We start from the raw sequence: 57,485 nt of genomic DNA, 5'->3' as shown, positions 1-57,485 counted from the left end.
TCGCGCTTGATCCAATTTTCGGTGGCCGCCGTCGCCGAACCTCGATCGCCGCGAGTGGGAGACCGGCAACACACCCAGAAGTTGAACCAGATCCCGGTCTCGTGAGCACCGCCAGCGGGGGAGACTGTCGGTGCCGCCCAGCACTATCGCGGTATGCATACCGAGATGGCAGACGCCAGCGCCCACCCAGGCCGGAACTTCCATGCTCTGGTCGAGGCCGGCGCTGTGCTGTACATCGCAGAGTACGACGAGCTGAATGCCCTGAAGGTAGGTGTCACAAGCCGGGCCAGTCGCACCAGCCGGGTTCGACGGCATGCCCGACACGGGTGGCGCACGACGGCTGAGATCGTCTTCGACGACGGACGGCAGGCCTTCGTCGCGGAGCAGGCCATCCTGGCGTTCCTGCGAGCGTGCGGTGCGCGGGAAACCCTCAGGCAAGACCAGCTGCCACAAGGCGGCTACACGGAGACCATCGCCTTCTCCCGACAGGCGGGCCTAAGTGCCGATCAACTGCTCGCGATCGCTCGAGTCGCCACCGGGATTGTGAAAGCCACCCGGGGCGCGCCCTACACACTCCGGGCGACGGTCAATCAGCTGGAGTCAGCCGTTGCTGAAGCAACCGAGGAAGTCCGGTCTCTGCGCCGCGCCGGCCGTCGGCGGGAGGCAGACAAGTTGGCCGCCGAGGTGAGGACTCAACTCGAACAGATCGCCAAGTGGTGCGACACCATGATCGACGCCGTACAGGGCCGACTGGCCGTCTCGACCACACCGGAGTAGGCAGGGCCTGCGGCTGCGGGTCGACCACCCTCCACCGGCGGCGAGCCGGAAACCTCCACAGACCCACGGAGATCGTTCACGGAACGGAACTTGAGTCAGAACCTGTTCTCGCGGACAGAGCCACACTGACAGTCGTGACGGACAAGGTCCGTCCGACAGCCCCTCCCCCGCTCCCGAAGGGCTCCGAGGCGCCGCACCACCCACCGTGCCCGGTGGACACAGCGGAGGTGGCGCTGCTCCTGAGATCGAGCAGCGTCCGACCGAACCAATCACGAGAACCGGCAGCGTCTCGTGATCGCGAAGCCCATCGCTCGGAGGTGGCCCGGGCTCGCGCACGTTCGTGTCTGTTTCCCGCCGGACAACGGCCTCACCTGCTGGTTTTCTGAGGGGCATGTCCAACGCAAGCAAGTCCTCGCTCTTCCGATCCCTCCACACGCCCGCTCGCCCACTCGCACTCGCGAACGCCTGGGACGTCGCCAGCGCCCGCGTCATCGAAGCCGCAGGGGCGACCGCGATCGCCACCACCAGCGCCGGAGTGGCCTGGTCGCTCGGCGCCCCGGACGGGGACCGCGTCCCCCGGGGCCCCGTGCTGGACGCCATCGCCCGTATCGCGTCGGCGGTCACCGTCCCGGTGACCGCCGACATCGAAGCCGGCTACGGACAGAACCCCGCCGAGGTCGCGGAGACCGTCACGCGGGTACTGGAAGCCGGCGTGGTGGGCATCAACATCGAGGACGGCACCCGCCCCCCGGGCACGCTCGTCGACCGGCTCGCGGCCACCCGCGGTGCAGCGCAGAGGGCGGGCGTCGACCTGTTCGTCAACGCCCGCATCGACACCTACCTGCTCGGACTGGGCGACCCCGCCACCCGGCTGCAGGACACACTGGGACGGGCACGCTCCTACATCGACGCCGGGGCAGACGGGATCTTCGTCCCCGGCGTCACGGACCCCGGCGTCATCAAGGACCTGGCCGCAGGGCTGACGGTCCCCCTCAACATCATGGCGGGGCCGGGCACCGTGCCGGTGGACGAGCTGGGTGCCCTCGGCGTGGCCCGTGTCAGCCTCGGTTCGAGCGTGGCGCAGGCCGCCTACGCCGTGGCACGGCATGCGGCACTCGAACTGCACCGCGTCGGCGGCTACGACCACCTCCGGCAGACCATCGACTACCCGGAGCTCAACAGCCTGTTCACCGCGACCGGCTGACCACACCCGGCTGCACGCCCGGGGCAGTCCGGACGCGGTGTGCCCTGCTCCCTCGGCCCTCCCCGCGAGCGCGTGCCGTCAGCCGCCGGTGGGGGGTTTGGGGAGTGCGCGGTGGGCGTACCAGGCCTCGCGGGCCTGGGCGCGAGTGCCGGTCGGGTTCGTACGGTGCCAGGCGCTGGTGAAGCGGTTGAACTCGAACTGCTCCCCGATCTCGCGGGTCCGGAGTATCTCCGGGCGCGTGGCATGCCAGTGGGCCACCGCATCGGCCAGGGTCAGGCCGGCTCCCCGGGCGATGAACTCGCGCATGAAGGCGTCGAAGCGGAAGCCGGGTCCGATCGCTCCGACGAAGTACTCCCGTAGGACCTGGCTGCACCGCTGGCCCGGCGGGATCACCGTGTCGCCGTCAACGGGCGCGGCCAGCTGCGCGGTCTCCCGGGAACGGCCCGCCGGGGTGGCCGGTAGCGGCAGGCCGTCCAGTGCCGCGGCGAGCCGGGCGGTGAGCGCCGCCTTTCCGCCGTGCCGCGCGACGTCCATCGAGCGGGCGAGAACCGTCAGCTCGTCCAGCGTCCAGTACCAGCGCAGCAGTTCGTCGCCGGTGAGGCCGGCCGTCAGCGGGGGCCTGGACTCGATGATTGTCGTACTGGTGTTCCGGCTCTCGATCACGGTCGTGATTCTGCCGGATCCTGTTCCGGGGGTCCGTCCCCGCACTCTCCCTCCCCCGTCACCTCTCCCCCATTGGGTGCAGGCGTTGCTTCGAGGCTGAGGGCGGACGATTTTCCGCGGAAAATTCCACGGCCCCGGGAGAGACGGCGTCGTCGGTGCACGCAAGGACGCCCGCGCCTGGCCCGCCGTCCGCCCTGCGGGCCGAACCCGGCTCCGTCACCTTCACTCCGGAAGGGGAGCGAAGGAGGGCGACAGCCCGCTGAGTGGTTCGCGGGATGGTCTGCTCGTCAGGCCCCGGCGCGACTTCCCCTGACAACAGCAGGGCCTTCCCCGGCTGCCACCCGCGGCGCCGAGGAAGGTGTTCCGTCACACGTCCCGCTCACCGAACACGCGGACCACCCATTCGTCGAGCCGGATGCCGAACGCCACCGCCGAATCGATCCCCGAAGCCGGAAACGTCCCGGCATCGTCCACGCCGGCGAGATGGTCGATGTCGGCCCAGCCGCCTCGGAACAGCACCACCGACAGCTGGGTCTCCTCGGGACCGGAGACAAGAACCCCCACCGAGTCGGGATCGGCCACCCGCGTCCTGTCCGTCTCAAGGCGCTGCGGCCACGGCGCCGTCTCGTCGCGCCACGTCATCTCGCCCACCACGAGACCAGCGGCCCGCCAACCGGACGTCCGCGCCGCCACCTCCGCAGCCGCCTCGTCGAGATCCACGATCGTCTCCACGGGATGGAGCATGGCCGACCCAGCCGCGGTCCTCCACCGAATTCCGCCCGTACGACAGGCGGGTGCTGCCATGCGTGACTGGTTGACGGTCAGATCCGACTTCCCGGGTGCCGTGCATTCCAGGCTCGGATGACGGCGGCTCGCTGGTCCTCAAGACCGACGACGTCTCCGGGCTCGGCCGGGGCGAAGATGTCGACGATCTCAGGGGGCTCGCCCTGAAGGTCCGGAAAGCGGACGTACGCCTGCCGTCCGTTACTGAACTGGCGCAACTGTCCCGACGGATGAACGTCAGGACGGGCTCCCTGGCAGCAGAGCAGACGGCCGTCGCGCTCCAGCTGCCGCCGGGCCTGGGCGAGGCAGTCGAGGTAGTCGGTTCCGCTGATCTCGGTGAGAACACCGTCGTCGAGGAGCGCGATGAGTGCGCCGGAAGGCGGACCGATGCGAAGGACGACAGGTCGGAGGAAGCCGTCCGGGTCCACGGTCCGAAGGCTCACTTCGTCGATCCAGCTCGCCGGGGAGATGCTGCTGTTCGAGGTGCTGTCCTCGCCGAGACCACTGTTCATGCCGACGATGATCGCCGCGGGAAGCCGACTCGGGAAGGGTTGGGCAGTCGGGAGGAGGACCCCGGATCCTCTCCTCGGCCGTCGGCGCCGCTCCGCGGATGCAGCCGGACGATTTTCCGCGGAAAATTCCCAGCCGCAGAATGCGCACCGTCAGCGCCGGACCGTCGAACCGACCGACCGGGCCGGCTCCCTGTTCACCAGCATCCGACGTGGGAGTCAGTGGTGCTTCGGTGAGTCGTGCGCTTCCCGGCTCTACCGTCCGGCGGCGACCGGTCATGCCTCCCCGGTACACCTCGTCGGCCTCAACCCCCGGTACCACGCGACTGCTCGCTGCCCCCGGACCGGCGGATCGATCCGGGACCGGCGGAACGGCCGGGAGGCAGGGGACCCACTGCACCGCTGCCCCGGTCGGCCCGGTCGGCCCGGTCGGCCTGGTCATCGGGGCCCGGTGGAGGATTCCGATTTTCCGCGGAAAATCCTGCATCACCCTCGAACCCTCCCCGGGACGAGGGCTTCCGGGGCGCCGAATTTTCCGCGGAAAATTCTGCACGCGGATCGCGGGTCACCCTCGGCGGACCCGAGCCGGTACGGAGAGGTGGGCCAGGCGCGCCGACTTCCCCTCGGATGTCACGGGTGTGTCGTCGCGGGAGCGAGTACCCGTGCTCAACTCCGGGACCTGGCCCCACTCCCCCGGTGGTGTCAGCCGAGCATCCGGCGCGCCGTCTCGCGCAGCTGGTCGTCACGGTGCCGCTGGGCCGGGAAGCAGGTGCCGTACTCGCGCAGCAGTCGGCGTTCACTGGTCGCCCAGTGCAGCAGCTGCGGCCGGAGGTCGGACGGATAGGGAGGTCCGATCCGGTGGACTGCCTGAAGGGCCCGCACACCCACGGGGCGGGACGGATCCAGCAGCGCGGTCAGACCAGGGAGCGCGACGGACGGATCGCCGGTGATCCGCCAGTGGGCCTCGGCGGCGTGCAGCCGGGTCCAGTCGTAGCCGTCGTCCAGGTAGCACTCGATCAGCGGCAGCAGGGAGCGGCCGCATCGCCCAGGCGTCCTGCCTCCTCCAGCCGCCGACTGTCCTCGGCGAGCTGGTGTGCCAGCAGGCGCAGGACAGTGCCCGGATCGTCGGTGAGGAGGGCGGTGGTGACGGCTGCCGCGGCCGCGAGCTCGTCATCGGTGGCGCGGGTGAGGGCTTCCAAACGGTCGAGGAGTCCGGCGTCCCGGATCGCCCAGTCCCCGAAGCGGCGGACGAGGGTCGGGGTGGGGCGGTCGCGCAGCAGGCGCGTGAGGTCGGGCAGATGGGTGCGGGCCTCCTCGGCGGAGAGAGCGTCGTAGAGGCTGTCCAGGTGGGTGGCGTCCCGGTGCCGCAGGGCGAGGCGCTGGTGCTCGGGGTCGCGGGTACGGAGAGCGAGCGCGGCCAGTGCCTCCGGCGCCGGGTCGGGAACGTGGGTGAGGAGCCGCGGATCGCCGAGCTGACCGAGGATCATCTGGGCGCGGCGGCCGGCGAGGGTGTCGGTGTGGACGTGGGGGAGGAGGTTGTCGGCGAGCGCCGGGTCGGGGCGGGAAGCCCCGAACAGGTACTGGGAGATCACGTCGAGCAGGCCGCCGAGGTCCCAGCGGTCGGGCTCGTGGCGGAGGGCTTCGGTGAGCAGACTGACGGTCTCGTCCTCGCGGTCGCGCCACATCGCCGACAGGTGTCGGGCTCGGCGCGTGCCGCGGCCCTGGTGGTCCCCGTGGGTGATCCATCCGCGGGCCACCGCCGCCAGGGCGTCCGCGTCCTCGGTCAGGATCCAGATGCGTTCGTCGGTGTTGCCGATCCCCGGGACGAACTCACCGGCACTGACGTCGAAGCCGGGGTCGCCCCCGGCCTCGGCCAGGACAGCGACCACGTCGGCCGGGTAGGGCGCCTCTGAACGTTCCAGCAGGGCCAGAGCGCCGGCGGCGCGGACGGCCGGCACCGGGTCCGTCAGGGCCGACCGGAGGCGGCGGCGGGCGGCATCGCCGCCCGGGTCGAGCAGCGTCAGGACGGTGAGCGCCTCGGCGCGGACAGCGGCGGCAGGGTCGGAGGTGCAGCGAGCGGTCAGCTCGCGCAGGACAGCGGGGACGGTCTCGCCGGTGGCACGGCGGGCGACGCGCACCATGTTGCGGCGCACCATCGGGTCGTCGTCGCGCAGCAGGTGCAGCAGCCCGGCCACCTCGGCCGCGATCCGGGCACACCCCTGCACCTCGTCGTCGTACTCCGGCTCGGCTTCGGTGCCGCCGCATCCGGCCAGGGCGGCGAGCAGGTCCGCCCGTTCGTGGCGGGTGTGCGTCGCTGCGTGGGCGAGGAAGGGAACGGCCGCCACCGCGGCCGATGACACCGACCCCTGGTGCAGTGCCCGGCCGAAGAACGCGGACAGCGCCTTGTCCGCCAGGTGCCGGTCGTCGGAGTACAGGGCGCGTATCCAGCAGGGGACGTCGCTGCCGTCGCCGAAGGCGTGTCCCAGAGACGGCCAGTCGATCATGTGCAGCTCTTCAGGTGATCTCACACCGGCACACTCCAAGTACGGGCACGGACAGTGCCCGCGGCCGCGACTCCGGCCGCGACTCCGGCCGCGACGAGGGGCTGGCGAGTGCGACCCGGATCGGCTCGACGCGGTTCCAGTCCCTGCGCCGAGGGGCCGCCCGTTTCGCCGCCTCACCGATTTTCCGCGGAAAATTCTGCGGCTCTCGTCTGGCCGAAGTCGTCCGTCTCTGTCATCGGTCGGCCCGCCGACCGGCCATCAGGAGAGTCGGCCGGTACCCGGGGGATTCATCTCGGGAGCCTTCAGACGGTTGAATGCCCGGGTGGTGAACTGGACACGGATGTACGACTGCCACGGGGACGTCGATCGCGTTCCCGAGCTTCTGGACCGCGTGGAGCGCGAAGGCGATGCCGAGGCGTGGACGGAGCTCGGGTACCGGCTGTGCCTGGAAGGCGACCTCGTCTTCCCCGCGAGCTTCGCAGCCCTTCCCCGCCTCGTGCGGCTCGCATCGAGCGATCAGCGGGCGCGCGCACTGGCCGGCACGATCGTACGGCGCGCGGCAGGGCACCACGGCTGCGACGATCTGTTCGCCGACTGCGCCGGGACGATCGCCGAGTTCCATGTGCTGCTGGACCGGTACCTGACGTCGCGGCCGAACGACTACCTCGCGGCGTTCCTCGACCTGCTGGCGGTCAACACGCAGTACCACTGGAGCGCCGCCCTGGGGGACTTCACGGACGACTTCTACCACCTGGACTGCCCCCACTGCGGTGCGGAGGTGACGATCGCCATCGGCGACCACGGGCGCTACTCGGCAATCCGGGACTGGAACCTGGGCGACGTGGAGCGACACGACCTGCGGCCGGCGGCCGGTGAGGAACTCTCGGGAACCGGCCGCTGGATGCACGACACTGCCGTCCGGGACGGGCAGGAGGCACTCGCCGCCGGGATCCGGTATCTGTTCGGCCGTGCAGAATGCCCACGCTGTGCCAGCGTGTTCAACATCGCGGACGAGTACACGTCCGCCGAATGCCCCGGCCCGTAGCGATCGGCCGTCCAAGCGCTGGGTTCTCGCAGGAGCCGGCGGAACGACAGGGGCAGGCGCCAACAGCAGCCCGAGCCGTACCGAACGGTCACCCTGCCGGGCAGCTCTCGACAGGCGGGCACGATTTTCCGCGGAAAATTCCTCGTGCCCAGTGCGGCCACGACGGTGACGTGTCCGGCCTCCATCCGCACGGGCGCCTCAACCGGGACCCGGACACCCCGGCTCTGCCCGAGGCCCTCCGGATGCCTTGGAATTTTCCGCGGAAAATCCTGAGGCATCCGAAGGACGGCGGGGCAAGGCGGTCCGAGCAACCGCGGAGCACTGTGCGGATGGCCAGGGCTGAGACGCCGGCGTTCCCGCCGCAGCCGGTTCCATGGGGCATCCGCCAGGGCGGGCCGATGCACTCCTGGCCCGGGCTACAGGCTCCGGGCCTCAGACGTCACGGCGCCAGCGGTCGCCGGCGAACCGGTTCAGCGCGACCTCCAGGTCGAGCGGCACCATCTCGGTGGGGCCCAGCTCCCACACCCGGACCCAGCCGTCCGAGGTGGTACGGAACCGCGGCGACTCCCGTCCGGGCATCGGCTTCATCACGAGGTAGTACGAGCTGATCAGACCGAAGGAGCCGGACTCCCTGTTCCTGTGGGACCGGATCCTGAGTACCCGTACCTCCGCCACGTCCTCCCACCGCAGCCGCAGCTTGCGGCCACCATCGAGCTCCACGCCCTTGCCGTCGATGCGCAGTCGCGTCGCGACAGCCCGCAGGGCCAGTGCCCCCAGGACCAGGACGCAGAGCGCGCCGAGCAGTACGGGCCCTTGGCGCACCAGCAGCAGCCAGGTCCGGTACCAGTCGTCCCGGAAGCCCGAGCCCGAGGACATCGGGGAGACCACCAGGAGGAACACGACGACCGGCGTCAACAGATCGAATGCCAACGCCCGCAGGGCCCCGAGGCTCCGCACGCTGCTCCTGAGCACCACCTCGCGCGGTCCTGCGGAACCGGCGGGCATATCGCCCGGCGCCCCGTCGGTGAGCCGCGATCGCAACTCGGCGTGCCGGAACTGGTAGACCCCGCCGACTCGCCGCAGCACGCCCAACCGACGGCCGTCCTCAAGGAAACCCAGCAGGTCCCGTGGCAGACGTCGCCTACCCGCCAGGATGAGGCACGTGGCGGTCCAGCGGCCCCATCGGCTGAGGCCCATCAGCACCGCGGCCGAGCACGACCAGCTGATGACGAGGCCGCCACCGATGAGCAGCGGATCGCCGTCGAACCAGTGGAAGAACGCCACTGAGGTGCCCGCGACGGCCGGCGCGACCAGTGCGGATTCGACCAGGGCGATCCTGCGCTCGTCGCGCAGCAACTGCCTCGGCCTGGCCGCCATGTCGAACTCGGTCGACCGCGTCAGGAGCACACCGGAGAGGAGGGGAAGCAGGAAGACGCACAGGCTTGCCGATGTGGTGCCGGGCAGGGCCACACCGACGGCTGTCGAGGCAGCGGCCGACGCGGCCAGGAGCACCCGGCCGCCGATTCCCGCCGCCGGCCTTCGTGGGCGGTTGTCGAAGCCGCTGAACAAGTGCCTGGTGATGACCCGTCCGAACGCCGTGGCGATGATGGCGACCGCGGCGACGGCCCCGAGCGCCTGGCCCACCCCCGGGATCCCGAGCCCGGGTCGCGGGGGAGCGGCCCCCAGGAGGGTGGCCAGTCCTGCGATCGCGTAGCCGGCCGCAGTGCCGCAGACGCCCACGACGACGAGGACGACGGCGCCCCAGGCGCCCGGCTCGGTCAGCAGGCTCCGCAGCTGCCACCATGCGATGTCATGGGTGCGCCGGCGGTGGAGGTCATCGGCCAGGAAGCGGAAGTACGCGGGCGCGCAGTCGGGCCTCCAACGGGGCACCGGCCCGGGGAGGTAGGAGGGCCGCGGCCCTTGCGCGCAGACGGCCGGGATCAGCCCGTCCAGGAGATGGCCCTCGATGTCCGCCTGCGTGGGCAGCAGCGTCGCATCGAGCAGTTCCCGAGGATCGGACTCCTTCGGCGCGTACACCGTCGCCGCGAGCCAGAGCATCAGCGGAGAGGACAGGGCGGTGGCGACCGGGCCCTCGGGGTCGCCCTCCATGGCGTCGAAGAGAGCCTGCCAGGGGCCGAGCCGGTCCCGATGGCACATCTGGGCGAGGTAGGCCCTGCCGGCCTGCGGCGGGACGGGGCGGGCACGCAGAACGGGCACACCGCGCAGCACCGGCGAGGAGTCCACGGCATGCCGGTACGCCTCCGGCCGGGACGTCAGGACCAGGGGGTCCTTGGTGCCGAGCGCGCGCTTCAGTGCTTCCACCGCGTTCGTGCGAGCCAGCGGCAGCAGTTCGTCGAAGCCGTCGAGCACGGGAACGATCCGCCGACTCCGCACCAGGGACTCGGCGGTGGGCCGATCCAGACCTGCCACGAGATCCCCGTAGTCCTCGCCGATACGTCTGACGACCCAGTCCTGGATGCTGATCCCCGGCTCCCACTCGGACATCGACAGGATGACCGGGACGCTCTCCCGCGAGCCGGGGACCCTGGCTCTGGCTTCCAGCAGTTCGACCACGATCAGGACGACCAGGGAAGACTTTCCCGCCCCGCCAGGACCGGTGACCACCAACTGGTGCGGTGCGAGCGCCCGGAGTCGAGCGACCACGTCCTCGAACCCGAGCTGCTCAGGCACCCCCCTGTGCGAGTCGCTCCCGTGAGGTTGCTCCAGCTCCCACGGAACCAGCATCGGAACCCGCTCCCGCAGACCGCGGACGTTGGCCTCGTCACGCCACTGCTCCAGGACCTCGCGGGCCAGCCCGTCCAAGGCGCTTTCCTCGGCGTCGGCGGGGGCCGGCTCTCCGTGGCGGGGCGCGAGGACGGAGCCGATGTGGACGGCGCCGATGTTCCTCGCCTGGATCAAGTTCCGAGGCGATCCCTCGTTGTGGTTGTGCACCTCTCCAGTCACGGCGACATGCTGTCAGGCCGGCGCCTGTGCGCGAGGGGCTTCCGGTGGACCGGCTGAGGCTCCTCGATGCTGTGCGGGCACCGGTTGGAGACCGATGACCTCGGCTGATCATGGAATTCCACGCCGGGCGACTTTTGCAGCGAACGCGGAGAACACAAAAGACTCATGTAAACAATTAATAGACATTGCATGGCCGGGCGTGCCCTGCTCGAGCCACGGACCCCACGAAGCCGACGGCGAGTCCAGGCTCGGGCCCGGGGCCGAGCCCGGCTGTCACGTCGACGGCCGGACTCCGCATCCACGAGGATGCGGAGCACTCGTGCCGGCCCGCCGGGACCGATGCGCCGGTGACGACGAGTGGCCTCCGACCGCGATGTACGCGTGGCTCGTCCGCCGCGAGCGCGCCCTCCACCCCCACCGGGCGGCGGGGCGCTGCGCTTCGAGCCCACCGCCCGGCCCTGGCCGACCACTCGGCGTGCATCCAGCGGCTGCTCCGATCGGCGCAACGGGCTGACGCGCGAGCAGTTCGCGCCCTGCACGGCGCCGTCACGGCCGGCGTCCCCGACATCGCCCCCGGCGACCGGGTCCTGTGGCGCCTGGACGCCGACCACCCGCGCCGCCCCGCGCTGCTGGTCCTCACCCCGTCCAAGCCGGACTGGACCCACATCGTCGAACAGGCCGGGTGGCCCGACGCCGACGGCGAGCACTACGCGATCCGCGACTACAGCCCCCTGCTCGGCCAGCTCGCCGTGGGCCGCGAGTTCGCCTTCCGGGTCAAGGCCAGCCCCGTCCAGAACACCGCCAAGCCCGACAAGGCGAGCGTGCACCGCACCAAGACCGCCGCCGAACTCCACCACCGCTCCTACCGCATGGCCCATCGCACCGCCGCCCAGCAGCTCACCTGGTTCCTGGACCGCACCGAGCGCTGGGGCTTCACCATCCCCGAGGCACGCACGGACGGTCCGGCGCCGGGCCTCGAACCCGACGCCTCGGACACCCCGGCCGACGCGCGGCCCGCCCGGGAGGTGCGGATCACCGACCGCAGCCGCAACACCTTCACCAAGCCCGGCACCCGCACCTCGGTCACCCTCACCACCGCCACCTTCGAAGGCCACCTGCGCATCAGCGACCCAGGCCTCCTGCAGGCCGCCCTCCTCGGCGGCATCGGCCCCTCCAAGGCCTACGGCTGCGGCCTGCTCACCCTCGCTCCGCTGCCCGCCGGAGCCCGCTGACCGATGGCCGACATCTGGTGGAAAGCCCACCCCCACGACCTGCACCGCCTCGCCGACCGCGTCTCCAGCGTCTACGTCGAACGCAGCCACATCGACCGTGATGAGAACGCCGTCGTCGTCATCAACAAGCGCGAGACCGTCCGCGTCCCCGCTGCCATGGTCGCCGTCATGCTGCTCGGTCCGGGCACCCGCATCACCCACGGCGCCGTCAACCTCCTCGCCGACTCCGGCACCACCGTGTGCTGGGTCGGCGAGCAGGGCGTGCGCATGTACGCGGCCGGCCTCGGCCCCAGCCGAGGAGCGGCCCTCCTCAACCGGCAGGCCTGGCTGGTCAGCCGCACCAAGGAGCGCCTGGCCGTCGCGCGGACCATGTACCGGATGCGGTTCCCCGGCGAGGACGTCAGCACCGCCACCATGCAGCAACTGCGCGGCCGTGAGGGCGCCCGCATCCGGAAGCTCTACCAGGCCGAGTCCCGCCGCACCGGCGTCCCCTGGAACGGCCGCGTGTACAAGGCCGGTGACGCGTACGCCGCTGGCGACGACCTGAACCGGCTCCTGTCGGCGGCCAACGCCGCGCTTTACGGGATCTGCCACGCGGTCGTCACCGGTCTGGGCGCCAGCCCGGGGCTCGGCTTCGTCCACACCGGACTGGCGACCTCGTTCGTCCTGGACATCGCGGACCTCTACAAGGCCGAGTACACCATCCCCCTCGCCTTCGACCTCGCCCAGCAGGGGCACACCGAGGAGCGCGACGCCCGCCTCGGCCTGCGCGACCGCATTGCCCGGGACAAGCTGCTGGGCCGCATCGTGAACGACGTCAAGGCGCTCCTCAGCCCGGACGACACCGAGATGCCCGACGTCGAGGTCAACGAACTCTGGGACGAACGCGTCGGCGCCGTCCAGGGTGGCGTCAACTGGTCCGGCACGGAAGGCCCGTCGGTGCCCGCCGCCTCCGAACCAGGGATGGGTGACGAACACCTGGCCATCATCGGCCCGGAGTTCACCCAGGACACGAGCAGCCCGTGACCGTCATCATCCTCATCGCAGCCCCCGAAGGCCTCCGCGGCCACCTCACCCGCTGGATGGTCGAAGTCAACGCCGGCGTCTTCGTCGGCAACCCCAGCCGCCGCATCCGCGACCGGCTCTGGGAACTCCTCGCCACCCGCATCGGCGACGGCCAAGCCGTCCTCGTCGAACCCGCCACCAACGAACAAGGCTGGACCGTCCGCACCGCTGGCAAGGACCGCTGGAAGCCCGTCGACTTCGACGGACTGATTCTCTCGACCCGCTCCCGCCGATAAACTCGCAGGTCACGAAGTGTCGGCCCCGCACGCGCGGGGATGGTTCGAACACGTGGCTGGTCGTCACGCGTGACGGCGAGTCGGCCCCGCACGCGCGGGGATGGTTCGGGAGTCACCTTTCAGGAGAGCGCCGTTGCTGGGTCGGCCCCGTACGCGCGGGGATGGTTCCTCGTCTAGAACGAAGACGATGATCGCCGGGTGCTTGTCGGCCCCCCGCACGTGCGGAACTCCAGCCGCCGGAGGCCCATGTCCACGGGGCATGGCGATGCGGCACGTTGCGTCCCGTCAGCGGTCGGCGGCGAACCGGACATGTGCCGTCCTTCGGCCATACCCGTCCGATCCTGGCGGCGCCACGGGTGTCACGGGCGGCCCGGTGCGAGCGCGGGATAGCGCAGCTCCAGGCCGAGGACGGCGGCGGGCGGGCGCTCGTGGTAGCGGACCCAGAACGGGGCTGCGCCCTGCTCCGCCTGCGGGTGGCAGCGGTGGCAGAGGAGGCCGCGGGTGAGGCCGGTGTGGAGGTCATGGTCCTCGGTGTGTGCGGGGGCCGGCTTCCGGGGCGGAGCCGCAGACGGCGCAGCGGCCCTCGTGGTAAGCGAGGAGGCGTTCGGCGGGGCGTTGGCGGTGGTCGTAGGGCGGAATCGGCCAGGACAGGTACGCGGGGGCGGCGGTACTCCAGCGCTCCTCCCACCGGGCCCACAGCCGTTTGCGGACGGCGCAGCGTTCGCAGTCGGCGGGGGCAGCCGCCTTCGACGGGCGGGCAGAGCGGGGCGGCGTCGAGGGCGTGGCGCAGGTCGAGGCGCAGGAGTTCGAGGGGCGGGGTGCCGGGTGGGGCCCAGCCGTCGGGGGCGGGTGGGGGCAGGGGGTGGTCGAGGAGGACGGCGGGGGGCCATGGCGAGGCGGTCGGGGGTGACGGTGTTGGGTTCGAAGACGAGCTCCGGCACCCGCGCGGCGATCGCTTTGACGATGCGTTCGGGCATGGTGCTGGAGTCCAGTCGCGCCTGCCGTTGCGGCTGGTCAGCAGGGGGGCGGCGGCCGGTGTCCGGGTCGCGGCCGTCGACGCGGTGGGGCAGGTGGTCGGCGATGGCTTGCCAGACCTCGCGGGAGGGTTGGTGGGTGATGCTGCCGTCGCCCTTGGGGGCGGGGCAGGTGAGGGTGCGGATCCGGCGGTGCGGGTCCTCCTCGTGCAGGTCCTCCCGGTCGATGCCGACGGCCTGGCGGGGGCGCAGGCCGTCGAGGAGGAGTGGACGAGGAGGCGGTCGCGGTGCGGGGCGGTGTCGTACGGGCCGCGGCGGTGGCGACCGGGCAGGGCGTCGTCGGCGGCGTACTGGAGAGCCGCGGCCTGCTCCAGGGTGAGCGGTGTGGTGCGGGGCGCAGTGCGGCGGCGTTGAAGGGGGGGCTCGGGGATGTGGCCGGCGTCGGCGGCGTAGGCGTAGAACGCGGCGAGGGCGGCCAGGCGGCGGGCGGGGTTGTGCAGGGAGGGGGACGCGTGGTGCGAGCGGGCGGCGTGAGGGCCGGTAGAGGTTGGGGCGGCGCAGGGCGGGGGGCGTAGGCCCAGGTGGTGGCCGTCGACTCGTCAGCGTTCCAGGCCCCGATGCCGGTGGTCTCCTGGGTGAAGTACAGCCAGTCCCGCAGGTCGGCCTCGTAGCGGGTGGGGGTGGTGCCCTGCAGGGCGCGGCCGTGCTTGCCGAGGCCGGCGGCGAGCCACCGGGTGAGGACGTCGTACGGGTCGGGGCGGGTCACCAGGAAACTGAATGCGGGGTGTCGGTGGTTGCTCCGTCCCGGCGGTGCCGGGGTGACCACGGTCCCGCCGCGGTGGTGCCCGCTCGTCCGGCCGCGTGGACGTCGGCCGACACGGGTGGATCGGGTCGGTGTCCGTGCGGCTGCGGCACGTCGGTAAGCAGCCAGCCATCGGACTCGGCCGGAGTCGTCTCGCCAAGGAGCTGGACTTCCTGCGATCCCCGGTCAGGTCTCTGCCGTACGCCCAACGAAGCCGGACCTGTCTTCGCCCGGGTGCGCCCCGCCGGCGGCGACCGGTGACCGACCAGCCCGAACGGCCGGCGCCGCTGCACGTCTTCCTCTCCGACGCCGCCGAACACGTCCTCGCCGCGCTGCGCTCCGGAGGGTCGGGCGCTCGGCCGCGAGGCCCAGCGCCGCTCCGTGGTCCACCTGGCCGGCGAGCCGCGCACCGCCACCCGGCTCTACGTCGAGGGCATCGACCCGGAGGCCGCCGCCGGTTACGGCACCGTCGTCGAGGACCCGGAGCAGGCCGACCTGGCGGTGGTCCGCCTCGCCACCCCGTGCGAGCGGTGCGAGGGCATGCTGGAACAGCACTTCCACAGCGGTTCGCTGGAGTTCGAGCCGGCCGAGGTCGAGCGGCTCACCGCACTGGCCGCTACCGTGCCCACGGTCTTCGCCGCCCAGCTGGAACGGCCCGCCGTGTTCACCCCGCCGTCCTCACCCCGCTCGCCCCGCACGCGGCCCTGCTGATCGGGGAGTTCGGCGCCGCGGACGAGGTCGTCCTGGACGCCGCCCTCGGCCGCGCCCCGATGACCGCGACCCTCCCGTTCGACCTGCCCGCCTCGGACGCCGTCGTCGCCGCCTCCGGCGAGGACGTGCCCTTCGCCCCCGCGCCCCCTCTTCCGCCACGGCCACCGGGTGGTGGATGCGGGCCGAGCACAGAACGACCGGGGCGCGGCACCTCCGAGGGTGCCGCGCCCCGGTCATTCGGCAGCCCCACCGCCCTACAGGGCGGCGGCGAGGGCGTCGGCGGTGCGCAGGGTGACGGCGGCCAGCTGGAGGGTGGGGTTGGAGGTGCCACCGGTGGGGAACACGGCGGAGCCGACGACCCAGACGCCCGGGTGGTCGTGGGACTGACCGGACGGGTCGACCACGGAGTCCGCCGCGGCGGTCCCCATCCGCATGGTGCCCATCAGGTGGCCGGAGCCTTTGTACGTCCCGGCCGGGGCGGCGGGGGCGATCTCCGTGGCGCCGACGGTGCCTTCGAGGTACTGCCAGATCCGGTGGGCGACGCTGTGGCCGTAGGTGAGCGCGGCCTTGGAGTAGGCGTCGACCCGGTAGGCGATCTTCGGGCGGGGCAGGCCGAGGACGTCGAGCTTGTCGGAGAGCGTGACCTGGTTGTCCGGGTTGGGCAGCTGCTCTGTGGAGTAGCTGAACCGCAGCATCCGGGTGACCCGGTGGTTGACGGCCTCCTGGAGCTTCGCGCCGGTCAGCAGGATCTTCCGGGCGGCCTTGTCCCACATGAGGGCGTCGAGCGCGGCCTCCGGTGACTGGGTACGGCCCCAGCCGTCGTTGCCGATCGTCATCCGGAAGCCACCGGTGTCCTTGCGGAACAGGCCGTCCCGGAAGTTCTCGATGCCGAGCGTGCTCTGCGGACCGCGGAACGGGAAGACCGGCTCGGCGAGCAGGCCCACCACCTCGTCGGTGGGGTGGTCCATCAGGTTGCGGCCGACCTGGTCGCTGGTGTTCCGCAGGCCCGAGATCAGCCAGAGCCTGGGGATCTCGACGCGGCCCGCTGCGTCGCGTCGAGGCCGTTGTTCCCCGCGTCCAGGATCAGGACGCGGGCGCCGGGTTTCGCGGCCTTCACGGTGCAGGCGGTGAGCGCCCCGGCGACGCCGGCGCCCACCACGACCAGGTCGAAATCGAAGTCCATGGGGTCGGTTCCTCGCTCGCTCAGGGGTGCTGGGTCCAGTGGCCGTACCCGCTGGGCTGGGGCGGCTGCGGTGCGGCGGAGCCCGGGTGGGCCTCGATCACGCTCCAGATCAGGCCGGAGCGCCACTGCGCGGAGGTGCCGGGGGGATCCGGCGTCTCGTCCGGGTGGGGGAACAGCCCGGTGTACCAGACCGTGATCACGGCGCGCGCGGTGAGCGCGAGCGCGGCGTCGGCGTCCAGGGTGTCCTGGAGGGCCTTGCCCGGGTCCGGCGCGCCCGTCGCGGTGGTCCAGGCGGCGAGCAGGCGGGGGAGATCGGCGGGGTAGGCGGTGAGGACGCGTTGCTGGAAGGCGTCGGAGAGCCGGGCGTCGAGCGGGGCCGTACCGGTGAGGTGCTCGGAGAGGCCGCGGAAGTCGGCAGTGGGTGGCATGGTGGGCGTCCTCCCGTTCACTTCTCGAGGAAGACGATGTCCTCGATGGCGGGGCGCAGCTTGACGGTGTTGCCGATGACGTCGACGACGTGCTGCAGGCCCTTGGTCGTGAACCTCGGGTCGGAGAAGAAGTACTCGTCGTCCTTGCCGGCCAGGAAGGCGGGGAAGGCGTCGAGGGAGGGGCCGAAGAGCCGCAGGTAGTCGGCCAGGCTGCGGAACAGCTTCGGCAGGATGACCAACTGGTCGGTGAGGCTGCCCAGGTCCTCGATCACGGCGCCGGTGTGGGTGACGTCGTTGGCCCAGACGCTGTCGGGCGCCTTCATGGCCCGTGCCTGTCGGGCGGTGGCGGCCATGTCGAGGCGCAGTTCCTCCGGCAGGTTCGAGAAGAACGTCGGGTAGACCAGGCCACGGGACAGCAGTTCGTGGTTGGCGGTCTGGTGCAGCATCGGGACGGTGACCATGACCGACGTTCCGCTCGCGGCGTCCGGGTCCGGCGTGCCCCTGCCGACCAACGCGACGCAGCGGCCGAATTTGTCGGCGCCGCTGGCGAGGATGTACCCGGAGACGGTCTCCGGGGTGGCGGAGGTGACCTTCTCGTCCCCTCCCCGCTGGACGTCGGTGAAGCCCAGCCAGGCCAGCAGGACATCCCGGGCGGCGTGGGCGCCCAGGTCGAGCGGCTGGTGGGCGAACTCGGGACCGACGCCCTGGTAGTGCGTCTCCAGGGCGTCGATCCCGTCCAGCCGCAAGCTGGCGCCACCGTCCTTCACCTTGACCCCGCCGGGGACCTTGGACCAGAGGGTGAGGTCGTCGGGGAGGAAGCGGATGGTGTCGCCGTCCGGTTCGAAGCCCTTGATCAGGTAGCTGCCCTTGATGAGGATCATCGGCATGATGTCGCCTCTCGTAGTCGAGTCGCGACCCATTGTGAGGTGATTCGTCGGCAAACCACGGAAGTGTCCCGTCGGCGAGTTGGCAGGCGGCCCGCGCGCCCGAACCGGACCCGCTGCCGGTAGCCCCACCCGTGCCGTCCACCGACCGGTGGACGGCAGGTTCGACCGGCCGGGCGTGACGGTCGCCGCCCCCGGCCGACCCGCTCCCGCCGTAGGCGGTCGTTCCGGAGAGCCGGCCGAAGTCGGCGGCTGAGGAAGTGGTGCGGCCCGGCGGGCGAGGGGCTTTCGGGCAGAGTTCGGTGCCCTTTGGGGTACGGCCGTCCTTGCGGGGCGAGCCGGGTGGGATCCTGGGCCGTGAGTGTGCGGTGGCCACCGTGGCGACCCGGCCACGTCGTCGCCACCCGGGGTCAGGAGCGGCAGTGCGAGCACAGGAACGCGACGACCAGCGGGCCGGACTGCAGGCGGCGCAGCGTACGGCTGCGTCCAAGCGGCCGGCGGGAGAGATTCCGGCAACCGGGCGGAGCCTGCTCGCGCTCCAGGCCTCGGTCGGGAACGCCGCCGTCGTGCAGATGATGCGCCGGGGCGGGGTGCTGCACGCCGGGCACCTCGCACAGGGGGAGTCGGCACGGTTCGCGGTGCAGCGCTCCACCGTGTTCGAGGTCCTGCGGACCGGCGGTCGGCCGCTCGACGGTGCGACCCGCACCGAGATGGAGAACCGCTTCGGCGCCGACTTCTCCGACGTCCGGATCCATGACGACAGCGCCGCCAAGGCCTCCGCCGCCGAGGTCGGCGCCAGTGCGTACACCAGCGGCCACCATGTGGTGCTCGGTGACGGTGGCGGCGACAAGCACACCCTGGCCCACGAGTTGACGCACGTCATCCAGCAGCGCCGGGGTCCGGTCGCGGGCACGGACAACGGCGCGGGCCTGCGGGTGTCCGACCCCTCCGACCGCTTCGAACGCGAAGCCGAGGCCAACGCCCGGCGGGTGATGGCGGGGGGCGGGATGGCCACGGTGGCGCCGGCCTCGGCGGTGCCGGCCCCCGAACGGGGGAGCCGGCCCTCGGAGGCCCTGCCGATCGCCCGTCTGATGAGCGTGGAGGCCTTCAAGCAGCGGAGCTCTGTGAAGAAGAGCATCCGTCCCGGTGCGCTGAAGAAGCTGGACGCGGCGCTGGAGCGGTTCCACGCGATTCCGGAACAGCAGTTCTCCGTCCGCTCGCAGCAACTGGAGGCGATCGTCCAACTGTGCCTCAAGGCCCAGGAGGAACTGAAGGACGGCCCGCGCAAGAACGCGACCTTCGATCTCATGAACGAGGCGGCCACCGAGAAGAACGGGATGGCCCTGGACGTCGCCGTCGAGACCGCCATGCGCCAGGCCCGGCAGGAGCAGCCCATCTACGACTGCCTGGAGCGCTACCAGCGGCGCGACGGCGAGTCCGGCGGGTTCGTCCACCTCATGGAGGCGAACGACCTGCTCGCGAGGCACGCGGCGACGCCGGACGGCAAGGACCTCGGAGTTCTCAGCGCCCTGGTCCAGGACCTCATGAGCCGGGCGGTCCACGCGCTGGCCCCGGAGCAGAAGGCCTACCTCGTCCGCCGGGACCTGGCGCGGATCGAGGCGCTGCGCGACACGCTGACGGACGGCACCCTGAAGCGGATCCTGACCGAGGTGCTGACCGGCACGGACCAGGTCAACTTCGAGGCCGGTGGCGCGGGTGCCAAGCTCGGCGGGCCGGCGGGGCAGGCCTACACGGTCAAGCACGGGCTCACCCAGCCGGACGGGACCGTCGAGCGCACGGGGTCGCTGGTCCACGAGCTCACGCACGTCGCCACGCACCGGACGTACGGGAACTCGGCGGTCATGCTGATGCTCCCGCTGAGCATGAGCGAGGCGGAGGCCATCGCCCTGGCCAAGCACCGGACGGCCCGGATCGGCGAACTCGAAGCACTGCTCGCCCGGGAGAGCGCCACCATCCCGGAATCGCACACCGCGCTGATCAGGAACAAGCTGAACTACGCCAAGGGCGACAAGCTCTCGACGTACGTCGCCAACTTCAGGGCCAAACTGACGGCCGACGGCGACTACGAGCGGCTCTCGCAGCTGGCGAGCCGGATCCCGGAGGGCAGCAGCACGCTCGTCGAGTACGACACGGTACTCAACCAGCTGCTGGTGATGATGCACGAGTGGGGCACGGGGCCGGAGTCGGCGTTCCGCAACCGGGTGGAGGCGCTGGCCCAGGAGCGGTACGAGCACCGGCAGGCCGGTTCCACCGAGCCCGCCCCGGCCGCGACCGTCTGACCTGTGCCGACCGGCGCCGCCCCCACCACCGGGCCGACACCGCGGGGTCGACGGCGAAGGTCATCACAGTACGTACAGCGTTGAACACGGGCCCACCTCCGGAGAGTTCTGGTTCCACACGGCCTGGAACGTGACGTCCGGGCGTCATACCGTCCGGTAGCCCGCCGATTTCCGCAACGGCTTGACGTCACGCTGCGAGGCGGGCCCGGCGGGCAGCGCGCCGCCGGTAGGCCCGGGATCGGCACTTCCCCGAGCAGAACCGCATGTCGATCCGATGGATCGCCCCGGCGAAGGTGATGACGCCGCAGCCCGGGCCTGGAGGTAGGCGGTCCAGTCGGTCGCGGCCCGGGAGCGATCGCGTGAGGGTGAGGTGATGAGGTTGAGGCCGAGCATGGGGGCGAGGACGGCCGGGGGCATGTCCTGCGCGAGCTGCACGAGAGCGGCGGCCCGGGCGGCTGGGGATGCCGTGGGCGGTGAGGCGTCGCACGAGTGCGCCGCCGGGGTCGGTGAGAAGCGCGGACAGCAGCGGACCGTCCGGTGCGGTGGTCAGGCGTCGGCCGGCTCGGGTTCCGCGTCCTGGCTTTCGTCGCTCGCCGAGGCTGCTGTGGGGGAGGGGAAGGTGAGCTTCGCCATGCGTGCGGAGATGTCCTTCCGTCCCTTCAGCGCGGCCTGCACATCGCGTTTGGGGATCCCGGCCGTTTCCGCGAGTTCCTCGATGTCGCCGTCGAAGAGCGGCACGGCCTTTTCCAGCTCTCTGGCGAGCTCTCCCTGGGCCAGCTCGACGCGCTCCTTGGCCCTGTCGATCGCGGTCAGGGCGGAGGTCTGGCGGGTCTGCCGCTGCCGGAGGTTCTCGCGTTCCTGATCCTGGCGCTGCTTCAGGGCGGCGCGCCGGTCGATCATCTGCTCGTTCCTGCGTGAGGTCATGGCGCGATCCTGGCGTCCCACCGTGCCCGAGTACAGCACCTTCGGGTGAGCCGCCCCGCGTCGTCGCTCGGCAGAAGGAATACGCGGTCCGGAAGTGCCCGATCACGAGCAGATCGGAAGGTGACGGAGGGACAACCAGGAGGGGAGAGAGGCGATCGACGAAGAGCAGCGGACACGGACGAGATGCCGAAGCGAGAGCGGACGGGCAACTAGCCTGATCAAGAACAGCACACCTCTTGCTATCCGCCGTTGATCCCGAAGGAGTGCGCCAGGTGCCCTGCTCCGTCGGCCGCCCGGGAGACCGGTACGTCGCCGGCGCTGCGGTGCGTCGGGACGGTGCCGGGGCCGGCCGGTGATCACCCTTCACCCGATCAGTGCGGGCAGCGGCATCGACTATTTGCTCTCCACCGTCGCCGGCGACGATGTGAGGACCGGTGCGCGGTCGCTGGCGGCCCACTGGGAGGGTGGCGGGGACACCCCCGGCGTGTGGCTCGGGGCGCAGGCGGCCGCGCTCGGCATCGCCGGCCGGCGGGTCACCCAGGAGGCCGCCGACGCCCTGTTCAAGGACGCCCTGAGCCCGGTCGACGGGAGCCCGCTCGGCCGGCGCTGGAGCCGTTACCCGAGCGCCGAGGAGCTGTACGAGCGGTACGCCGCCGCCGAGCCGCGGGCCACCGAGGAGCGGCTGCTCCAGTTGCGGGCGAAGGCCGAGAAGGAGGGCAACCGGACCGCCCGGTGCGGGTGGGAGATGGTGTTCTCCCCGGTGAAGAGCTTCAGCGTGCTGTGGGGGTGCGCCGATGACGAGGAGCGGGCCCGGCTGGAGGCCGTCGAGGAGCGCGCCTTTGGGCGGATCTTCGAACGTGTCGAGCGCGAGGCGTGCCTCACCCGGACCGGCCCGACGCCCGCCTCCCAGGTGCAGGTCCGTGCCAAGGGTTTCATTGCCTGCGTGTTCGTCCACCGCAGCAGCCGGGCGGGCGATCCGGCGTATCACCGGCACTTGGCGATCAGCAGCAAGGTGCGGGTGGAGGACGGTCGCTGGCTGGCCCTGGACGCGCGCCGTCTGCACCGGATCGCGGTCGCCCTCTCGGAGGCCTACACCGCGGAGCTGGAGCGCGAGATGCATGCCGAGTTCGGCATCCGTGCGGGGGCGCGCCAGGACAGCATCCGGCCCGCGAAGCGACCGGTGCGCGAGTTCCTCGGGGTGTCCCTGGGCGCGGTGCGCGGGTTCTCCCAGCGCCGCGAGGCCACCGAGCGGGCCCTCACCGGGATGATCGCGGAGTTCACGGCCCGGGAGGGCCGTGCGCCCGAGCGCGCCGAGCAGTACAAGCTGGCCCAGGCCGCCACTCTCCGGTCCCGTCCGGCGAAGACCGCGACCACCGTCGACGGCGAGCGCCGGCAGTGGCGCCGCCGCGCCAAGGCGTACGGCATCAGGCGTCCCGACAAGCTGCTGTGGGCCGCCGCCCGTACCTGCGCCACCCACCCCGCCCCGGGCCCCGACCCGATGGTTGTTCCGAGGGCGATCGACGCGGTGCTCGCCGAGCTGGAGAGCCATCGCGCGACCTGGACGCGCGCCAACGTCGAGGCCGAGGCGTGCCGCCGGCTCACCGCGGTCGGCGCCCACCTGCGCGAGGACTACCACCGGGTCCTCGTCCGGGTCGTCGACGGCGTCCTCAGCCCCGTCCGGTGCGAGCTGCTGACCCCGCCCGACGCGGTCCCCCTGCCCGCCCGGTACGCCCGCTCCGACGACCGTCCGTCGCTGTTCGCCGAGATCGGATCCCGGGTGTGGACCTCCCACGGCATCCGGGCCGCCGAGCGGGGCCTTGCCGAGGCGTCCACGACCCCCGTGCCGGTGCACCGCCTGACGGCCGGGCAGGTCGACCGGGTGCTCGCGGCCGGCGAGAGCGGGCGTGGCTTCGCTCCCTCCGACGAGCAGCGCGAGGCGGTCCGCCGGATCTTCGGAGCGGACACCCGGGCCACGTGGGTGGTCGGCCCCGCCGGCACCGGCAAGACCACGATCATGCGTCTGGTGCGGGAGGTCGCGGATGCCCATCGGATCCCCGTCATCGGGCTGGCCGGCGGCCAGGTCCAGGCCGACCTGCTCGCCGCCGAGGCGGGCATCCGGGCGGAGAACATCGCCAGGTGGCGGACCATGTCCGAACGGTACGGGCGGGGCCTGCGCCACTGGACGCTCCAGAGCGGCACGATCGTCATCGTCGACGAGTCCGGGCAGGCCTCCACCCCCGATCTTGCCGCGCTGCTCGGCCAGGTCCGGCAGGCCGGCGGGCGGCTGCTGCCGATCGGCGACCCGCGCCAGCTCGGCTCGCCCGGAGCGGGCGGCGCGCTCGCCGACATCGAGGAGAGCGTCCCCGACGCCGTCGTCCGCCTCACCGAGGTCCGCCGTTTCCGCGACCCGGGCGGCACGGTCCGCCAGTGGGAGGTCGACGCGGCCCGCCGGCTGTCCGTCGGCGATGCCGGCGCCGCCTTCGACGCGTACGACCTGCGCGGGCGCATCCACTGCGGCCCGGCCGCCCCGGTCATGCGCCGGCTCTTCGAGGACTGGCGGCGGGACGTCGAGGACGGCCTGACCTCCGTCATGATCGCCGCCACCGGCGCTGCCGTCGCCGAGCTGTCCCGCCTCGCCCGTGAGGACCGCATCGCCCGCGGCCTGGTGGACGACCGGCGCACGGCCGACCTCGGCGCCCGCGGGCGCGCCGGCGCCGGCGACATCGTGGTCACCCGGGTGAACGACCGCCGCCTCGCCACCGTCGACCGGCGCCAGTGGGTGCGCAACGGCGACACCTGGACCGTCGAGGCCGTCGGCGCCGACGGCTCCCTGACCGTGCGCCACCAGCGGACCCGCCGCACCGTCACCCTGCCCCCGGCCTACGTCGCCGACGCCGTCGACCTCGGCTACGCGATCACCTCCGCGCGCTGCCAGGGCGTCACCGTCGACGTCGGCCGCGCCCTGCTCGACACCGGCTGGAACCGCAACGGCGTCTACCCGGCCCTCACCCGCGGCCGCTACGGCAACCACGCCTACCTGATCACCCAGGAGCCCCCCGACGGGGACAGCGGCGAACCCGGCCACCCGCGCACCGCCCGCGAGATCTGGCACGCCGTCGTCGAACGGGACGGCACCCGGCTCTCCGCGAGCGCCACCGCCCGCCGCCAGGAGGAGCAGGCCCAGTCCCTCGCGACCTCCACCAGCCGCCTCGTCCACGTCCTCGACGAACTCAACGCCGAAGCCGCGCAGCAGGCGATCGCCGCACTGCTCGGCGGCCGCGCCGCCTCCCGTCTGGCCGCCGCCGAGGCCTGGCCCGCCCTGCGCGCCCGCTGCGCGCGCCTGGCCGACGACGGCCACGACACCGACCGGCTCCTGCGCGCCGCCTGGGCGGACGATCGGGGCAACGAGACCGACCACGGCACCGGCCGGCCGCTGCGTGACCTGGCCGCCATCGTGGTCGCCCGCCTCGACGCCCTGGTCGAACACCGCGGTGAGCGCTTCCGCCTGCCCGAGGGCGCGCCCCGCCCCGCGACCGCCCCGACCTACTGGGACCCGCCCTGCGCCCGGCCCGGCGCCACGCTGTTGGAGGCGATGGGCCTGGTGCTGCCCGACGCCGACCCCGGCGACCGGCGCGTCACCCTCGCCCACGACCTCGCCGCCCACGCCACCGTCCGGGCGGAACGCCTCGCCGCCCGCGCCCGCGCGAACGCCCACACCGGCACCGGCTGGGCGGCCGCCTACGGGCCCGAACCCGCCGATGCCGACCGGGCCCGCCCGTGGGCCGACCGGATCGCGGCCGCCGCTGCCTGGCGCGACCTGGCCGGCTTCCACGCCACCCGGGCCACCGGTGACGCCCCCGCCGCCGCGCGTACCGAGCAGCGCGGCCTGTGGCGTGCCGCCCAGCTCCTGCCCGACGAGCAGCAGCACGCCGCCGAACTCGCCGCCACCGGCCCCACCTGGCTCGACGTACTCGGCCCCGCACCCGCCCCGGCCCACCCCCACCGCGCGCTCTGGGACAGGGCGGCGGCGCTCGTCGCCGCCTACCGCGACCTGTGGGACCACGGACACGAGAAGCAGGCGCTCGGGGACCGTCCCGAGGAGCCGATCCAGGCCGCGGACCACGACCTCGCCCAGCGGGCGATCACCGCCTGGCGCAACCGTCCGGCCCCGACCGTCGTCGACGAGGAGCAACGACGGCGGGCCACCGCACGCGGACGGGCCGCCCGCGCCGAAGCGGCCGAGGCCGCCGACGCGCTGGCCGCAGTCCACGCGGTCCGGCGCCTGGCCGCCCGCGCCCGGCAACTGGCCGACGACGACCAGGTCCGCGCCGAGGCCGCCCGCCGGACGGCCGCGACCGACGACCAGCGCGCCCGCGCGGCCGCCCTGCAGACCCGGGCGGACGCGCACACCGTCCTGGCCGGCCGGGCCGCCGACGCGCTCGCCGCCGCCGAACGGCGACTGGCCCGCACCGCCCCCAACGGTCTGCGGGCCAGGGCCGACGCCGACCGCGGCCGGGCCGCCGAACGGCTTCGCGCGCGGCCGCCCGCCGTGCGTCCCGCCGTGCGTCCCGACGGGCGGCGCCCTGTCCAGGCCGGCGTTCCGGCCTGGCGGGAACGCCCGTTCGGCGGCTGGTCGGACGCCGAACTCGACGCGGCCCTGCGGACGGTCCTCGACCGCGCCGCGCGCCTGGACCGGGCCGTGGCCGACGCCGAGGACCGTGCCGCCCGCGCCGAGGCCCGGATGCTCGCCGGCGGCCGCATCGACCAGCAGGTCCGGGTGCTCGTCGACCGTGTCACCGGCCACGGCCGGCTGCGCGCGGCCGACGCCGCACTCGCCGACCTGACCCGGCGCCGGGCCCGCCTGGCCGCCGAACTCGCCGCCGCCGACCCGTCCGGCCGTCCCGCGCTCCGGGATGGGGAGCGCGAAGACCTCGTCGAGCTGCAGCGCACCTGGCAGGCGGAGTTCGAGGCCCTGCTCCAGGCCGAGCACCACCACCGGATCGTCCGCGCCCAGGCGCTCGCCGACATCGGCGACCTCGCCGGCGTCGACGCCGCACTGGACCTGTGGGCACGGATCGGCGGCCGCGCCGAGGCCTACCGCGACCACCTGCGCCGAATCGCGGACCAGGACGCCCGGCACCACCACCGCACCGCCCGCGAGTACCGCGACCGGGCCGGCCGCCTTCGCCTGCGGGTCGACGCCCTGCGTGACGAACAGCGGGCGCGTACGGCGATGCCGGTCGACGAGCGCGGACGCGAGGCGGCCGAACGCCTGCCCGCCGTCCAGCGGCGCCGGGCCGAGAAGCGGGAGACCGTCGTGCGCCGGCAGGCCGGGCTGGGTGGTCCGCAGACGGTGCACCGATGCCGCGAACGCCTGCCGAACGACGGTGTCCCGTCCTTGTACCGGCCGTAGTGGCTTTGTCCACGAGAAGCGGTTCCGGCTCGTTCCGGAAGTGAGCCAGAACCACTTCATGTGAACGCAGCCACGGTCAGGAGCGCGTAGGAGCGACCACCCCACGTACGAGGTCTCATCGGCCCCGACAGCACCCTGGACACGACGGCCCAGCTGATCCTCACCGCCGCCGCCCTGACACGGCGCCGCCCGGGGTGACGCCGCACGTCAGCGGGGCCACGACCTGGCGGGACCGACCGCTCGCGGCCGCCCGGGCGTGAGCGGTCCCGCAGCCCTGGCGTCAACGGCCGGACCGGAAGACCGGAATCACCGACGGATCCGGGGCTGGGACACGAGCGAGCCGGGGGTCACAGGACCGGGGGACGCCCCGCCCGGGTCAGGCGCCACACCGTCGCCCACGAGATTGGCCGGCGCTCGCCGTGCCCGCCGCGCAGCCCCTCCCGCAGCCCGGCGAACCAGGTGCGCAACGCGGTGCGGTCGCGCCGCATGCGGATCGCCGTGATGACGATCCAGGACGTGATGTAGATCGGGACGAGCGGTACGGGCAGGCGACGGTAGGCGACCCAGACCCGGTTGCGGGCGACCAGGCGCAGGTAGAGGGCGTGGCGGGCGGGGTCGCTGGCGGGGTGGTGGACGATGATCTCCGGGGCGTAGAAGCCGGTGCGGCCCTGGTCCCAGATCCTCATCGCGAGGTCGAAGCCCTCGTGGTACAGGAAGAAACGGCCCGGCCAGTGCCCGGCACGCTCGAAGTCCGCCCGGCGGATCAGCACGACGCCCTCGGCCATCGCGGTGACGGTGCCGGGCCGGCTCGGATCGCCGGCCCGCAGCCGGGGCACCCAGCGGCGCACGGTGACGCCGGTGTCGGGGTCGGCGATGCGCGGCTGGATATAGGCGGCCTCGGGGTGGTGGCGGGCCTGCTCGACGAGCCGGGCCAGGACATCGCGCTCGGGCAGGATGGCGTCGTTGTCGAAGAAGAAGAGGAACTCCGCCTCGTCGGGCCCGGCGAGGCGGTCGGCTCCGACGTTGCGGCCCTCGGGGATCCCGAGGTTCTCCGGCACGGTGACGACGGTGACGCCGTCGGGCACGTAGTCCGGTTCGCAGCCGTTGCCGACGATGACCACGCGCAGGTCGACCCCCTCCTGGGCGAGGAGCGAGGCCATCGCCCGCGGGAACTCCTCGGGGCGATCGTTCATGGTGAGGACCACCGCGTCGACGGTGGGCTTCGGGCTGCTGGTCATGCGGCTCCGGGGCATGGACGGCGGATCGGATGCGATGCTCGATCAGATCGCACGGGTCGGTGGCCTCCTGCGCGGCGGTCCGGTGGGTGCCGTTGGGAACGACGGGCCGGCCGTGCCAGGGGGCGAGGTGGCACAGGCGGGTGGCGATGTGCTCGGTGAACTCGCCGTACTCCTGCGCGTCCCGGGTCAGGACCCCCGCGCGGCGGAGCACCGCGTCCGGGCAGCCCGCGGCCAGGTACCAGGCGATCCGGTCCGGCCTCGGGGCGTCGATCAGGACGGTCAGGCCCTGGCGGCGCACCGGGGCGGCGTGCGCCCGGTCTCCGGTCGGCCGGGCGCGATCGAGGCGGTGAGCTGCCGCCTTGATGTCGGCGGCCAGCAGGCCGTGGCGGGCGTACAGGCGCGCCTTGGCCGCGCTCTCGCGGTGGAGCGCGTCGTGGTCCAGGCCGGAAAGGGACAAGTTCACGAGAAGGACAGCGACAGAAGGACGACTCAGGAGGCGGACGGGTCGATCTCCCCCGCAAAGACGATGACCTGGTCGATGAGGCTCCGCCGCAGATGGACGACGTCCGTTCCCGCCAGGCGGGGGCCTCCATCCGGCATGGTGAAGACCCACTGGTACCGGGCCCACTCGTCAGGCATGTCCACCGCTGAGCAGCGCGCCATCGTGCCGGTCCCCGCCGGGTGGCGCCGGATGTCCAGCACGAACTGCTCGACCGCCGCGATTCCTTCGCTGCGGCCCAACGGCCCCCAGAAGACCACGTCCGAGGTCAGGGCCTGGGAGAGCAGGGCAGTCACATAGCTGTCGTCCGAGGCGTTGAACGCGGAGATGAACGTGTCGATCGCGGAGCGTGCCGTCTCTTCCTGCATGCCCCAGTAATACCAGCCGTTGCGCGTGCGCTCGTCCCGTTCGCCGCCTTCCGATCACGGTGGACCGCCCCGGTCACAGCACTTGGAGGACATCTCATTTGGGGCCTAAATCGAGTGCGAGAGTTCCGGTCCGGGTGATACAAGGTCTGCGTGACTGAGCATCTCTCCTTTCCCGTCCTGCTGCGGATGATTGACGAGCGGTCCGCCGCGTTCCGCGCCGCCGTCGCCGCGGCCCCCAGCCTCGACGCCGACGTCCCGTCCTGCCCGGGCTGGACGCTGTACGACCTGGCGAACCACCTCAGTGAGGGGGACCGCTTCTGGGCCTACATCGTGCGGAACACCGCGCCGGGCGACGAGCGGCCGAGCAAGGACGGGCTGGCGGCGCCCAGGGAGCGCGAGGCCCTCATAGCCTGGCTGGCCGACTCGACGGAGCAGCTGCTCACTGCTCTGCGCGAGGCCGGCCCGGACCGGGGCTGCTGGGCCTGGTGGGAGCCGCTGGCCTCGCCGCACACGGTGGCCGCCGTGGCCCGCCGCCGCGTCCCGGAGTCGCTGATCCACACCTACGACGCCCAGCTGGCCTCCGGTACCCCGCAGGAGCTGCCGACGACCGAGGCGGTCGACGCCATCGAGGAGTTCCTCGCCACCGTCTGCACCGTCACGGTCCCGTGGCCGGGCGAGCCCGCCACCATGGACTACCACGCGGCCGAGGCTGGCTCCTGGCGCCAGACGGTGGACGCCGCCGGTTCCCGCTTCACCCGGCTCACTGCGGCGGAGGCCGCCGAGAGCAAGCCCACCGCCGCCATCTACGGCACGGCGAGTGAGATGGCCCTGCTCATGTACATGCGCATCCCAGCCGGCTCGCTGAGGATGGAGGGCGACGCCGACCTGCTCCAGCAGCTGCAGAACTGGGGCTGAGAGGACATCTCATTCAGAGAATCTGCGGGTGCAGATGATGGCTGCTGCGATGCTGGCGAAGGCGGCGAAGTGGTCGGCCTTGCGTTCGTAGCGGCGGTGGAGCCGGCGGAAGCCGCCGAGCCAGGCGACGGTGCGCTCGATCACCCGGCGGTGCCGGCCGAGGCGGTTGGAGGTCTCGATCCCGCGGCGGGCGATGCGGGCTGGTATCCGCCGACGGCGCAGGAAGGCGCGGAGGAAGCGGTGGTCGTAGGCTTTGTCGCCGTGCAGCTTGCCGGGTCTGCGCCGTCTCGGGCCGCGTCGCGAGCGAATTGGCGGGATCGCGTCGACGAGCGGGATCAGGGCCTGGCTGTCGTGGACATTCGCCCCGGAGATCGCGAGCGACAGGGGTGAACCGGTGCGTTCGGTGAGCAGGTGGATCTTCGACCCGTACTTGCCCCGATCCACAGGATTCGGACCCGTCAGCTCCCTCTTTTCAGGGCCCGCATGTTCACCGAATCGACCGCGCACCTCGACCAGTCCAGCTCGCCGTGCGCGCCGAGTTCGTCCAGGACGACCCGGTGGAGCTTGGCCCACACCCGGGCCCTGCTCCACTCGGTGAAGCGCCGATGGGCGGTAGGCCCGGACGGGCCGAAACAGGGCGGCAGCTGAGCCCACGTGCACCCCGACGTCGCCACGAACACGATCGCCGCCAACACCTCCCGGTCGCCGTAGCGGCGCCGACCACCGCCCTGGGGGCGGGTCGGCGCCGCCGGCACCACCGACTGGAACAACTCCCACAACTCGTCCGGGACGAGACGCTCCATGATCGTCACACGTGCAGCCTTCGTAGGCCCCAAATGAGATGTCCTCCCAGGGACGTACAGGCCCGGGATGCGGGCAGCCTGCTCCAGCAGGGCGGTGCGCTCCAGGCCGCGGTGCTGGTGGACAAGCCGGATCAGCTCCAGGAAGGAGCGCTCGGCCTCGCCGAGGGCGACGTGCCCTGCTGCAAGGGTTCGGCGAGCCGCAGCGCCGCCGCCCGGTGCGCCGGCGTCGCCGGCGTGCCGGCCCCGGAGGGCAGCGAAGTGCCGGCGGTGGCGGCCAGTCGGCCCGCGTGGACGGCGGCGGCCAGGGCGAGGGCGTCCAGGGCGGCGAGGTCGCCGGGCCGGAAGCGGCCGCCGGCGCGAGCGGCTTCGGTGAGGGCCCTCGCCCTCTCCGCGACCTGGTGGAAGGCCCGGGCTCCCACGGCGGGGCCGCCAGGGAGATCGACCGGGGGAAGGCTCCTCCAGGACGCCCTCAACGCGGCCACCCGGGGGTGCCGGGAGCCGTGCAGGTGGCCGCCCATCTCGGTCGCCGTCCACGCGCTGAGCGCGTCCGCGACCAGCATGGAGCCGCCGCTCGCGCCCTGCCTGGTCGCGTACGGGGCGTGCCGGACGGCGGGCGGGGGCGGGGTGAGGCCGGCGGCGGGCGCGACCCGGCGGGTGTGCTCGTCCGCGGCCCGCGTGACGGCGTCCAGCACCGCCACGTCGGCGCTGCGGAACCGGCGCGCGGCGCGGGCGGCGTCGGCCAGGGCGCGGGCCGCCCTCGCCAGCCGGGCGTAGGCGCGCGCCACCGACGCCGGTTCGACGCCGGGGCGTGGGATCCCCTGGCAGGCCCTGCGGAGCGCGGCGACGCGCGGGTGGGCGGAGCGCGCCAGCCGGCGGCCCATCGGTGTGCCGGCCCAGGCCGCGAAGGCCGCGGCGACCCGGTCGGCCCCGTCGGCCAGCACCGCGCGCCGGTCGGCCCGCTCCGCCTCGGCCACCGCCGCGACCTCGGCGTCGAGCGCGGCCAGGCGTCGGGCGGTGGCACGGTCGACGGGACGGCCGAGGACCCGTGCGGCCAGCGTTCCGGCCCGCCGGGACAGGGCGCGCAGCGCGGTCCAGGCGGGCGTGCCGCCGTAGCCGCGGGTGGTGAGATCGTGGGCGAGGTCGGCCGCGAGGCGGGCGACCGACCGGCAGGCCGCGGCGCAGATCCCCCGCAGGAGCCGGGTCGCCCGGTACTCGCCGTCGGCGAGCACGGTCTGCTGCCCGACGGCCTCCTTGACGGCGGCCCAGGCCCCGACGGCCGCCGCCTGGACCGACCGGACCTGTGCCCACTGGGGCAGCGCCAGCCACCACTCCGCGCGGGCCCGTACGGTCTCGATGGCGGAGGTGAGTTCGGCGAGGGCCTGCTCGGGCGGGAGCCCGGCATGCGCCGCGTGGTCCGGGGCGGGCTCGTGCCGGACGTTCGGGAGGGCCGCGGTCAGCACACCGAGGCGCTCCCGCAGGAGCGCGGCCTGTTCCGGCGGCATGTCGGCGGTGAGCGCCAGCGCGTCGGACAGCCACCCGTCGTCGGAGGAACGGGACTTCGCGGCAGTGGCCCCGTCGTCCTCGGCCCGGGCCATGCCGTCGGCCTCGGCCTCGGCCTCGGCCTCGGCCTGGGCCGTGCGGTCGTCGGGCCCCGCGTTCAGGCTGTGCAGGGCCGCCTCGGCCTCGGCCCGCTCGCGTTCGCGTTCCCACCTCTCGTTGTCGCGGACCTGGACGTCCCAGAGGTCGCCTTCCTTGACGAGCTGTTCGTAGAGCGAGGTCGGGGCGTTCGGTCCGGTCATCGCGCGGTAGGCGTCATGGGGCCGGAACGCCCCGCCGCTGGTCATGAGCTCCTCGGACTCCTCGCCGCGGTGGACCCAGAGGGACTCCTCCTCGGTTCCGCGCCGGAAGGCGCGCACGTAGGTGCTCTCGCCGACCCGCCGGGACTCGACGACCTCGTACGCCGGGTCGCCGAGGACGCTGTAGGGCGGCTCAGCGGGCGGCTGCTGAGCCGCAGGGCCCGGCTGGGCGGAGGCGGGCCCCCGGATCGTCCCGCCGGTCGTGGACGGTGGTGGGGTGGGGCCGTCGGCCGCGGCGTCCTGCGGCGTGCGCCGGTCCCGTGCTCCCGTGTCGGGTTCGGCGGGCTCGGGTGGCATCAGGTCCTCCTCGGAATCGGTCGGCTTCCACCGGATTTCGGCGGGCGGGCAGAGCGGCGTCGGATCCGGCGCACTACAGCGGCGGCTCGTCGCTGCTCAGCTCCGCCGCCAGGGCCGGGCTGGGGTGCTCGCGCTCGCGGGTGCCGAGGCCGCCGGGCTCCTCCAGCCACTGCCGCAGAGTCTCCTCGTCCGGCCCGCCCCAGGGCCGGGCGACCGGGTCGGCGTGCCCGTTGGTGCACTTCGGCCGGCGGGTGGTCGGGAGGAGGTTGTTCGCCGTGATCAGCCAGTCCGCCTCGGCGGTGTCGCGGCCCGGGCTGGGGCAGGTGTAGGAGCGGACCCATCCGATCTGCAGCGCGAGGAGGACCTCGATGACGTCCTCGTGCCGGTGCCAGCAGGGCGGTACCGAAGCCCGGGCCTCCGGGTTGACCTCCACCAGCCAGCGCAGCCAGTGCCCGAGCTCCTCCAGCCGGGAGCGCCGTTCCTCCGGCTCCATGTCGCGCAGGACGATCCGCGGCACGGGCGCGGGGTCGGGCTCGGGGACGTCCGTCCACGGATCGGCCGGGTCCAGGCCGTCGTCGGTCAGGTCGGTGCAGGTCTCGGACACGGGGTGCTCTCCTCAGGACTTGGTCAGCGGGACCGGGGGTGTCGTGGGTGAATGCTGCGGCCCCGGCGGGACCACCACCGGCGCGGGGCCCGCCGCGGCCGTCGGCTCGGGTTTCCCGGCCAGGAGCCCGATCAGGTCCGGGTCGGCGTAGGTGCGGCGGAGCCTCACCCGCACCGGGCGCTGGTTGCCGTAGACGGCGATGGCGGTGAAGTCGGGCAGCTCCCTCAGCACGTGGGTGGGCGCGAGGTCGGTCTCGACCAGCTGCTCGGAGGTGGAGCTGCCGCCGCCTCCCCTGCTGGTCGACCTCCTCGTCACCAGGGCCCGGCCGAGCAGGTTGGTGAAGGCCTTCAGCGTCTCGGGGTCGGCGTTGCCGGGCAGCAGCATGCGCAGGCCGGAGGCGTTCATGACGGTGTTGGCGGCCTCCCGGCCGAGCACGCCGATCAGCTGGCTGAGGTCGTGCCACACGGTCAGCACGGTGATGCCGATGCCGCGTCCGACGGTCAGCAGTCTCGGCAGGGCCTTGTAGCGGAAGCAGTTGCCGGCCTCGTCGATGACGAGGCCGAGCGCGGGGTCGAGGGGGCGGCCGGTGCGCTGGTAGCGGGCCTGGGCGGCGTGCACGATGCTCGCGGTGATCGCGGTCAGCAGCGGCGCGAACCGCTCGCCGTCGGCCTCGCTGGCGATCAGGCAGACGGTGCCGCACCGGTCGAGGACCTCCTCGGCGGTGAAGTCGCTGGCCGCGGCGGTGGCCCGGACCTCCTCGTCCGCGTAGACCTTGGTGATCACGCTCAGGGTGAACTTGATGCTCCCGACGCCGTCGGGGTGCAGGGCGAACGCGGCGGCGTAGTCGTCCGCGACGTCCGGGTGGCCGCCGTCGACCAGGATCTCGCGGACCTCGTCCACGGCGTCCTCGGCGAGCGCGAGCCAGCGCCGGAACGTGGTGATGTCCCCGCCGGCGAGGTTGGCGGCCAGCAGCACGCCCTTGACGACGGCCTTGGCCTGGTCGACCCAGGGGCCGGACCGCGGATCGCCGGCGGTGGAGGCGGCGTCGGCCAGCCAGGTGGCCATCCGGTCGGCGGCCTTGGCGTCCGCGCAGTAGTCGACAGGGGACCAGCGGGCGGTCGGGCGGTCGGGCAGGCCGGCCGGGGCGACGACGTACATCGGGCCCAGGGCCGCCCGCCGTGCGTACACCACGTCGAGGTCGGCGGCCTTGACGGTGGTCATCACGCAGGGGCCGTACCACTCGGCGGCGATCGGCAGCACCAGTCCGGTGGTCTTGCTGCTGCCGGGCAGGCCGAACACGGTCGCGGAGATGTTCTCCTTGGCGGCGAGGATCCAGTTCCGGCGGGCCCTGCTGCGGCCGAAGGCCATGCGGTTGCGACGCCGGTCGGGCTCCTCGGGCACCCGGAGCCGGCGTTCGGTCGCCCGGCCGCCCCAGCGGGCGCCGTCCGCGCCGGGGTCGGTGCCGCGGCGCATCCACAGCCACGTCCCGCCCGCGACCGGGCCGGCCCAGATCAGCATCAGCAGCGGCCACCACAGCCAGCCCGGCGGTGCCGGGGCGAAGGCCGCGGCCGGGCCGCGCAGCGGCCAGGTGACGGCGGCGAGGCCGGCGCCGCCGACCAGGCGGCAGGAGGTCCCGGTGAGCAGGGCGGCGGCCCGGGCGGCGATCAGGCCGGAGGCCAGCAGCCACAGCACCGCGGCGCCGAGCACGGTCGCGGCCCAGGTCGGCTCGGAGCGCTGGTCGCCCGTCACAGGGCCATCCGCTCGTCCGTGTGGTACAGCTCCTTCTCCTTCTCGGTGAGGTGGAGCTGGACCGGGAAGGCGCCGGAGCGGCCGGGCATCCACAGGCCCCGGCCGGCGTGCGCGCGGCCCCAGCCGGAGATGAGCTCGACCTGCGGGTCGGTGAGACCGACCGCGTCCCGGATCGGCCCCAGGGCCTTGGCGTCCTGAGCCATCGTGATCTTCGTGTCGAACGAGGAGACCATGTGCTGGGCGATCATCGCCGCCTCGCTCCCGGCCGCGCCGACCGCCTCGAAGTCGCTCAACCTGTGGGTGGCGGCGAGGTCGAACACTCCGTCGGCCCGGTGCAGGCGCAGGTCGCTGTCCAGCTTGCGGATCACCGTGGCGCCGCCGACCTGGAGCGCCCGCCACAGCTCGTCCCTGACGACCAGGCGTTGGGGCCCGTCGGGCTGGTCGATCGCGGCCTGGGTCCAGCTGGAGATGCACATCATGATCATGGCGACGGTCTCGTCGCCGTAGGCGCGGGTGCGGGAGATGTCGATGCTGACCATCGGCGCCGACCAGTCGATGCGGCTGGGGGAGGTCTCCGCGGTGCTGAACAGGTCGCCGACGTGCCCGTCGAGCATGGTGGCCAGCGCGGCCCGGGACGCCCTGGTCGCCTCCCGGGTGGCCTGGATGTCCTCGCCCCGGATCCGCAGCTCGCGCGCCATCTCGGTGCTCGGGTCGCGCAGGGCGGCGTGCACGGCGCGCAGGGTCGGGGTGGCCAGGACGGTGGTGCCCCTCAGCTGGCCGGTGACCTCCTTGATCGCGGCGGAGATCGCCTCCGTCTCCTCCGGCGTCAGCGGGCGGCGCATCTGCAGCTCCAGCAGCGTGCACAGCAGGCTCAGGCGGCGCCGGTGGATCTCCGTGAGGCGCTCACGCCACTCCACCGGGTCGGTGACGCGCTCCAGGCCGTCGCCGAGCGAGCCGGCGTCCAAGGGGTTGATGCGCCCGGGCAGCCCGGGGCCGAGCTCCAGCGGCTCGCACCCCAGCCAGCGGCACACCCGCCCGTACTCGCCCTTCACGTCACCGGCGATCAGGACCTTCACGCCGAACGCCGCCAGCCGTGTGGACAGGGCCTTGATGAGCGCGCTCTTCCCGGCTCCCATGGTGCCGGTGACCAGGACGGCGGGGTTGGAGACGATCTTGTGCTGGACCCATGCGCCCGGGTGCATGGAGAACTGCCGGCCGGTCAGGACGTCGTGGCCGATGTAGGCGCCGACCGGAGGCAGGGCCGAGCCGCCCCCGAAGGGGTAGAGGCCGGAGACGTTGTGGGTGTCGCAGCGGTGGACCTCGGGGGCCGCGACCCGTACGGCCCTTCCGGCGTGGGGGCCTGGCCACCCCAGGAGCGGCGTCGGCGGTGCGGCGGCCGGGCGCCGTGGTGCCCGCCGTCCGCGCTGGGCGGGAACCGGCGCCGGCCCGGTCGTCAGGACGTCCGGCAGGCCGATCGAGCTCAGATCGGTGTCCCCGCGACGCATCCAGTCGCTCAGGCGGCCCATCAGATCACCGCCCGCCGCTTGACCGGCAGACCCAGCCCGAGCGGCAGCGTCGCCGCGAAACCCGAGTCCTGCGCGGCATAGAGCTCGCGCAGGCGCAGGCCGGAGGTGTACGCGTCGCGCTTCAGCCGGGCGGTCGCCAGCGGCAGCTCGTCGGGCTCGTCGACCGTCACGGTGACCACGCCGGTGAAGCGCGCGATGCCGTGGCCGGCCGTGCGGGCGTGGTCCTGGTCCTGGGTGTCGACCAGCGCCTTGCGCTCGTCCAGGGACTCGATCCGCCCACCCCGTGCGCGTACCCGGCGCTTGACGTCGGCCTTGGTGCGCTCGCGGCTCAGCGTGGCCCGGGCGGTGCGGGCACCGAGACACTCGTAGGTGAGCGAGACACTCCGCCGGGCGTTGCCGGAGGGGCTCATCAGCGGAGTCAGCACACTCGCGTACACCCGGCCCTCGGGCCAGCCGTAGACCTCGAAGCTCGCCGACACGCCGCTGTCGTGCCGGTAGCGGCTCCAGTGCTGCTCGGCCGCGGCGGGGCCGGCGGCCGACCCGTCCACGCCCGGCGGTGTGCCGGCCCATCCGGGTGCGCAGGCGGCCGCCGCGTGGGCGGCGAGCACGGGCACCTCGCCCGGGTCGTAGGCGGTGCGGATCACCTCGGTGATCTGGCCGACGGTCAGCGTGGCGACGACCTGCAGGTCGGCGGCGGCGATCGCACCCTGCATCGCGAGCAGCTCGCGCACCAGGACGGCGGTCGCCCCCAGGGTGCCGCCGCCCGAGCTCCTGATGTCCTGGCGGACCCGGGACGCGGCCAGGGTGACGGTCAGGTAGGTGCGGCGGGTGGACGCCGCGGGCGCCGCCTCGGCGGCGAGAGCGGTGACCAGGTCGTGGGCTGCGGCGGGCGCACCCCGGTCGAGGTGGCCGGTCGTCCACGCCATCAGCGCGGTGCCGTCCTCGGGAGCGGACCGGTCGGTGACCGAGATCCGCACGATCGGCCCACCCTCGACGCAGTGCCCCCGGAGGAAACCGCCCCAGCCGGAGACCCGGGCGTTCACCCGGGCCGTGTCGGCGAGCGCGATCCCGGGGTAGCGCACCTCCATGATCGCCGAGTAGTGGCCCTGCAGCGGGTCGTGGACGACGCCGATCTCCCGGCCGGCCCCGGTGGGCACCGTCAGGAACTCCAGGCGGGCCAGCACGCCGGGCAGGTCCGTGCGTCGCGACCCGTCGGCTCGCCGGGGCGCGAACACGCCGCTGAAGAACATCGTCTGCCTCCTGACGACAGCAATCTGGAATCGGACCGTGAGTACCGCCCACTCCGCCGCGGTCAGGCCGTACACCCGCAGGTAGACCGCCGCGAGCAGCAGCAGCGCGACCGGCACGGCGACGATCTCGCCCGCCCACGCGTGGGTGTAGACCGGCAGCATCGCGACCAGGCCCGCACCGGCGACCGTCACCAGTCCGCTCAGGCTCAGCTCGCCCAGGTACGGGCTGCGCTCGCGCTGCCAGCCGCCGTACGTCGCCGGCTCCTCGGGGGACGTCACGGCCCCTCACCTCCTGATGGCGGGTCGGCCGGCAGGGGCGGGACCGGTGCCGGGGTCGGGTGGGCGGCGGCCGTCGGGACGTCCGTCGCGACCGGCTGTGGGGCAGCCGGCGGCGCGGGTGCGCCCGCCGGGCGCACCGGGGCCGTGCGCGGCGTACCGGGAGCCGGAACGGGCGGCGCCGCAGCCGCGCCGGAGTGTGCGGTCGAGGACCGGGCAGCGGGGGCCGGACGGGGCGCGGCAGCGGCCGGGGCCCTTGCGGTGCCCGGCGACCCGGCCGGCGCGGAGGCCTCGCCGGAACGGCTGGGCGGGAGGTTGACGGAACCGCCCATGTCGCGCCCGGAGCCGAGCCCGGCGTGCGCGGCCATCGCGTCCAGACCGCCGGAGGCCAGCTCGGTGCCCGCCTTCACGCCCTGGGCGGCCATCAGCCCGGCCATCACCGCGCGGCCCGCCGAGGAGCGTCGGCCGTCGTCCGCCCTGCGCCGGTCGGCGTCGTCCGACTCCACCGCCCTGGCCAGCGCCGGCCCCGGCGGCGCCGCGCCGCTCCCGGAGGGAACCCCGCCGCCGCGGCCCCAGATCGCCGAGGCCGCGGTGCCGCCGACCGCGCCGATGATGCCGCTCGCGACCGACCCGCCGCTGGAACCCCCGCCGGCGAACGGCATGAAGCGGGCGGTCACCGGCCAGGCGACGGCACCGACGCCGACGACCAGCAGGCCCCCGACGACACCCGTGACGGTGGTGGCCGCGCCGACCATGCCCTGCCCGATCAGCAAGGTGATCACGACGACCGGCTTGATCATGACGATCGAGTACACGGCCTTGCGGGCGGTCGGCGCCCACTGCCGGGTGAACTCGCTGATGGCCCCGGCCGCCGACACCGGGAACGCCACGACGAGGAGGTCGAGGGCGTCGTGCCGGAAGATGAACTCGATCCACATCAGCCCGGCGACCAGGCAACCGACGACGCCCAGCACCAGCAGCCAACCGACTTCGGAGACGGCGTCCATCCCGGCGAACAGGCCGCTGATACGGGCGACGAACTGGTCGGTGGTCAGGCCGGAGGAGCGGATCATCCAGTTGGAGACGTCGTCGGCGGCCCAGATCAGGGTCTGGGTGACGGTGTACATGGCCGCGCAGCTCAGCCCCCACTCGACCAGGCCCGTGACCGCCGTGGCGATCCCCTTGCCCTCGTGCGAGACACAGGTGCGGGTGACCTCCACGCACAGCAGGATCGTGGCGATGACGGCGGACAGCTGGAGCATCAGGGCGAGGGTGTCCGAGATCCCGTCCGCGTCCAGGTCGACGACGGACCCCTCCAGGACCGCCTTGGCCATCTCCCCGAGCACCCACTTCGCCGCGCTGGCGAAGGTGCGCGCGAGGCGGCTGGTCCCCTCGTCGGCGATCGCGGCGCCGGGGTTCTTCAGGGCGGCGAGGCCGCTCTTGGATTCGGCTTCGCAGTGGGCCACGCCCGGGTTCTTCTTGCACCAGGCGGTCATCTCCCTGTCGGCGTTCTCGCAGTACACCTCCATCCCGGGCAGGGGCAGGACGTCGGCGTCGCAGTACTTGTGCTTGTAGGTCGCGTACACGCAGGTCGAGAGCGGGTGGTCGCTCAATCCGAGGGCCCGGCAGCCGTCCTCGTCCAGTGGTACACAGCCGCCGCGCGCGTCCATCTGTTCGGCCGGTGGCTTCGGTTGCAGACCGGTGGGGGTCAGCTTCTCGGGTTGCCCTACGGGCCTGGTGTGGGCGGGGCAGGGTGTTCCGGTGGTGGCGCCCGGGACGGGAACCGGCGGGGGCGCGGCGGCGAACGCGGCGGCGGGCCCGCCCAGTGCGGCCAGGACGAGCACCAGGACCAGCACCGCGCGCCGCAGGCCGTTAGTGCTGGTAGGCAACGGGCCTCCAGCCGGCCGCGTCGGCCTGCGCTGTGCCTGGCTGGGCCACCACCGGGGTCTCGCGCATCGTCTTCGAGGTGAGCCGCCAGTCGTCGCCGTCCCAGACCACCGGGGCGGCGACGGCGAAGACACCAGTGCCGTGCTGGATGCCGCCGACGGTGGGTGTCTGGGTGGTCAGCAGCCACACGTCGACGGCGTCGGCGCTCACGGATTCGGTCTGGTAGGCACGGACCTGGAAGGCGATGAAGTCCGATCCGGTGCTGCCTCCGGCCTCGGGGAGGCCGAGCAGGCGTCGCCAGTCCCGGGCGTCCGCGATCGCCAGCGAGGTCAGCTTGAAGAAGTCCTCGCCCTTGCGGGCCATCACCATCATCTGGTCGGGCACCGCGTCAGGGCTCAGCAGGTCGCGGGCCTCGGTGTAGTGGGCGGCCGCGGACACGGCACCGGCCAGGGTGTGGGGGTAGCCGATCGGGATGCCCTTCTCGACCCGCGCGGGCGCGGGCAGCGGCACCGCCGCCACTACCGTGGACGGGCTCGCGGACGGCGGCGCGTCGGCTGCCGAAACGCTGGCGGGGGCGGCAGTACCGCCCTGCGGTCCGGGTTCGGCCTGCCAGATCAGGACCGCGACCGCGCCCGCGGCGGCGGCCGCCGCCAGGGCCGCCCCGGTGACGAGCGTGCGCAGGGCCCGGCGTCGGCGGAGCTCGACGGAGTCCACTCGTCAGCCCTTCAGGCTCGCGCCGAGCCAGACGATCGGCCACGCCAGTCCGATGATCACAGCCCCGCGGAAGCACTTCGGCATACCCGCCTTGCCCCGCGCACTGATCTCGGGTCGGTCGGACATGGACCCGAAGCTGTCCATCGCGGCGCACGCGCAGAGCGCGGCCACCACGAGAACCAGGCAGATGCCCATGGTCCAGTTGACGATCGTGGTGAGCGCGCTGCCGACCTCCCCGGACGGGATCTCCGGCTTGAAGCCCTTCCCGACGTCGTAGAACGACCCGTTCGGGGCGGTGGTGGGGTCATTGAGCGGCAAGGTGGTCAGCCGGGCTGCCAGCAGCGACGTAGAGGTCGTCATGTGAGGGATCCTCCGAGGTGGCGGCCGTCCCGGCCGGGGCCCGCAGCGGGCCCCAGGACCTCTCGGCCGTGGTGATCAGGGTGTCGGCGAGCCCGGTGCCGGCCGCCTCGAACCGGCGGCTGAGCCGGTCGGTCCGCAGGGCGTGCGCCCGCCAGGCCGGGCAGTGCGGCACCCGCACCACCGCACCGACCCGGGGCGCGAGCATGGTGGCGACCGCGCGGCACTGCCGCGGCATCCCGTTGGCCATGCCGACCAGCGCCAGCACGCACCGCTGAAGCGGAAGGGACGCGGCCTCGGCTGCGGCGATCGCGACGGCGGCCGCCTCCAGGCCCTCCCGCGACGTCGGCGAGCAGATCACCGGCACCGCCCCCTCCAGCAGCATCCACTGGGCGGTGCGCGAGTGGACCCCGGCGTCACCGAGGTCGTCCGCGACGGTCAGCGCCGTGTCCACCACGCTCACCTGCCAGCCGCCGGCCCCTGCCAGAGCCGGCCATGCCGACGGCGCCGAGGGCAGGGCGAGCGGCGGTTCCGACCATGGCCTGCGGTCGGTGAGCACCTGGACCCGGCCGTCGAGGCAGGACGAGGCGGCGGAGCGGACCTGACCGGTGCTCAGAGGCCGGTCGACGGGTACGGAGGCGAGCCCGGCGCCGCCGGCCAGCGGCCAGCGGCGCCACGGCGACGACGCGGTCGACGCGCTGTCGAGCACCACCGTCGAGGCGAGGCGGGCCAGTCCGGCCGCGGCAAGCAGGGCCACGGTGCTCCGGCCGCTGCCGGCCGCCGCCCCCAGGACCGGGACGACGAGCCGGGCGCCGACGTGCAGCCCGGCCACGGGCGCGGACCTGCCCACCGATGTTCACTCCCTCCCACCTGACCGATGTTCAGCGATGCCAGTTCGATGCCAGTTCATGGCCATCACTGGCCGTAGCCGCACTGTCTAGCACAGTGACGACCAGCTCTGTTTACACTCGGCGATCGACTTGGAGCGGATCGTGACCAGGGGTATGCCGGTGCCGTACGACACCACCGACTTCGGGGCCGGGGCCGGAATGCGGCCCTGTCCTCGCTGCCTCGACGGCCGGCCGGAGGTGATGTCGGCCGTCGAGGCAGCGGCCCACCTGCGGCGTCGCCGCCTGCGAGTCCTCGTCTCCGGCCGCTCCGGGCACCTGCCCGGCCGGCAGGTCGGCCGACTCCGGCGGTGCGGCAGGCAGCTCCCGGAGCACACCTCTGCCACGATCCACGCCGACCTGCCCGGCCGGTCCGTACCTGACACGCCGACGGGTGCCACACGATCGGGGGACCTGGACTGTGCCCAAACGGACGATCCTGCTGGCGGGCGGCGCGGTCGCCGCACCCGCCGGACTGCTCGCCCTGGTGCTGCTGGCGGCCGCCACCGACGTACCCGCCGCAGCGAGCGCCCCGGGGCGCGGACCGTACGGCAGCGCGCTTCGGCCGGGCAGCGTCCCGGCGCCGTACGGTCCGATGATCGAGCGCGCCGCCGGGGCCTGCGACCAGGGCCTGACGTCCCCCCGGCTCGCCGCCCAGCTCCACCGGGAGAGCGGCTTCGACCCCAACGCCCAGAGCGCGGCGGGCGCCCAGGGCATCGCCCAGTTCGTTCCGGACACCTGGCGCACCTGGGGCCGGGACACCGACGGCAACGGGGTGAGCAGCCCGTTCGATCCGGCCGACGCGATCGACGCCCAGGGACGGATGATGTGCTCGCTGATCCGCCAGGCCCGCGACTCCGGCCTCACCGCCGACCCGTGGCAGCTCGCGCTCGCGGGCTACAACGCGGGCTGGCACGCCGTCCAAGCCGCGCACGGCATCCCGCCCTACCGGGAAACCCAGCAGTACGTCGCCGCCGTCGTCGCCGCGGTCCCGGACTTCACCGCCCCCTCGCCCGCCGGACCGCCGGCCGCCGCCGACGACGCCCTCCCACCGGGGTGGGACGTCCCGGCCGGCACCCACCCGCAGGCCGCCGCCGCCATCCACTGGGCCCTGGCCCAACGCGGCGGCTGGTACACCTTCGGCGGGGACTGCACCGACCCGCTCGGCACCGCCCCCTCCCACCGGTGCGACTGCTCCAGCCTCGTCCAGCAGGCCTACGCCCGTGCCGGGATCCGGCTGAGCCGCTCGACGTTCACCCAGGTCGAGGAAGGGCAACCGGTCGACCCGGACAGCGTCCGGCCCGGCGACCTCGTCTTCACCACCGGAACGGACGGCGGTCCGGGCCGCCCCGGCCACGTCGCCCTCTACATCGGCGACGGCCGCCTCCTGGAGGCCCCCCGCACCGGCCTCCAGATCCGGACGGGCAGCTACCAGACCTGGAGAGCAGCCGGCAGCGGCCCCAACCAGGTCGTCGCCGTCCGCCGGATCGTCACCTGATCCCCCGTCCGGGTGACCGGATCCGTCCACAACCCCGGGTTATCCACAGGAACCCGCACCACCGGCCTCCTGGGCCGGCCGGATCGGCCACCCTGACCGCCACGACAACGACCGACGAAGGAACTCACTGTGACGACCGCCTGGTTCGACCGTATCGCCGCCCGCCTTGCCGAGCCCGACATCCAGGGCCCGCTCTCGGCGGCCTGGTCCCTCGCCCACCAGACCGTGTTCTGGGCCCTGGCCGTCACCACCGACACCGGCGGCGACACCCTGGCCGCCTGCGGCACCCACAACCACGCCATCGAGCTCCGCGGCTTCCTGCCCGAGCCCGACGACGGCGACGATCCCGAAACCGACCTCACCTTCGCCGACGGTCCGCGGCTCGCCGAATTCCTGGAGCAGGCGGAGCGTCGGCTTTCGGCAGCGGCCGCCACCGCGGCGACGCCGGACGAGGTCTACACCGTCCTGGTTGCCGTCCGCCTCCTCGGGCACACCGCCGCCGCGGTGCGCACCACGCTCCGCCCGGCGCAGACCGCCCGGTGAACGCGGAGTTCGGCGAGTTCGTTGCTCTCGCCGGCAGCTACCTCACCGACGCCGACTACCTGCCGATCGAGCGGAGCTCGGAGCTCTACCGACGGACCGTCGGCCACCAGGTCGCGGACCTGCTGGACCTCCTCCTCGCCGTGGAGACCCGGTACGCCTGGGAACCGGTGGACACCCTGCCCGACCGGGCGCCCACGGCCCAGGCCCGGCGACGGCACCGGACAGTGCCCGCCGGGCCCGGCTGCACGTGGCCCTGGCCGAAGCCGCCCGACAGCTCAGAGCCGCCTACGGCAAGCCGCCGGCCCTCACAGCCCTCCAGGCATTCCAGGCCCCCCGGTACGTCCCTCATGCCATCCAGGCCCTGCGCACCGGCCTGGACCTGCTCGCCACCCACACCGATCCCGACGGCCGACCCCTCACCCGGCACGGGCTCGCCCTGGAGAGCACACAGCTGCGCACCGCCGTCCTGGTCAGGGTCCTCGCCCTCACCGGAACGGTCGCGGACCTGGTGGGCCGCCTTGGTTCGGCCACGTCCAGCACGTCCTTCACCGAACGCATCCGCGCCCTCGGCCGGGTCGTCGACCAGCTGGGAGTGGTGCAGCAGGAGATCCGGACGCTCGCCGCCGACCCGGACGTCCGGCTCGGTGCCGTGGCGCTCGACACCGTACGGCCCCGCGCGCTGCTGCAGCCCGACCCGCCCCGTACCGTGGAGACTCCCGCACAGCTCGGCACCGGCGCCGCCGCCTCCGCCAACCGGCTCGCGGACATCAGCTGGCGCGCCGTACAGGCGGGCGACGACTCCTACGCGCACACGGCCTCCGCCATGGGCACCGCAGCCCACAACATCTCCACCGTCTACCAGCTGACCCGGGCCCTGTATACCCACGCCGCCGACCACGCCCCGGCCACCGTCTCCGCCCACCTCGCCTCCGTTCACGCCGCCGACACCGCCTGGGAAACAGCCGAGCACGCCTGGCAGCGCGTCGCCGCCTGCTGGGCCCCCTACGCTCCGCCCCCGACAACACTCCCTCGGCCGTCGCCGCCGAGTCGCACGCCCTGGTCGACCGGGTGGGCCGGCTCCTCCACGCCGACCCGGCCTGGCGACTGTCCCACGGCCCCGGCGGCCCGACCCGTCAGGCCTGCGACATCGCCGCGGCCCTGCCGGTGTGGAGCGACGCCCTGCGCCAGATCTCCGCCCGCCTCCAGCACCTCGCCGAGGACCACGCCGTCCTCGCCGAACGCCTCGCCGACACCCGACGGCTGATGATGCGAGCCGCCGGCCCCGGGCACAACCGGCTGCCGGCCCGGCCGCTGCCCGCCGATCGGCGTGCCGAGCTCGCCGAGGAGTACCGGTCCGCCGGCCGGGCGAGCGCGGCCGCCGAGACGGCCCTCACCCGGGTGGCGTCGGCGCTCGGAGCCGACCTCGCCGCCCAGCACCTCCACCACCGGCTCGCCTCCATCCCAGACGCCCAGGCCGCCGACCGCATCACCCTCAGGCGCTCAGCGGCCCGGCTCGCCGCCACCGGGCAGAACCCGCAGCCGACCCGGCGTCCAAGGCGGAGCGGCCTGGGCCTGTGAACTACTGGACCCGCCGGGCGGAATCCAAGAAAGCGACGTGGCCGACACCGGTGACGATTCCTACGAGGTGCCTCCCCGCCAGTCGGCGCCGACACCTGGACCACCGGCAAGCACTGTGTCTTCGCCGCCGACCCGATCCACAGTCGGCTGCTCGCGGTCGAGCGGTGGGCCGACCTCGTATGTCCGCAGGACCACGCAGTGGCGGTTTGTGGCGACGACATTGGCGACGGCGGCATCGGGGAGCTGAAGGTCGTCCTGCGTCAGCCTCTCCGTCCCGGGCCCTGGTCAAAGCGGTCACCGGCGAACACGTTCCCTACGCCCACGCCTGATGACAGCCCGTACGATGCTGTCGAAGGTTCAGAGCTGGCTCGCCGGGGCGCCGCTGGGACAGACAGCCGCTGGGGAGTCGGCCCCGCACACATGGGGCTCCGGATTCGAACTGAATGGATTGGCGCGCTCTGAGCTCAATCGCCGCAGGTCAGGAAGTGTCGGCCCCGCGCTCGCGGGGATAGCTCGTGCCGCTCCTTGCCGCCTCCGTCCGGCATGAGGTCGGCCCCGCGCTCGCGGGCGATAGCTCCGCGGCGTTGGCGCGCATCCCGGTCGCGACGGTGTCGGCCCCGCGCCCGCGGGGATAGTCAAGAACCGCGAACCGTACCGGCGGCACCGCCAGGCAGCGGCGGCCAAGCTGCAGACCGACGAGGACTGCCTCTGGCCGGACGCGAAGTCGGAGACCCGGCGCCTGGACGAGGCCGATGCCGAGATCGTCCATGTCTATCCCCACGGGGAAGTACGCCAGGAGTTCTCCCTGTGCTTCCGCGCGAGGCCCGTGGGCGGCCGGCTCGCCGCCGGCTCCGAGTCCTTCGAGGTGCGTTGGGTGCCGCGAGAGGAGCTCGAAGGGCTGGACATCGCCCCGACGACCAGGTTCCGCCTCGACCACGGCAGGCGCCGCCGGACTCGGCCGGCCGCTTCGCGACCCGGTCGACCATGGCGAGCAGTGCCGGGCGGGCCGCGGAGACCACGCGGTGGACGACGTGGTCGGTGCCGTACCGGCGAAGGACCTCGTCGAGCCTGGACACCGGGTCGACCACGGCGCCGTCGGGGCCGCTGGTGAGGTCGCAGTACGTGATCGCGTCCAGCAGGTCCGACGGTGGCCGGCGGCACTCCGCGAGCGCGGTCGAGAGGCCCAGTTCGGTTGCCTCCCAGTCCGAGGAGGAGTGGTAGGCGACGAGCGAGCAGACCTGGGCATCGACGCCGATCCGGCGCCGGTGCCGGGTGTCGTCGATCATGTGCTCGCCGGTGTCGACCGCCGAGGGCGCGTACCCGACATCGTGGAGGATCGTCGCGACGCTCACCACCTCCTCGTCTGCCCCGAGCACCTTGGCGAGGACCCGGGCCTGCTCGAAGACCCGGCACGAGTGCGCCCAGCGCAGGGGGATGCCCGCGAGCAGCGATTCGGCGGTCCGGTACGCGAGGCTCAGGTCCATCGTTCAAGGCGGGGTGACACGGCACGAGGGTCATGACCGGTGGTGCGAATCGGTCGATGCCGGAGGACTTGTCCGCAAGGGCCTGGGGCTTCTGTGTAACCCACGCGGGTGACAGCTCGCTGTCCTGAGAGCTCACGGAAGGGGGATCCTGCCCAATCACGCGGGCAAGTGCCACCGCTGCGAGATGGCTGGTACACGACGCTGATCGGACACTCACCCGAAGCCACAGGTCGAGCTCGTTCGGAAATGACAGATAGTGGTGGAATCCACACGCCATGTCAGCGGATGACCGCCGGTGGAAGTTCGGTACGCCGTCCCAGGTCTCCAGCCCGTCACCCGACTGAACCGGATCCTCCGCAAACACCGGGTTTCCCACAGGAATCCCGGCAGGGCCAGGACAGTGACCACTTTGCGGGCAGCCTGACCTCCACGCACCCGCACGAAGAGCACACCCCATGCACGAAGGACGCACCCCATGAACGAGATGACCGAGTGGACCACCCGCACCACCGCCCGACTCGCCGCCGTCGACCACCCCACCGTGCTGGCCGGCGCATGGAACCTGTTCGACCAGACCGCGGCCTGGGCCATCGGGCCGGGCGCCGACCACGGCGACGCCCTTGCCGCCACCGGCGCCTACACCCTCGTCCTCGAAGCCCGCGATCTGCTCGACCAACCCGGGTACGACGACGAACCCACAGAGCTTGCCCTCGCGGACGGGACCGCGCTCGCCGAGCTCCTGGACCAGGCGGAACAACAGCTCGCGGCCGTCGCCGACACCACCGCGCCCGCCGACGCGCACGCCCCGGCCCGGGCCTCCCTGCTCGCCGGCCGGGCCGCGCGGGCCGTCCGCAACGCCACCGGCGGCCCCCGGTGACCGCGCGGTTCGGTGACTTCGTCGCCCTCGCCGCCGAGCACCTCGCCGACGTCGACCGGCTGCCTTTCGAGGACTCCTCGGAACTCGCCCGCACCGCGCTGATCGGGCAGCTCGCCGACTTCACCGAGATCGTGCTCGGCATCGAGCGGCGCTTCGCCTGGGAGGCCGTCGAGGCACTGCCCCACCGGTCCGGGCCCGCCGCCGGCATCTTCCCGCCGGAACCGCCGACCCCGGTCGGCCCGCGCAGCGAGCTCCACATGAGCCTGACCGAAGCCGTCACCCAGCTCCGGACCGCCCGCGGCACCAGGACGGCCGCGCTGATGAAACCCCCACAGTGCATCCCGCGAGCGGGGAAGGCCCTGCGGACCGGGATCGACCTGCTGGCCACGCACACCGGTCCGGACGGCGAACCGCTCACCCGTCACGGCCTCGCCCTGGAGAGCGACGAACTGCGCTGCGCCGTGCTCTCCCGGGTGATGCCCCTGGCCGCCACAGCCGCCGGCATCGCCGACCGGCTCGCCGACGCCACGTCCACCTACGCCTTCCCCCGCCGCGCCGCCGCGCTGGCCGAGAGCGGCCGCAAACTCCGCGTCGCCGTCGAGCAGGCGCGGATCCTCACCGCCCGGGCCCGCTCCGACGGCTACGACCGGGCCGTCGACCTGATCGCTCCCCGCCCCGCGTTGCGCGCCGACCCGCCCCGCACCGCGGAGACCATCGACCGGCTCGCTGCCGGCGCGGTCGCGAGCGTGGACCGGCTCACCGAGTTCGCCCGGCGCGCCCTCGACGGCGACCAGCACCACTTCCACACCGCCGCGGCCATGCGTACCGCGGCTGCCGACATCAGCGCCGTCTACACCGTCACCCGCACCCTGGTGGCACACGCGACGCTCGCCGGCCCGTCGTCCGAGGACCCCGGTCAGAAGGCATGCCAGTCGGCGGAGCGGCACTGGCGCGAGCTCGCCGCATGCTGGCGCCCGGTCAGGACCGCCCCCGACAGCACCACCTCGATGACCCCGGTCTCGGCCGAGTCCCACGCCCTGGTCGACCGCCTCGGCCGGATCCTGTTCACCGATCCCGCCTGGCGCCGGGACGACGGCCTCCAGGGCCGGCTCCGCGACGCCGCCGAGCTGGCCGAGGCCCTGCCCGCCTGGGCAGAGGCCCTGCGACACATCAGCGGGCAGCTGCAGCACCTGGCCCGGGACCACGCCACCCTCACCCGGCGGATGGCAGAGAGCCGCCGACTCCTGATGCGTGCCTCCGGACCAGTGCACAACCGCCTCCCCGTCCGGCCCCTCAGCACCGCGCGCCAGGCCGAACTCCACAACGGCTACCACCTGGCGGCCCTGGCCGGCGGTGCCGTCGAGGACGCCCTCGCCGTCCTTGCCGCCCGTGCCGGTGTGGACCCGGCCGGCCGTCGACTCCAACGCCTCGCCGCCGCACCCACCCCCGCGGCCACCGACCGCGCCGTGCTCCGGCAGTCCGCCGCCCGCCTCGCCGAACCCCAACCGCCCCAGCGGTGGCCCGTCAGCGCCCGGGCGCGCTTCCAGGGCAAGGGGATCCGCCGGTAGGCGCCGTGGAGCACCCCGGGCTGTCCGCCACCGGAGACACACCTGCGACATGTGCCGGAGACCCGTCCCGGACGCGGGCGAGGACAGCCGCACCTGCAACCCGCCGCGCCGACTGGTGCCGGCCCGGGCGTCGGTGGAGCTCTGCCGCTTCATCCCGCTGGCGCTCGCCGTCGTCCTCGGCAACCTGGTCTTCGGGGCGCTCCGGGAACTGCGGGACTGCTACGGTCTGGCCGTCGCGCTGGCCGGCGGCGGCGTGGTGCTGATCGCCGCCGCGATCGCCGCCTGTCTGGTCACCACGGTGGCGAAGTGGCTGCTGGTCGGGCGCTTCAAGGCCGCCGAGCACCCGCTCTGGTCCGGCTTCGTCTGGCGCAACGAGCTGTACGACACCTTCGTGGAGGATCTCGCCATGCCGTGGGGCGGTCGGACGCTGACCGGCACGCCGTACCTCAACTTCTGGCTGCGGAGCCTGGGGGCCGAGATCGGCCGCGGGATCTGGTGCGAGACGCACTGGCTGCCGGAGAGCGACCTGGTCACGGTCGAGGCGGGCGCGAGCGTCAACCGGGGCACGGTGCTGCAGACCCATCCGTTCCACGACCGGGTGATGCGGCTGGACGCCGTGCGGCTGCGGGCGGGCGCCACCACCGGCCCGCACAGCATCGTGCTGCCGGGCTCGACGCCGGGCGCCGGTACCACGGTCGGGCCCGCCTCGCTGGTGATGCGCGGTGAGAGGGTCCCGGATGGGGGCGCTGGCTGGGCAACCCGATCGCCGCCTGGCCGACGGCCGCGGCCACCGCCGCGGCCGTGGCGGAACGGGCGGAGGCGCCGCGCCGGGCCGCGGCGGGAAGCGGAGTACGTCAGGGTGCGGTAGTCGTCACGGACGGCACGCTGCACCGGGTGTCGGCCGCCGTACGCGTTCCCCGTGTACGGCGGCCGACGGCGTTCCGGAGCGGTCGCGGGTGGCTGGACCTCGGGCGGGGCCGTCGGGCGGGGCCGTCAGGGTGCCGGGCTCTCCGCGCCCTCGACGTCGGCGAGCAGTTTGCGCAGGAGCCCGTCCAGGGTGGCCCGTTCCTCGCCCGAGAGGGCGGAGAGCAGCGCGGTCTCGTTGGCCGCGTGGTCGGTGAAGGCGGCGTCCACGAGGGCGCGTCCGGCCGCGGTGAGGGCGATGCGGACGCTGCGCCGGTCCGCCGGGTCGGTGTGGCGTTCCACCAGGCCCGCCGATTCCAGCCGGTCGATCCGGCTGGTCATGCCGGCCCGCGACATCAGCAGCAGCGCGGCGAGTTCGGAGGGCATCAGTTCGTACGGCGCGCCGGAGCGGCGCAGGGTGGCGAGAACGTCGAACTCGCCGCGCTGGAGGCCGTGTTGCTTGAACACCTCTTCGACGACCCGGCCCGCGAGCAGCGCGAAGCGGCCGAGGCGGCCGACGGTGCCGACCGCCGCCAGGTCGAGGTCCGGGCGCTCCCGGCTCCACTGGTCGAGCATGACGTCCACGTGATCCATAGGGACATATTATTCGATGGGAGATAGTTAGACGTAGTACTATCAGCCAGGGAACTATCGGAGTGCTCACTGTGGGGAGAGGCCAATGACGTTGATCGGACCGGAAGCCGTGGTGGTGCGGGGCGACGAAGCCGAGACCGTCGGAATGCTCGGCGGCAAGGGGCGGCTGCTGGCGGACTCCAGCGCCACCGGCGGCGCCCTGAGCACCCTGCGCGTCACGCTGGGGCGCGGCAAGGACGGCGCCACTCCGCACTACCACGGGGGCTCCTCGGAGCTGTTCTTCGTCGTCGACGGCTCGGCCCAGGTTCTGGTCGGGAACGAGGTGGTCACCGCCCGCAGCGGCGACCTCGTGGTGGTGCCGCCCCATCTGCCGCATGCCTTCGCGGCGGCGCCGGACTCCGGGGCGGACCTGCTGATCGTGATCACCCCCGGGGTGGAGCGCTTCGACTACTTCCGCCTGCTGGAGCGGATCCGCGCGGGCGAGGCGACGGTCGAGGAGCTGCTCGCCAAGCAGGACCTCTTCGACAACCACTTCCTGGAGTCGCCGAGTTGGCGCGACGCCCGGGAGGAAGCCGCCCGGTCCGAGCCGTAGACCGCCCGGCACCGAGTCCGGACCGACACCAGGGGAGGAACCCCGTGACCGACACCCGCACCATCACCAACCCGCCCGGCCTGCACGACCCGACGCCGTTCGGCTACAGCCACGCCGCCTCCGCGCCCGGCGAACCGGTGTTCATCGGCGGCCAGTACGCCTCCGACGCCGGCGGTCAGGTCGTGCCCGGCGACTTCGCCGCCCAGGCGGAGCTCGCCCTCGCCAACCTGCGCACCGCGCTCGCCGGGGTCGGCCTCGGCTTCGAGCACGTGGTCCGGCTCGGCTCGTACATCGTCGACCACGACCCGGAGAAGCTGGCCGTCCTCGGCAAGGCCCTGGCCGGGGCCTGGGGCGACCGGCTGCCCGCGCAGACGCTCAGCGGGGTCGCCTCGCTCGCCCTGCCGGGGATGCTCTTCGAGATCGATGCGGTCGCCGTCCGGCCGACGGCGGGGGCAGCGGGCTGACCCACCCACGCGCAGGGGTCCCACCGGTCGGTGGGACCCCCCGCCGTACGCCGCCGTTCGAGCCGGCGCGGACCGCTCACATGGCCCGGGTCGCCGCGCACAGCCGTCGTTCCACGGTGTCGGGGCCGTCGCCGAGGAACAGCACCCGCAGGAACGGGCCCTCGTCGGTGGCGGCCGTGTCGAGGATCTGGAGCAGGGGCGTCAGCTCGCGGACCGGCTCGTCGACGAGGACGGCCTCGGCCCCGCTCACCAGGATCAGCAGCCCGGCCGGTGTCCGGTGGCGGGTCGCTGCTGCGCCGCGGCGCGTGAGGGATCGTCACGCTTCCGGGACGGGCACCACGCCGTTCCCCGGGCGGGATCTGGATGGTTACGCTCGGGCCATGAGTGACTTCCTCGTGGTGACGACGACCCATGACGACGAGACGAAGGCCCGCGAGCTGGCCGCGAAGGTGATCGGCGAGCGGCTGGCCGCGTGCGCGCAGGTCTACCCGGTCCGCTCGGTGTACTGGTGGGAGGGCGAGGTGCAGTCCGGCGACGAGTGGCGGATCGACTTCAAGACCCGTGCCGAGCTGGCCGGGCCGCTCAGCACGTTCATCGGTGAGCAGCACTCGTACGACGTACCGGAGGTCGTCGCGGTGCCGGTCGTGGCCGGCGCCGAGAGCTACCTGAACTGGATCAGCGCTGAGACGTCGGCCGGCTGACCGAGCAGGGGATGCGCCGGCTGGCCAGCGCGGTGAGGCAGAGCACGAGCAGGCGATGACTGAGCCGGGCAGTGGGCGGTGTGGCTGCGCAACCTGCCCGACGCCGAGCTAATCGACGTGGGTGCAGTTCGTTTCGAGTGAAGCTGCTGATCAAGCTGTTCGGGGCGCCGACCAGGATCGAAGCCGCCGGGCCGCTGCGGGGATCAACGCCTGCGCAGAAAGCCTCGTTTGGGGGGCTCGGGCTCGGGAGGCAGCATCTCCTTCACGTACTCGAGTTCCGCGGCGCTGAGGCGGGCGTGCCAGGTGGACACGGAGGGGGATCCATCGGACTCGTTCCAGCTATTGGCACTGGACACCTCCACCAGCCAGCTGGTGGGGGAGGTCCGGAACATGAGCGGCCCCACCGATCAGCCGTGGACGGATATTCGGAGTGGCGTCGGCTCATCCCCTCGGCGCGGGCGAGGGCCGCCTCCCGGTCACCGTCGACGGCGATTTTGGCCTTCAGCGACCATTCGCCGTACTGGATGCCTTTGCGGTTCGGCTTCTCGCCCGGCGTGAGCCAGCCGCGATGGCCACTGGCGGCGGCGTTCGCGGCGGCTCGGCGGCAGGGCCTCGGGCCGCATGACCACGCCCTTGCCGTCCACCTGGACCACCAGCGGCATCTCGCGGTTGCACGGGACGGGGATCCTCGCCCAGGTAGAAGCCGTAGACGTCGACCGCGGCGGCGACCACGAGCTCTTCGAGCCGACGTTTGCCCAGCGCCCTTCCGCAGCGGCGCTCGATGGCCTGCTGGGCCTCAGCCTGCTGAGTCGGGGGCAAGGGCCTTCCCGCAGAACGACAGCCTGAACAGAGGGTGGTGGTCGGCACCCCAAGGGCTGTGCCGACCACCACCAACTCCTACCGCGATTTGGGTCAGTTCGGCCGGTCGTTGCCCCGGTACAGCTGGGCGCCGGCGACGACGATCTGCCGGTCGGGGTCGGGGCGGGCATCGAGCTCGTCCGCGCTGCGGTAGCCAAGGACCGCGCTGGCACGCGTCGTACTGCCGGTGTTCGCGCCCACCGTGTGGAAGAGGGTGCCGTCGAACAACAGGACACCGCCGGCAGGGACGGGCACGGGAACCGCTTGGTCGGCGAGGTCCGCCAGCTCGGGATGCTCGTCCATCCACGTGCCACCGCCGTCGGGCTGCGGGACGCCGACGTACGGAGCGCGGTGGGACCCGGGCACGATCCACGTGCATCCGGTCTCCACGGTGGCGTCCTCGAAGTACACGACGGCGGTCAGCAGGCCGCGGGTGGGCTGGAGGATGTCGCGGTGCAGCCGCACCTGGTGGGCGCCGGAGGCGTTCAGCGAGCCCTGATTGTGCCGGTTGAGGACGTAGACGACATTGGGGCCGAGCAGCGAGGTGAGCGGCCCGAGGATGGCGGGGTGGACGATGAGGCGGTGCATCAGGGTGCGGTCGTGCTGGTAGAGCCGGTAGATCTTGGCCTGCCCGACGGGCAGGAGGGCGGCGCAGGCGCGGACCGTCTTGGCGACCTCGTCCAACAGGTCGCTGGGCAGACCGGGGTCGGGCAGGCGCAGGTAGCCGAGGTCGCGGAAGTGGCGGGCCTGCTGCTCGGTCAGCGTGGACAGGGCGATGCTGGGCACGGTGCTGCTCTCCTCTCAGGCGGTGCGGCCGAAGGCGGCCAGGCGGTCGGGTGTGCCGAGGTCGGGGGCCGAGGTGCGGATGTCGAAGGCCCCGACCGGGTGGCCCTGGCTGATCGCCCAGGGCATGAACTGCCGGTACAGGTCCGCCTCGCCGGGGTGGGCCAGGCGCCGGGCGTACTCCTCGAACAGCGCCCGGAACGGGGCAGGGGTGAGGACGACGGCGCCCGTGCTCGTGGCCTGCCGCAGCCCGCTGCGGCTCCCGGTCGGCAGGGTGGCGTCCACGCCCTCCAGCGCGTGGACGACGTGCCGGCCGTCGGGGTCGAGGAAGAGACGGCCCGCGTTCTGCGCGCAGCGGCCGGGCGCGGTGGTCACGGTCCACGTCACCGCTGCCGGGCGGGAGCGGTGCTCCGCGACGGCGGACGGAAGCAGGACGGTCGGGAAGAGGGTGTCGGCGGGCAGCACCACCGCGGCCGGGACATCGGACAGGTGGCCCAGGGCCGCGTAGGCCGCACCGGCGGTGCCGAGCGGGTGCTGCTCGCGGTGGATCGTCAGCTCCGCCTGCCGGGCCGACGGGTGGGTGAGGGCGTAGGTCTCGACTGCGTCGGCACCGGTGGCGGGGTCGGTGCTGGTGAGCACGGCGATCCGGCGGAACCCGGCGACGGTGAGCTCGGTGAGCGCGTGGCCGAGCATCGGGGTGCGGCCGATGGGGGTGTCGATTGGCACCAGCACCTTCGGCGTGCCCTGAAGTTCGGCTTCGGGCGCGGCACGCAGGCGGCTGCCCTTGCCGCCGGCGAGGACCAGGGCCACGGCCTGGGCGGGCAGGGAGACGAGTGCGCTGCTGTAGTACGGGGCGGCGCCGGTGGTGCTCCGATCGGTCACGGGGTCCTCCCGGGTGGAGGGTGGGTGAGGATGTGGTGCCGGCCCGCCCGTCTCGGGGGATTACAGAAGGCTCAGCGCGTCCAGGGCGAGGTAGGCGGCGGCAGTGTCGGTCATCTCGCCCCGGCGGAGCACGCAGTCGCGGAACTCGGTAAGGGAGAGGGTGACGACGTCGATGAACTCGGTGCGCTCCGGCTGCGGTTCGGCGACCTTGACGCAGTCGGTGGCGACGAAGGCGAAGCGGCGGACGTCGGAGTAGGCATCGAGCCAGTAGGGCCCGACCTCTCGTACCTCGCCCTGGTAGCCGGTCTCCTCCAGCAACTCGCGGGCGATCGCGTCCGCTGCGGACTCCCCGGGTTCGATGTAGCCGCCCGGCAGTTCGTGCAGAACGCGGTCGGGGCCCGGACGGTACTGGCGGGCCAGGATGACCTGCCGGTCGGCAGTGAGAGCGAGCACGGCGCCGGCCGGGCGCTCGCACTTGAGGTAGAACTCCTCCTTCCGTCCGTCGGGCAGTTCGAACTCGACCCGGTCCACGGACCGGCCGAACTTGCTGAAGGCGGTGGTGCGGTCGATCTCGCGCCACGATGCGGTGGTGATGTCGGTCGTCATGGCCAGGACTGTACGGCCCCTGGTCGGTACGGCGCGGCCGTTCGACCACCGCTCCTCGGCCGGTGCCTGGTGGCGGGTGGAACATCTCCAGGAGACCACCGGATCGGGTGACAACAGCAGAGCAGATCGGTAGGCAGTCTGCGGCAGCCCCAGCACGCTGAGCTCGCTGCCCGGGCCGAAGGTTGAAGGCGGGGCATTGTGACGAACACGCTGTTCAGACGCGCACGGCGCACTCGGGGCCTGACTCAGAGCCAAGTCGCGGAGCAGGTCCGCGCACTGGTTGAAGCGGACACCGGGCGGGAGTCACCGTTTGACGCCGGCTATGTCTCACGCGTAGAACGTGGCCTCATCACCTGGCCGCACAAGCACTACCGGCAGGCCCTCTGCACTGTGCTGGGCGCGGAAAGCGCGGCCGAGCTGGGCCTGACCGCCAAGCAGCTCCACCGCGAGGAGGTGAGCACCTCGAACCGCCGAGACGTCCTGGCCACCGCCCTCACCGCCCTGCTGCCACCTACCCCGCCCCTCACGCGCCTGCGCATGGGCGACATCCGCGCCATCACCGAGCGTACCGGCCTCCTGGAGCACTGGGACCGGGCCTCGGGCGGGCGCGCAGTGCGCGACTTCGCGCTGCGCGAGCTGCACGCCGCAGTCAGCCTCACCGAGGCATCGACCAGTCCGGCCGTACGCCGTGCACTGCTCGGTGCGATCGCACGCCTGGCGAACCTGACTGCCTGGGCGTCGTTCGACGCCGGTCTGTTCGACGAGGCCCGCTCACTGTTCCAGGTCGGTCTGACCGCCGGTCGCGAACACGGCGACACCGGACTGCTGTGCCACCTCGTCACCAACGCCGTCCGCCAGGAGATCCACCTGCGCCACCCCGGGCAAGCCCTCAAGCTGGCCGGCGAGGTGGGCGGGCGCCTGCCCGCAGCGGTGCGGGCGATGCTCTGCGCCGTCTTGGCCCAGATCCACGCCCTGAACGGCGACGAACGCCAAGTGGCCCGCCACCTGGTCGCAGCCGAGCATGCCTATGACCGGGTCACCGACCTCGCATCCGGACCGGCCTGGACCTCCACGATCACCGCAGCCAAGATCGGCAGCGACACCGGATTCGCCCTCTACCTGCTGTCCGCCACCACCGGCCGCGACAACCCGCAGGTTGTCGCCGACCTACGCCGGGCTGCCGAAGCCAGCACCGTCCAGGCCCAGACCCGGGTGCGGGCGATGGCCACCGCCCGCCTGGCCACCGTGCTCTACCGGCAAGGCGAACGCATCGAAGCCGACCACCACGCTGCCCAGGCCACCGTGCTCGCAACCACCGTCGGCTCAGCCCGCTTGACCTCCGCCCTCACCGACATGCGCCACGCATCCCGCACGCAGGCCGCTCGGTAGTCGAAGCACCTCCGGAAACCGGCCGGCCCCGCCCCCAGGGAGCAAGATCTGTGCGTTTCACCAGGTCAAGAGTGTTTTACCGGGCCCGTTATTATCGTGACGTTCCGATCGGACCCACTTGGAGTGCCGGTAAGAACCGTGTCACCAGCCGCAACCGGCGTGACCGGAGCGAGCCGGGCCATGCGGCAGGATCGTCTGCATAAGTCGGGTAGCCGGGCCACGTTGCCGTGACCCGGCCCACTAAGAGGGCGTTTGAAGTGAGTGGATTGCCCTTTATGCCCTAGTAGGTTCCCCGCCAGGTTGGTGTGCTCTCGTCCGTTATGCGCTTGGTGAGGTTG

At 73.1% G+C, this 57,485-nt stretch carries 50 protein-coding genes and 1 pseudogene; 21 read left to right on the top strand and 30 right to left on the bottom strand.

All coding sequences use genetic code 11. The features are described 5' to 3' along the window. The first annotated feature begins 165 nt into the window (after positions 1-165). Entirely contained in the window at positions 166-777 is a 612-nt protein-coding gene (locus tag ACZ6EM_RS33560) for a hypothetical protein (protein ID WP_465774046.1), read from the top strand. Positions 778-1,168: 391 nt separating this feature from the next. Continuing rightward, positions 1,169-1,981: an isocitrate lyase/PEP mutase family protein gene (locus tag ACZ6EM_RS33555; RefSeq protein ID WP_465774045.1), complete on the top strand. Its 813-nt coding sequence runs from the start codon at positions 1,169-1,171 to the stop codon at positions 1,979-1,981. Between the two features lie 78 nt (positions 1,982-2,059). Here the strand turns inward: ACZ6EM_RS33555 and ACZ6EM_RS33550 are convergent, their stop codons facing one another. From ACZ6EM_RS33550 to ACZ6EM_RS33530, 5 genes are all read right to left on the bottom strand, one after another. Continuing rightward, positions 2,060-2,644 carry a DUF6434 domain-containing protein gene (locus tag ACZ6EM_RS33550; RefSeq protein WP_465774044.1) on the bottom strand — a complete coding sequence of 195 codons (585 nt, stop codon included), beginning with the start codon at positions 2,642-2,644 and terminating at the stop codon, positions 2,060-2,062. A 366-nt stretch (positions 2,645-3,010) separates the two neighbouring features. After that, positions 3,011-3,376 carry a hypothetical protein gene (locus tag ACZ6EM_RS33545; protein ID WP_465774043.1) on the bottom strand — a complete coding sequence of 122 codons (366 nt, stop codon included), beginning with the start codon at positions 3,374-3,376 and terminating at the stop codon, positions 3,011-3,013. A gap of 89 nt (positions 3,377-3,465) precedes the next feature. Beyond that, on the bottom strand, positions 3,466-3,939 hold the full coding sequence (locus ACZ6EM_RS33540) for a hypothetical protein (protein ID WP_465774042.1): 474 nt from the start codon (positions 3,937-3,939) through the stop codon (positions 3,466-3,468). Positions 3,940-4,638: 699 nt separating this feature from the next. Then, a complete protein-coding gene (locus tag ACZ6EM_RS33535; RefSeq protein ID WP_465774041.1) occupies positions 4,639-4,818 on the bottom strand; it encodes a hypothetical protein in 180 nt (59 codons plus the stop codon). 134 nt (positions 4,819-4,952) lie between these two features. After that, on the bottom strand, positions 4,953-6,440 hold the full coding sequence (locus ACZ6EM_RS33530) for a hypothetical protein (RefSeq protein WP_465774040.1): 1,488 nt from the start codon (positions 6,438-6,440) through the stop codon (positions 4,953-4,955). Between the two features lie 322 nt (positions 6,441-6,762). Between ACZ6EM_RS33530 and ACZ6EM_RS33525 the strand changes: the two genes are divergently transcribed. Beyond that, positions 6,763-7,485 carry a hypothetical protein gene (locus ACZ6EM_RS33525; RefSeq protein WP_465774039.1) on the top strand — a complete coding sequence of 241 codons (723 nt, stop codon included), beginning with the start codon at positions 6,763-6,765 and terminating at the stop codon, positions 7,483-7,485. A gap of 432 nt (positions 7,486-7,917) precedes the next feature. Here the strand turns inward: ACZ6EM_RS33525 and ACZ6EM_RS33520 are convergent, their stop codons facing one another. After that, complete coding sequence (locus ACZ6EM_RS33520; protein ID WP_465774038.1) at positions 7,918-10,404, bottom strand: hypothetical protein; 2,487 nt, start codon at positions 10,402-10,404, stop codon at positions 7,918-7,920. 503 nt (positions 10,405-10,907) lie between these two features. Here ACZ6EM_RS33520 and cas6e point away from each other — a divergent pair. The 4 genes from cas6e (at position 10,908) to ACZ6EM_RS33500 (ending at position 15,469) form a co-directional block, all read left to right on the top strand. Beyond that, on the top strand, positions 10,908-11,681 hold the full coding sequence (gene cas6e / locus ACZ6EM_RS33515) for a type I-E CRISPR-associated protein Cas6/Cse3/CasE (protein WP_465774055.1): 774 nt from the start codon (positions 10,908-10,910) through the stop codon (positions 11,679-11,681). Positions 11,682-11,684: 3 nt separating this feature from the next. Next, a complete protein-coding gene (gene cas1e, locus ACZ6EM_RS33510; RefSeq protein WP_401054210.1) occupies positions 11,685-12,707 on the top strand; it encodes a type I-E CRISPR-associated endonuclease Cas1e in 1,023 nt (340 codons plus the stop codon). Beyond that, positions 12,704-12,982 (top strand): type I-E CRISPR-associated endoribonuclease Cas2e, encoded by a 279-nt coding sequence (gene cas2e / locus ACZ6EM_RS33505; protein WP_465774037.1) that lies wholly within the window; start codon positions 12,704-12,706, stop codon positions 12,980-12,982. The genes cas1e and cas2e overlap by 4 nt, the downstream gene beginning before the upstream one ends. A 2,157-nt stretch (positions 12,983-15,139) precedes the next feature. Further along, positions 15,140-15,469, top strand: a complete 330-nt coding sequence (locus ACZ6EM_RS33500) for a hypothetical protein (RefSeq protein ID WP_465774036.1) — start codon at positions 15,140-15,142, stop codon at positions 15,467-15,469. Between the two features lie 254 nt (positions 15,470-15,723). On the opposite strand, the gene ACZ6EM_RS33495 is transcribed toward ACZ6EM_RS33500, so the two are convergent. Genes ACZ6EM_RS33495 through ACZ6EM_RS33480 form a run of 4 tightly spaced genes read right to left on the bottom strand, consistent with a single transcriptional unit; the run spans position 15,724 to position 17,967 of the window. Further along, on the bottom strand, positions 15,724-16,437 hold the full coding sequence (locus tag ACZ6EM_RS33495; protein WP_465774035.1) for a GMC family oxidoreductase: 714 nt from the start codon (positions 16,435-16,437) through the stop codon (positions 15,724-15,726). A gap of 44 nt (positions 16,438-16,481) precedes the next feature. Beyond that, a complete protein-coding gene (locus tag ACZ6EM_RS33490; RefSeq protein ID WP_465774034.1) occupies positions 16,482-16,652 on the bottom strand; it encodes an NAD(P)-binding protein in 171 nt (56 codons plus the stop codon). 20 nt (positions 16,653-16,672) lie between these two features. Next, a complete protein-coding gene (locus ACZ6EM_RS33485; protein ID WP_465774033.1) occupies positions 16,673-17,080 on the bottom strand; it encodes a sugar dehydrogenase complex small subunit in 408 nt (135 codons plus the stop codon). A gap of 17 nt (positions 17,081-17,097) precedes the next feature. Next, on the bottom strand, positions 17,098-17,967 hold the full coding sequence (locus ACZ6EM_RS33480) for a nuclease (protein ID WP_401048084.1): 870 nt from the start codon (positions 17,965-17,967) through the stop codon (positions 17,098-17,100). Between the two features lie 419 nt (positions 17,968-18,386). Between ACZ6EM_RS33480 and ACZ6EM_RS33475 the strand changes: the two genes are divergently transcribed. After that, complete coding sequence (locus ACZ6EM_RS33475; RefSeq protein WP_465774032.1) at positions 18,387-20,264, top strand: eCIS core domain-containing protein; 1,878 nt, start codon at positions 18,387-18,389, stop codon at positions 20,262-20,264. Between the two features lie 546 nt (positions 20,265-20,810). On the opposite strand, the gene ACZ6EM_RS33470 is transcribed toward ACZ6EM_RS33475, so the two are convergent. Further along, positions 20,811-21,188, bottom strand: coding sequence for a hypothetical protein (locus ACZ6EM_RS33470; RefSeq protein ID WP_331768768.1), 378 nt, complete (start codon positions 21,186-21,188; stop codon positions 20,811-20,813). A 352-nt stretch (positions 21,189-21,540) separates the two neighbouring features. Here ACZ6EM_RS33470 and mobF point away from each other — a divergent pair, with 352 nt between their 5' ends. Beyond that, positions 21,541-26,601, top strand: coding sequence for a MobF family relaxase (mobF, locus tag ACZ6EM_RS33465; RefSeq protein ID WP_465774031.1), 5,061 nt, complete (start codon positions 21,541-21,543; stop codon positions 26,599-26,601). Between the two features lie 347 nt (positions 26,602-26,948). Here mobF and ACZ6EM_RS33460 read toward each other — a convergent pair whose 3' ends face one another. After that, a complete protein-coding gene (locus ACZ6EM_RS33460; protein WP_465774030.1) occupies positions 26,949-27,839 on the bottom strand; it encodes a glycosyltransferase family 2 protein in 891 nt (296 codons plus the stop codon). 489 nt (positions 27,840-28,328) lie between these two features. Continuing rightward, complete coding sequence (locus ACZ6EM_RS33455) at positions 28,329-28,706, bottom strand: nuclear transport factor 2 family protein (protein WP_331768765.1); 378 nt, start codon at positions 28,704-28,706, stop codon at positions 28,329-28,331. A 150-nt stretch (positions 28,707-28,856) separates the two neighbouring features. Here ACZ6EM_RS33455 and ACZ6EM_RS33450 point away from each other — a divergent pair, with 150 nt between their 5' ends. After that, entirely contained in the window at positions 28,857-29,621 is a 765-nt protein-coding gene (locus tag ACZ6EM_RS33450; RefSeq protein ID WP_465774029.1) for a maleylpyruvate isomerase family mycothiol-dependent enzyme, read from the top strand. Positions 29,622-29,630: 9 nt separating this feature from the next. Here the strand turns inward: ACZ6EM_RS33450 and ACZ6EM_RS33445 are convergent. The 10 genes from ACZ6EM_RS33445 to ACZ6EM_RS33400 form a co-directional block, all read right to left on the bottom strand. Next, positions 29,631-30,424, bottom strand: a protein-coding gene (locus ACZ6EM_RS33445; RefSeq protein ID WP_452191592.1) for an IS5 family transposase whose coding sequence is annotated in 2 segments (ribosomal slippage) — positions 29,631-30,092 and positions 30,095-30,424 — 792 coding nt in all. Because the reading frame shifts where the segments join, the coding sequence is not laid out codon by codon here. Positions 30,425-30,555: 131 nt separating this feature from the next. Next, positions 30,556-32,577 carry a hypothetical protein gene (locus ACZ6EM_RS33440; protein WP_465774028.1) on the bottom strand — a complete coding sequence of 674 codons (2,022 nt, stop codon included), beginning with the start codon at positions 32,575-32,577 and terminating at the stop codon, positions 30,556-30,558. A gap of 73 nt (positions 32,578-32,650) precedes the next feature. Beyond that, positions 32,651-33,181, bottom strand: coding sequence for a hypothetical protein (locus ACZ6EM_RS33435; protein ID WP_465774027.1), 531 nt, complete (start codon positions 33,179-33,181; stop codon positions 32,651-32,653). A gap of 12 nt (positions 33,182-33,193) precedes the next feature. Beyond that, on the bottom strand, positions 33,194-34,930 hold the full coding sequence (locus ACZ6EM_RS33430; protein ID WP_465774026.1) for a type IV secretory system conjugative DNA transfer family protein: 1,737 nt from the start codon (positions 34,928-34,930) through the stop codon (positions 33,194-33,196). Further along, positions 34,927-36,456 (bottom strand): type VI secretion protein, encoded by a 1,530-nt coding sequence (locus tag ACZ6EM_RS33425; RefSeq protein ID WP_465774025.1) that lies wholly within the window; start codon positions 36,454-36,456, stop codon positions 34,927-34,929. The genes ACZ6EM_RS33430 and ACZ6EM_RS33425 overlap by 4 nt, the downstream gene beginning before the upstream one ends. Beyond that, positions 36,456-37,985 carry an SCO6880 family protein gene (locus ACZ6EM_RS33420; protein ID WP_465774024.1) on the bottom strand — a complete coding sequence of 510 codons (1,530 nt, stop codon included), beginning with the start codon at positions 37,983-37,985 and terminating at the stop codon, positions 36,456-36,458. The genes ACZ6EM_RS33425 and ACZ6EM_RS33420 overlap by 1 nt, the downstream gene beginning before the upstream one ends. After that, the gene (locus ACZ6EM_RS33415; RefSeq protein ID WP_465774023.1) at positions 37,982-39,871 is read right to left on the bottom strand and encodes a hypothetical protein; all 1,890 of its coding nucleotides are present in this window, start codon (positions 39,869-39,871) and stop codon (positions 37,982-37,984) included. Before ACZ6EM_RS33415 ends, ACZ6EM_RS33420 begins: the two co-directional genes overlap by 4 nt. Next, complete coding sequence (locus tag ACZ6EM_RS33410) at positions 39,855-40,583, bottom strand: DUF8175 domain-containg protein (RefSeq protein WP_465774022.1); 729 nt, start codon at positions 40,581-40,583, stop codon at positions 39,855-39,857. Before ACZ6EM_RS33410 ends, ACZ6EM_RS33415 begins: the two co-directional genes overlap by 17 nt. Before the next feature lie 3 nt (positions 40,584-40,586). Continuing rightward, on the bottom strand, positions 40,587-40,943 hold the full coding sequence (locus ACZ6EM_RS33405) for a hypothetical protein (protein WP_465774021.1): 357 nt from the start codon (positions 40,941-40,943) through the stop codon (positions 40,587-40,589). Continuing rightward, positions 40,888-41,790 (bottom strand): hypothetical protein, encoded by a 903-nt coding sequence (locus ACZ6EM_RS33400; protein WP_465774020.1) that lies wholly within the window; start codon positions 41,788-41,790, stop codon positions 40,888-40,890. Before ACZ6EM_RS33400 ends, ACZ6EM_RS33405 begins: the two co-directional genes overlap by 56 nt. 458 nt (positions 41,791-42,248) lie before the next feature. Between ACZ6EM_RS33400 and ACZ6EM_RS33395 the strand changes: the two genes are divergently transcribed. The 4 genes from ACZ6EM_RS33395 to ACZ6EM_RS33380 all read left to right on the top strand — a co-directional run bounded on the left by ACZ6EM_RS33395 (position 42,249) and on the right by ACZ6EM_RS33380 (position 45,446). Beyond that, positions 42,249-43,325: a C40 family peptidase gene (locus ACZ6EM_RS33395; protein WP_465774019.1), complete on the top strand. Its 1,077-nt coding sequence runs from the start codon at positions 42,249-42,251 to the stop codon at positions 43,323-43,325. Between the two features lie 129 nt (positions 43,326-43,454). Then, entirely contained in the window at positions 43,455-43,868 is a 414-nt protein-coding gene (locus tag ACZ6EM_RS33390; RefSeq protein WP_331768756.1) for a hypothetical protein, read from the top strand. Positions 43,869-44,115: 247 nt separating this feature from the next. Beyond that, positions 44,116-45,132, top strand: coding sequence for a hypothetical protein (locus tag ACZ6EM_RS33385; RefSeq protein ID WP_465774018.1), 1,017 nt, complete (start codon positions 44,116-44,118; stop codon positions 45,130-45,132). Next, positions 45,132-45,446 (top strand): hypothetical protein, encoded by a 315-nt coding sequence (locus ACZ6EM_RS33380; RefSeq protein ID WP_465774017.1) that lies wholly within the window; start codon positions 45,132-45,134, stop codon positions 45,444-45,446. The genes ACZ6EM_RS33385 and ACZ6EM_RS33380 overlap by 1 nt, the downstream gene beginning before the upstream one ends. A 635-nt stretch (positions 45,447-46,081) precedes the next feature. Here ACZ6EM_RS33380 and ACZ6EM_RS33375 read toward each other — a convergent pair. Continuing rightward, positions 46,082-46,930 carry an HD domain-containing protein gene (locus tag ACZ6EM_RS33375; protein WP_465774016.1) on the bottom strand — a complete coding sequence of 283 codons (849 nt, stop codon included), beginning with the start codon at positions 46,928-46,930 and terminating at the stop codon, positions 46,082-46,084. Positions 46,931-47,405: 475 nt separating this feature from the next. On the opposite strand from ACZ6EM_RS33375, the gene ACZ6EM_RS33370 reads away from it, so the two are divergent. From ACZ6EM_RS33370 to ACZ6EM_RS33360, 3 genes are read left to right on the top strand one after another with little or no spacing between them, the layout of a single operon-like run. Beyond that, on the top strand, positions 47,406-47,807 hold the full coding sequence (locus ACZ6EM_RS33370; RefSeq protein ID WP_465774015.1) for a hypothetical protein: 402 nt from the start codon (positions 47,406-47,408) through the stop codon (positions 47,805-47,807). After that, on the top strand, positions 47,804-49,375 hold the full coding sequence (locus ACZ6EM_RS33365; RefSeq protein ID WP_465774014.1) for a hypothetical protein: 1,572 nt from the start codon (positions 47,804-47,806) through the stop codon (positions 49,373-49,375). The genes ACZ6EM_RS33370 and ACZ6EM_RS33365 overlap by 4 nt, the downstream gene beginning before the upstream one ends. Before the next feature lie 49 nt (positions 49,376-49,424). Then, positions 49,425-50,243 carry a hypothetical protein gene (locus ACZ6EM_RS33360; RefSeq protein WP_465774013.1) on the top strand — a complete coding sequence of 273 codons (819 nt, stop codon included), beginning with the start codon at positions 49,425-49,427 and terminating at the stop codon, positions 50,241-50,243. A gap of 125 nt (positions 50,244-50,368) precedes the next feature. On the opposite strand, the gene ACZ6EM_RS33355 is transcribed toward ACZ6EM_RS33360, so the two are convergent. Then, on the bottom strand, positions 50,369-50,872 hold the full coding sequence (locus tag ACZ6EM_RS33355) for a MarR family winged helix-turn-helix transcriptional regulator (RefSeq protein WP_465774012.1): 504 nt from the start codon (positions 50,870-50,872) through the stop codon (positions 50,369-50,371). An 85-nt stretch (positions 50,873-50,957) separates the two neighbouring features. Here ACZ6EM_RS33355 and ACZ6EM_RS33350 point away from each other — a divergent pair, with 85 nt between their 5' ends. Together ACZ6EM_RS33350 and ACZ6EM_RS33345 are read left to right on the top strand one after the other, a co-directional pair. Next, entirely contained in the window at positions 50,958-51,464 is a 507-nt protein-coding gene (locus ACZ6EM_RS33350; RefSeq protein WP_063352400.1) for a cupin domain-containing protein, read from the top strand. Between the two features lie 44 nt (positions 51,465-51,508). After that, complete coding sequence (locus ACZ6EM_RS33345) at positions 51,509-51,928, top strand: RidA family protein (RefSeq protein ID WP_380427871.1); 420 nt, start codon at positions 51,509-51,511, stop codon at positions 51,926-51,928. A gap of 76 nt (positions 51,929-52,004) precedes the next feature. On the opposite strand, the gene ACZ6EM_RS33340 is transcribed toward ACZ6EM_RS33345, so the two are convergent. After that, positions 52,005-52,178 carry a hypothetical protein gene (locus tag ACZ6EM_RS33340; RefSeq protein ID WP_465774011.1) on the bottom strand — a complete coding sequence of 58 codons (174 nt, stop codon included), beginning with the start codon at positions 52,176-52,178 and terminating at the stop codon, positions 52,005-52,007. 130 nt (positions 52,179-52,308) lie between these two features. Here ACZ6EM_RS33340 and cutA point away from each other — a divergent pair, with 130 nt between their 5' ends. Beyond that, entirely contained in the window at positions 52,309-52,629 is a 321-nt protein-coding gene (cutA, locus tag ACZ6EM_RS33335; RefSeq protein WP_465774010.1) for a divalent-cation tolerance protein CutA, read from the top strand. Between the two features lie 529 nt (positions 52,630-53,158). Here the strand turns inward: cutA and ACZ6EM_RS33330 are convergent. The 4 genes and pseudogenes from ACZ6EM_RS33330 to ACZ6EM_RS33315 form a co-directional block, all read right to left on the bottom strand. Continuing rightward, positions 53,159-53,427: pseudogene (locus ACZ6EM_RS33330) on the bottom strand (ISKra4 family transposase); the annotation flags it as partial. Positions 53,428-53,541: 114 nt separating this feature from the next. After that, the gene (locus ACZ6EM_RS33325; RefSeq protein WP_465774009.1) at positions 53,542-54,273 is read right to left on the bottom strand and encodes a phytanoyl-CoA dioxygenase family protein; all 732 of its coding nucleotides are present in this window, start codon (positions 54,271-54,273) and stop codon (positions 53,542-53,544) included. Positions 54,274-54,288: 15 nt separating this feature from the next. Further along, the gene (locus ACZ6EM_RS33320) at positions 54,289-55,152 is read right to left on the bottom strand and encodes a nucleotidyltransferase family protein (RefSeq protein WP_465774008.1); all 864 of its coding nucleotides are present in this window, start codon (positions 55,150-55,152) and stop codon (positions 54,289-54,291) included. Positions 55,153-55,212: 60 nt separating this feature from the next. Continuing rightward, a complete protein-coding gene (locus ACZ6EM_RS33315) occupies positions 55,213-55,758 on the bottom strand; it encodes an NUDIX hydrolase (RefSeq protein WP_465774007.1) in 546 nt (181 codons plus the stop codon). 198 nt (positions 55,759-55,956) lie between these two features. Between ACZ6EM_RS33315 and ACZ6EM_RS33310 the strand changes: the two genes are divergently transcribed. Beyond that, positions 55,957-57,147, top strand: coding sequence for a helix-turn-helix domain-containing protein (locus tag ACZ6EM_RS33310; protein ID WP_465774006.1), 1,191 nt, complete (start codon positions 55,957-55,959; stop codon positions 57,145-57,147). The last annotated feature ends 338 nt before the right edge of the window (positions 57,148-57,485 follow it).

The organism is Kitasatospora sp. NPDC041917, assembly GCF_055589745.1.
This window is presented reverse-complemented; position numbering and strand designations above follow the sequence as displayed.

What these genes read in the sequence shown, in the direction of transcription:
- ACZ6EM_RS33485 (WP_465774033.1), bottom strand. Translation starts at nt 17,080, where the DNA reads ATGCCACCCACTGCCGACTTCCGCGGCCTCTCCGAGCACCTCACCGGT.
- ACZ6EM_RS33555 (WP_465774045.1), top strand. Translation starts at nt 1,169, where the DNA reads ATGTCCAACGCAAGCAAGTCCTCGCTCTTCCGATCCCTCCACACGCCC.
- cas1e (WP_401054210.1), top strand. Translation starts at nt 11,685, where the DNA reads ATGGCCGACATCTGGTGGAAAGCCCACCCCCACGACCTGCACCGCCTC.
- ACZ6EM_RS33470 (WP_331768768.1), bottom strand. Translation starts at nt 21,188, where the DNA reads ATGACCTCACGCAGGAACGAGCAGATGATCGACCGGCGCGCCGCCCTG.
- ACZ6EM_RS33540 (WP_465774042.1), bottom strand. Translation starts at nt 3,939, where the DNA reads ATGAACAGTGGTCTCGGCGAGGACAGCACCTCGAACAGCAGCATCTCC.
- ACZ6EM_RS33405 (WP_465774021.1), bottom strand. Translation starts at nt 40,943, where the DNA reads ATGACGACCTCTACGTCGCTGCTGGCAGCCCGGCTGACCACCTTGCCG.
- ACZ6EM_RS33315 (WP_465774007.1), bottom strand. Translation starts at nt 55,758, where the DNA reads ATGACGACCGACATCACCACCGCATCGTGGCGCGAGATCGACCGCACC.
- ACZ6EM_RS33375 (WP_465774016.1), bottom strand. Translation starts at nt 46,930, where the DNA reads ATGGACCTGAGCCTCGCGTACCGGACCGCCGAATCGCTGCTCGCGGGC.
- ACZ6EM_RS33455 (WP_331768765.1), bottom strand. Translation starts at nt 28,706, where the DNA reads ATGCAGGAAGAGACGGCACGCTCCGCGATCGACACGTTCATCTCCGCG.
- ACZ6EM_RS33370 (WP_465774015.1), top strand. Translation starts at nt 47,406, where the DNA reads ATGAACGAGATGACCGAGTGGACCACCCGCACCACCGCCCGACTCGCC.
- ACZ6EM_RS33480 (WP_401048084.1), bottom strand. Translation starts at nt 17,967, where the DNA reads ATGCCGATGATCCTCATCAAGGGCAGCTACCTGATCAAGGGCTTCGAA.
- ACZ6EM_RS33360 (WP_465774013.1), top strand. Translation starts at nt 49,425, where the DNA reads ATGTGCCGGAGACCCGTCCCGGACGCGGGCGAGGACAGCCGCACCTGC.
- ACZ6EM_RS33380 (WP_465774017.1), top strand. Translation starts at nt 45,132, where the DNA reads ATGATGCGAGCCGCCGGCCCCGGGCACAACCGGCTGCCGGCCCGGCCG.
- ACZ6EM_RS33560 (WP_465774046.1), top strand. Translation starts at nt 166, where the DNA reads ATGGCAGACGCCAGCGCCCACCCAGGCCGGAACTTCCATGCTCTGGTC.
- cutA (WP_465774010.1), top strand. Translation starts at nt 52,309, where the DNA reads ATGAGTGACTTCCTCGTGGTGACGACGACCCATGACGACGAGACGAAG.
- ACZ6EM_RS33495 (WP_465774035.1), bottom strand. Translation starts at nt 16,437, where the DNA reads ATGGACCACCCCACCGACGAGGTGGTGGGCCTGCTCGCCGAGCCGGTC.
- ACZ6EM_RS33490 (WP_465774034.1), bottom strand. Translation starts at nt 16,652, where the DNA reads ATGGACTTCGATTTCGACCTGGTCGTGGTGGGCGCCGGCGTCGCCGGG.
- ACZ6EM_RS33530 (WP_465774040.1), bottom strand. Translation starts at nt 6,440, where the DNA reads ATGATCGACTGGCCGTCTCTGGGACACGCCTTCGGCGACGGCAGCGAC.
- ACZ6EM_RS33460 (WP_465774030.1), bottom strand. Translation starts at nt 27,839, where the DNA reads ATGACCAGCAGCCCGAAGCCCACCGTCGACGCGGTGGTCCTCACCATG.
- ACZ6EM_RS33440 (WP_465774028.1), bottom strand. Translation starts at nt 32,577, where the DNA reads ATGCCACCCGAGCCCGCCGAACCCGACACGGGAGCACGGGACCGGCGC.
- ACZ6EM_RS33355 (WP_465774012.1), bottom strand. Translation starts at nt 50,872, where the DNA reads ATGGATCACGTGGACGTCATGCTCGACCAGTGGAGCCGGGAGCGCCCG.
- ACZ6EM_RS33350 (WP_063352400.1), top strand. Translation starts at nt 50,958, where the DNA reads ATGACGTTGATCGGACCGGAAGCCGTGGTGGTGCGGGGCGACGAAGCC.
- ACZ6EM_RS33425 (WP_465774025.1), bottom strand. Translation starts at nt 36,456, where the DNA reads ATGGGCCGCCTGAGCGACTGGATGCGTCGCGGGGACACCGATCTGAGC.